The sequence below is a fragment of the Mycobacterium sp. D16R24 genome (assembly GCF_002013385.1).
Taxonomy (GTDB): Bacteria; Actinomycetota; Actinomycetes; order Mycobacteriales; family Mycobacteriaceae; genus Mycobacterium.
Window position 1 is genome coordinate 1 of sequence record NZ_MAEV01000028.1, and the last position, 55,835, is coordinate 55,835.

Consider the following 55,835-nt stretch of genomic DNA (forward strand, 5'->3'; position numbering starts at 1 on the left):
ATGGTTGAAATTGACCCCGTTCAAGTGTGCGAACCTCGCGATACGGTAGCTGCATGACCAACCCCGACGAGCCGATCGGAGAGCAGGCGATGCACCGCTATCAGGATCTGTTCGAGGAAGCCCTCGGCGATGTGATGTATCTGTACGGGGACACCAGCGCTACTGACGGGCTGGGACGCTAATGGCGCCTGTACCTACCGCCCCTCCGGGCTGGACAGCGGTCAAGGTCGGCGATGAGGTCTTCTTCTGGCCGTCCAACCAGCCAGTTCCGACATCGTTGGATGGTTCGCACGGTTTGTCCGGCGCCCCCAATTTCCGGCTCCCCAGCGCGTGGGATAAGCAGCCGCCGCCGGAGTGGCATGACCTGTACGGAGCGGCGAACCGGGGCAAGGACACCAACCCGTTCGAGGTGTTGGCCACGACTCCGCCGCCGGTTCCTCCCGCAGCACCTGCTGCCCCTGTGCCGCCCGGTGCCCCTCCGGAAGCGCCGCCGTTCGTGCGGACCGGAGTGCAGGAATCCGGTGAAGTCGCCAAGGCGATCAAGGAAGTCAACGAGAAGGCCGACAAGGCACAGACGCAACTGGCCAGTGCCGATGCCGGTTTCATGAAGGCGATCTTGGGTGCGCACACACGCACCCAAGAGGGCAAGGCTGAGCTTTCCAAAATTCAGAAGGAATGGATCGATCTGTCTTCGAAGGTTGATACAACTTCGCCGGCCGGGGCCAAACAGATGTTCCACATGATGGATAACCGGATGGCCGACATCAACCGGATCCTGAGTTCCAACGTTCTGGACAACGCATCCAGTGCGGGCATCATCGCGGCCAAGAAGGCCCTGTACGAGAAGATCGAACCTGACGGCGCCGCGGGCGCGGATCAGACCAATCAGCCCGGCGGCAATCAGAACACCGGCGGCGGCCAGGCTGGCGGGGATACCGGTGGAGGCGGCCAAGGCGGTACCCAGAACACCGGCGGTCAGACTGGCGGCGATACCGGTGGGGGACAAGGCGAGCCGGTTCCGGCTCCGCCGAACCTGGGCGCCATGGGCGGGGCCGACCCGTTGGGCGGCATGATGAATGCTGCCGGGCAACTCCCCGGTGCCCTCGGTGGTGCCCTCGGGGCTCCGTTGAGCAGCCTGGGTGGTCTCGGTAGCGCGCTGGGCTCGGCGCTGGGTCCAGCGTTCGCCCAGCAGGCCGAGGGCCCCGATCCGTACCGTGACGATTCATCCGAGCGACACGAGCACGACGAACCGGACGATCCAGAGCCGAAGAAGGACGAACCGCAACCGAAGAAGGACGAGCCCGCCGCGCCGCCACAGGCGCCCGCCGAACCTCCCGCACAACCGGTGGCAGCCGCACCGCCGCCACCATCTGATGTGGTGACCGATAGCGACGGCAAGACCACCAAGGCCGCGACCACAGGTCTTGCCGACGCACTGCGAAATGTGCGCAACGGCATGGACATTCCCACCGGCTACCACGAAGCCGGGTACACGGTGCCGCCGGTTACCGCGACGATCCCGCCGGAGCAGAACGTGGCGCCCGCGAAACTCATGGGCGGCGACTTGGCCAACACCGGTACCCGTTGGGTGACGGTGTGGGACAAGAACACCCTGGTTATGGACGGACAGCTCCGACCCATCAGCGATCTGCCCAATAATGGCGAGATCAAGGGCTATTGGCGGCCGCCGGAGACTTCCGGCACCACAATCGCCACCGCGCAGCACGCGGCCCCGCCACCGGCACCGGCACCGGGCCAGACTTCGACCACGACACCGGGCAAGTAGAAGGAGATCCACGATCATGTCACAGATCCGCATTGACAGCGATGTCCTTCGGCAACGCGCTCAGGGGTGGCGCCAGTGGGCCGAAGACCTGGAGGGCTACCCAGCGAACTACAACGAGGTACACGACAACGTCTACCGGCAGGGAGCCATCATGGCGCCGGTCGCGAATGCCGCTTCCGAGGTATTCGCTGAGCAGACAACGACTTACAACCGGTGTGGGGAGCACCGCCGCCAAATCGCGGCAGCCGCTGATGCGGCCGCTATCCGCCTTGACGCGGCCGAGGAGGCGCACCGTAAGGAACAACAGGGGGTGGCAGATGGGTAATCAGCAGGTATTCAGGGTGGTGAGCCCAGACAATCTGCTTGCGTCAACAGTGGATGCGGACGGCTACACCATGAACGTCCAAATAACCGAAAACGCAATGAAATTGGGGGCCGAGAAACTGCAGCAACGACTCACCCTCGTCAATAGGGTGGCGTATCTGAGGTCGCAAGCCACCAAACGGGACCAGATGCGTGAGGCCGGGATCAAGGACATCGACCCCGACATTCCGACCTGGGACGACGTCACCGAAGCGGTGGCACTGCTGAAAGCAGCATCGATACCACCAAATACCGAATAATCCTGGCAATTAGGGGGATTCACACACATGGCGGTCAACCGCGCCTCGGCGCCACAGTCGAGCGGCCACCTGTTCTTTCTGCGCAGACTAGGTGCTGCGCAACTGACAGGTGATGCCTCCCTTGAGGAGGATCCACACCGCGAGCAGATGATAGCTTTCGCGACCTCTGTTGTGATCGGCGTGGTGTTCATTGTCATCATGGGTATCGCCTCGGTGGTTAAACCTGTTGGTTCTGTGGGGAACTCGCTGATTCTGAGGGACCTCGATACGGGCTCGCTTTTCGTAAGAGTCGGCGACACCCTCTATCCGGTGCTGAACCTGACCAGTGCGCGGCTCATCGCCGGCAAGCCCGATAACCCTGAGCCGGTGAAATCATCGGCACTGTCCAAGTTCGGGACCGGGCCATTGGTCGGGATTCCGGGCGCTCCGGTGTGGCCGATCACCTCACCGCGCCAGGATCGCTCACGGTGGGCGGTCTGCGACAGTCTGGCAGATAACCCGTTGGCTGCCCCTAAGGTGACGGCGTTGGCAGGTGCTCTGTCTCCGGAAGACCGTTCGCACGTGCTGCCCGAAGGGCACGCTGTCTTGATGCGTTATGCGGGAAGCACATACGCAGTCTGGGGGTCGGTGCGATCGCCGATCGATACCTCTGACCGGGCCACGGCTCTGGCGGTGGGAGTGGACGTATCGACGGCCAAACCACGTGCCATGTCGCGGGCGCTGCTCAACGCCATTCCCGCCACGCCGCCGCTGCGGATCCCGGTGATCCCGAATGCTGGCGCACCCAGCCCGTGGCCCATCGCACCAGGGGTCGTGGTCGGATCGATCCTGCAAGTCGAAGATCCCTCGGGCGGAACCGAATTCTTCGCTCTGACAGATCAAGGGGTCCAGAAGGTGACACCGTTGGTGGCGTCCTTGATCCGAGGGTCGAATGCATTCGGCGCCGCTACAGCGATCAAGGTGTCCACCGACCTGCTCAAGGGCGTGCCCACTGCGCATGTCCTGGACGTCGACTACTACCCGCAGAACCGGCTGAGCTTCATAGACCCCATGACCAACGGAGTGACCTGCCTGGCGTGGGAGAAGGCCGCCGGAGAAAAGCGGTCGACCACAAACATCCTGGTCGGGCGCACGCTGCCACTGACCGATGAGCAACAGAAGTTCATCGCGCCGTTGACACGTGATGACCGACGGGGGATCACCGCTGATCAGGTGTGGGTAGCTCAGGACGCTGCCGCGCTGTTCCGGGTGACCGGCATGGATCCGGCGGCGGCCACCAAGGAAAGCATCTGGTGGCTAGCCCCCAACGGTGTGCGCTATGGGATCCCGCTCAATGACCCCGCAGTCGATGCCCTCGGTATCGATATCAGCGCCGCAAGCCAAGCGCCGTGGCCCCTCGTGCAGGTGTACGCAGAGGGTCCGCTGCTGAATCGGACCAATGCCGAAGTCAAGCAAGACACCCTCGCACCCGGCAAGGCTCCAGTTCCTCTCATCCCGCCGACCCAGGCAGGCGTTGCGCCTGTGGCCAGCCGCTAACTCACGGCGCGAAAGGACAAACCTCCATGCCGACAAAGCTTTTCGAACGGCCAGCAGATATTGGGGCGCCCAGCCTTTCAGGCGACAAGCGGACGTTGCCAGCACCGCCGACGGTGCAGCCCACGCGGTTCCGAACCTATCTGTCCGTCATCTTGCCGGTGGGCCTGGTGGTCGGCATCATCGGCACCATCGTGATGCTCTTTCTGGTTGGGGCCCGAACATTTACCGGCGTAGGACTGATCTTCCCGTTGATGATGATGATGTCGTTCGGCGGCATGATGGCAAGCCGGTTCGGTGGCGGTGCGGGGAAGAAGACCCGCACCGAACAAGAAGGGGAGCGCACCGACTACGGAAAGAGCCTTGACGAGTTCCGCAACGCAGCAGATGCTGTGGGGGAGCGCCAATTCGAGCGCGTGTTGTTCTTCAACCCGAACCCGTTGGATTTGGTGCCGATCGTCGCCGGCGGTGCCGCCCGAATGTGGTGCCACCGGCCGCTGTCCTACCAGTTCGGCAAATGCCGTGTGGGCCTGGGTTTGTCGCAGTCGGCGCTGGAACTCAAGACACCGAAGTTGCCCGACCGCACCAAACGCGATCCCATGCCTAATGCCATGCTGCGGGACTTCTTCCTCGAAAAGCCCTACGTGCGCGACATTCCCATGCCGCTGGCATTGCGCAGCGACCCTGGGTTCGCGTTTTTCGGCGACATGCCCACCATTCACGGGCTCGTGCGGGCGATGCTGTGCCACCTGGCCACATTCCACGGCCCTGACGACATCGGCATCGCCGTGGTCACCGCGACCCCCTCGAAATGGGAATGGCTCAAGTGGATGCCCCACAGTTGCGACCCTGATACCCACGACGGCGCGGGCCCTGCCCGCCTGGTGTTCACCAGCGCCAAGGATTTCGACAGAGTCTTCGATCTGAACAACAACCGCGGCGCGTTCGTCCCCGTCAAAGAGCCCGAGGGCGGCCAGCACGTTGCCATCAAACCCTCCACGATGCGCCACCTGATCGTGGTCGACGACGACACCGGAGCCATCGAAGACTGGCAGGAGTTGACCCGCGCCAGAAGCGGTGTGGAAGCGACCACATTCCTGCGGCTGGCTGCCCGCAAGTCAGATGGCTGTGGATGGACGCCGGAGACCACCTTCCAGGTCACATCCGACGGCCGTATCTGCGATATCGCGGTGGGGGAACCGTTCTACTACGCCCACGCCGACTACATGTCGATCGAAGAGGCCGACGAATTCGCCCGCGCGATGGCCACATGGGATGTCACCAAGAGCGCCTCCAGCGTCACTGAAGTCATGCAGCAGGAGGGCGGACTGCTCGAAGAACTCCGAATCGCCGACGCCCGCTACCTAGAGCCCCATCGCATCCACGCGGCGCGTAAGTCGCCAGATAGCAAGCTACGCGGGACATTTCCGCTGGGCCGATTCAAAGACGGTTCGACGTTCGTGATGAATGTCAACTCAACCTCGGCGATCCCGCGCGGTATGGGTAACCACGGATTGCTCCTGGGCGCCACAGGGTCCGGAAAATCGTGGACTCTTCTGACATTCATCATCTCCCAGGCGGCAACACACTCCGCAGAAGTGCTACAGCACGTTGTTCTTGACTGGAAGGGCCGTTCGTTCGGGCGTCGCGTGGCCGACCTGCCCGGCACTCTCATGGTGCTGTCAAACCTCGGCAAAGACTCCGAATACGTCGAGCGCCTGGAGGATGTGCTCACCGGCGAGCTCGATCGCCGGCAGGAGATCTTGGATAGGGTGGCCGAGGAGACGGGCCGACCAGAGCTGGCCGAAGTTGAGGATTACGAACGGGCCCGTATCGAGGAGGGCCATGACGACTGGGAGCCGCTGCCGTGGATTCAGATCGTTGTGGACGAGTTCACCGAGCTGTTCGAGATGTACGCCCAGATCGTGCCTGTGTTCGTCCGGATCGGGCGCCTCGGGCGTTCACTGAGGGTCAACATGCTGCTGGCCTCGCAGCGGATGGAAGAGTCCAAGCTGCGTGGGATGGAAGCACATTTCGGGTGGCGTATCGCGCTGCGAGCATTCAGTGATGCTGAATCCCGCTCATTCATTGGCGATGTGCGGGCAGCCAAGATCCCCGAAGATGGCGGCGGCGGTCGCGGGTTCCTCAAGATCGGCGAGGGCGAGCCGCAGGAAATCCAGGTTTACGATGTCGGTTCTCTGTACCGACCGGCACGGCAAGAAGTGCAAGCCGAAGTAGCTCAACAGACCGAGAATTATTTTGAACCACAACTATTTTCCCTAGATGCAGTCCCCATGCCGAAACGGAAGCTGGCCGTGATCGAGCCTGCCGACGCCGCACCCGAAGTCGACGACGAGGAAGAAGTCGGAGTGGATGTGGCGATCGGTGCCCTGGTAGATGTCATGGTGGCGGCCCTCAAACCTCATCGGCCGAAAAAACGCCACGAAATGTGGCTAGAGGATCTTCGCGCGCCGAGACTGTTGGAGGACGTACACCAGAAGCATTTCGGACGCCCTTGGCAGCAAGGCTTTTCGGAGCGCCCAGATCCTTCAATGACCGTTCCCGTGGGCATCGTGGACAAGCCTCGACAGCACGCGCAGGAGGTGCTGGCCTACGACCTCTCTGCAGTGAATATCGGTATCGTGGGCGAGCCCGGCTCGGGTCGCACCACGACGGCGATGACTTTCCTGACCAGCCTGGCCATGCGGTACACACCCCAACAGGTGCAGTTCATCGGAGTTCGTCTGGGTGGCCCTGGACTTTCAGCACTCGATAGGCTGCCGCATTCGGCCGGCATCTACGGTGCCGACGACCCAGAAGGCCTCACCCGCGCGATCTCCGAGATCGTGAACCTGGTAGACAGCCGAGAGCAGTCCTTCCCTCAATACGGGATCGAAGACGTTAAGGAATGGCGCCGCAGGCGATTCGGGCTCGCCAACGGGCCTGTTCCCCCAGACGGCTTCGGGGAAGTCTGGCTCGGGGTGGACAACTGGCAGGAATTCGCCCTCAAATTTGAACGGTCCTATGAGGCGATCAAGTCCATCATGGGCAAGTGCAGCAATTATGGGGTGCACGTGCTGTGGACGGCGTCGTCCCTTATCGGCGGCGGTATGCAAAAGAGCGTCACCGACAACACCAAGCTCACCCTGGAGCTGCGGATCGGCGATGAGTCGATGAGCGACGTCAGCCGCCAAGAGGCCAAGAAGGTCCCCGACGACATTCCTGGGCGCGGTCTGACCAAGGAGGGCAAGAAAGTCCTGCACATGATGTACGGGTTCCCTGGTCGGCGCAGAACCGCAGAAGGCGACCTGGAAGTCTCAGCCTTGGTTGATCAGATCGTTGCGATCGCAGGGACTGACAAGCATGCGCGTGTTCGCCGGCTGCCCCAAAGCGTGTCGCTCCAGCAGGTTCGAGAGATGCCTTCCACGCCAGATGATCACAAGCATTCGATCCGCTTTGGTATCACCGACACCGACCTGGGGCCTGCTCGTTTGGACTTCACCAAGGCCAGCACCTTCATGGCTGTTGGCGCCCCAGAATCAGGGCGCTCCAACCTGGTTCGCGGTATCGCGCACGGAATCATGGACAATTACACCTCCGACGAGGCGATCATCCACATGGTGGATATCAAACGCAATCAGCTGGGTGTGGTCACCGAAGAATCCGGATACCTGGGCCACTACTGCTTCACACAGGACCAAGTGCAGGTCCTCGCGTTCGAACTCGCCGAAGAACTCAAAGCACGCCAACCCGAGCAGAAATCGAACCAGAAGATGCTCATGGCGGGCGCGCAGTTCACCGGCAAGAGGATCTTTGTACTGGTCGACGACTACAACGCCTTGAGCGCCTCTGGCATGGCATTGGACCCGTTGGCTGAATTCATCGAGCTGGCAGGCTTTGTGGGCCTGCATCTGATCATCGGTGGACAGACCCGTGACTTCTATCGCTGGTCCAATACAACCGACCTGATGCGCAAGGTGATGGGCAGCCAGACGCAAGGAGTGATCCTCAACGCCTCCAAGCATGACGGCCCACTGATCGGTGACGTGATCGGTGAACCGCAACGCGAAGGTCGCGGGCTGTTCGTACAACCGGGCGGCAAGGTCTCCGCGACGATGGTGGCGTGGACCGAACCACCCACTGCCGCCGGTTAAACGAACGGGCCGCTGGCCGTCATCGGGGCGGCCAGCGGTTGCTATCCGGCAGTGATGACGTTATAGAGTCTGGCAGCCTGCGCCTGGTACTTGCCGTAGGCGTCAGGAAATGCCGAACGCTGAACAGCCTGTGCGGCCGCGGCCATGTTCATACGCTCCCATCCAGATACCTTGAGCAACTCACGATAGAACTTGTTAGCCGAGGTCGTGGGATTCATCAAATCAGCTGTAGCACCCCAGCTTTGGCGTTGTTGAAACGGGCCGACCGAATCATGGTCATGACCTACCCCGTCGTTTGGGATGGCCAAAGAGTTGGGAACAGCCGTGTTCGCAAGGGATCTGAGTCCGGACTCTGTCAGCGCGGTCATGAGCGCGATTTGAATTGCCTGACGGCTGAGCCCAAGGCGTAGGCCCTCGTTGATGATCGCCCGCGCGACGTTCATCTGTCGCTCATTCAGCTTTTCGAAAACAGCAGGGCCACCAGCATGTGTGAGCGGTGACCCTGTCTGGGCGGAGCCATTTTGTTGGCTCCCTACGGCTTTGGTGATGCCGGAGAGGTTGGGGAAGGAGAACCCGCCTCCGCCGCCACCCATAGACGCCGGAGCGCCGCCGCCAGCACCCATACCCGCACCGGCCGGAGCCATCGCCGCGGCCGCACCCGGCCCGCCACGCATCAACTGCGCCAACATCACCGCCCGCTGATCAGAAGCCTTAATCAAATTCCGGGCAGTACCCGTGCGGTTATCCAACTCACGCAACATCTGCCGATCCCCCGCAGGACTACCCGTATACGGAGCAATAGCAGCCGTATTGTCCGCTGCGGCTTGATTATTGGAATCCATCGACGCACTGCCATCAGCGACCACCTGCCCCGAAGCATCCAAATGCACCGCCGTAGAACGATCCTTGGCCGCCGCAGCAGCCACCGCACGCGCATTGGCCACCGAATGATCCCGCCACGCCTGCGCACTGACACCGGTAAAACCCAACGCCGCAGGATCATCAGCAGCCATCTTCTGCGCCAACTGCTCAACAATCACACCCTGATCAGCCAACCCACCAGCACCCCGAGGCAGCGGCCGACCATACAAATCAGTCCCATCACGCAACGCCTCGGCCGCCATATCCACATACACCTGCAAGCCCGACGACATACCCCCAAGTATCAGACCCAACCCCGCAAAACTCACCAATCAACAGGGGCCGAATTGGGGTTTGTTGCGATCCGGATACCACGGGCGTAGTTTTCTACTAAGAGGACCCCCGTGTGTCCGGGATTGGCAAAGCCTTAGGGAGGGCAATCATGCTTCTGACTAACACACCGACCATTCTTGCCGGAGCGGCAGCAGAGTCCGCTGGCGCCGAAACCATGATCGCCACCTCGGCGGCCACGGCAGCAAACACGCTCTTGGTGCCGCCGATGGGTGCGGGGGATGAGGCCTTCGCGTTGTCGACCGCGTTGGGCGCTAACGCGGGGGTGACTCACGCCATCCTCGGCGAGATCGCCGCGTCGCGTATTGCACGCGCGGTGTCGATGGCAACGGGCGGCCTGATCATCGAAGAGCAGGATCTGGTCAACTCGGTGAACGGTGCGCTTGGCTAATGCTGGGGGGTGACGCGGCTGTCCTGCCACCAGGGCAGAACCACATGCTGATGGTCGGCGCTCCTGGTACAGGGGCGGCGGGTGTAGTTGCGTGGGGCGCGTTGATGCAGGCCATTGCCGATGGCTGTGCCGCCGAGGCGGCTGCGAAGGGGGCCACCACCGCGACGACTGCCGCCGAGTGGGTCGGCGTCAGCGGCACGGCTATGGCCACCTCTGCGGTACCGGAAATCGCTGACCTGGCCATCATGGCGGCGCACTGCCTGAAAAACTCGCTGCTGGCCGACACGCTCGTGCAGGTCTACACCACAGCGTTGGGCAATATGATCCCCGAGCCAGTCTGCGATGGAAACCGCATGACATGGGGTGCTTTGGCGGGGACCAACGTATTCGGCCAGAATTTTCCGGCCATGGGCTTTCTCGATGAGCAGTTCTTCTTGAATTTCTGGCCGCTGAACTCTGGCCTGCGAGCCGGATATGGGACTGCCGTCGATGGTGCGGTGAGCGCATTGGCGGTTCCCCCGGTCGTGACGGCTATGCCTGCGAATCCGGGGATACAGGCCGCTGGTGCGGCGGCGATGCAGGGCGAGCAGGCCGCTCAAACCGGGGTGACCGCGTCTATGCGTGCCTCTGCGGAGGCGGCAAGCCCGATGAACAGCGGTGTCATGGGCCAGATGATGCAGATTCTGACTATGGCCCCGTCGATGGCGGGTCAGCTCGCCGGCATGCTGCCGCAGCTTCTGCAGACACTGGTCCAACCCTTGATGTCGCTTCCCCAACAAGCTATGAGCTTGTTCGCCCCCGCTCTATCGAGTCTGGGACAGGGCATGTCCAATCTGGGCGGGGCCAGCTCCGCCCTGGCGGCCAGTTCACCTTTGAGCAGTGTCGGGGGCGCTGGAGGAGGCCTGTCAGCGGCGATCGGCGCCACCCGGCCAGTCGGCGGGATCGGCACAGTCGGCGGCGGGCTCGGGGTTCCTGCAGGCTGGTCCCCGGCAGCGACGACAAAGACCGCGAGCCGGGGGGCTCCAGCTTCAGCGGGTACCGGGGTCGGTGGCGCACCGATGTACGGGCCCATGGGTGCAGCACGCAGAGGGGAGGAATCGGGCGAATCACACACCACAACTGCAGGTCGGCTGGGCATTCGGCTGGCCAAACAACCGCCCGTAGTTACCGCGGGCGCCGGGGAAAACTGACCCCCTTCAAACCCGGAAAACCGGGTTTAGACTCCAAACCAGGGTGACCATCAACGGTCACTGACAGCAACGAAAGGAACGGTCAGCATGACGTTGATTATGGATCCCGAGCAGGTGACCGGCGTGACTGAACAGATCGACAATCACCGCCAAGAGATCTACAACCTGATGAACAAGTACAAGGCGAGCAACAACGCCACTTCTGACTTCTGGAAGGGCAAGTCGCAGGTGCAGAACGTCACCACCGCCACCGACATCACGATGAAGCAGGCCAAGATCGACTCGGTTGCACAGGGCATCGTGCACCAGCTGCGCAACACCGTGTCCGGATGGACGGCCGAGGACGACCGCCATGCCAACTCCCAGGCCGGAGTTGCTGGCTAAGCGCCAGCATCGCCCGCGACTTGTTCTTTCAAGAAAGGAAGCAAACCAATGGCATTGATCTCAATGGACCACGAAGCAATGGATGGTCACGCCCGGGGCACTGACGCCATCGGCGCCGCGATCGAAGAGCACATGAATGCGATCGTGAAACTGGTCGGTTCGCTCGACGGGACGTTCGAGTCGCGTGATGCGGCACCAAAGTTCCGTGAAATCCAGGCCCAGACCAACCAGATGCAGATCTCGATCCGCGAGACGGTCGGAAACCATGCACAGGTCACCCGTGGCGGTAACCAGGGCATGCAGGACGCTGACGCGGTATCCGGATCCGGCTTCACCGGGATCTGAACCGCTACGTTCGTCGAAATGCGGTGGGCCAGACATTGTTCTGGTCCACCGCATTTCGCTTACAGAGGGAAATTTGAGGGGATATGAAAGCATTCACGCTTCCGCAATTGTGGGCAACGCAGGCCCTGACACGCTGCGAATCGCTGCCGTACACGCTGCGGATACCGCCCTGGCTGCCCAAATCAGGTGTCCCGACAACGGCAGACCCGGTCTGGTATGAACTGCTCGCGGGGGAGGTAATCAACGAATCTGGGCACGTCAAGGACGAATACGTCGAGCAGCTTCGGGTGCTGTCCAACCCCGATATCGAGGTGTCTGTCTCCGTCACTCGCTGGCACGATGATGACACCCTGCGCGAAATGGTGGCCTCCCTTGTGCGCCAAGGCTCTACCTGGGTCGGTGCCACCACCCATGGATGGGCAGCCAAGCCCAACGAGACCCAGCCCGCACTGGCTGGCATGAACGGCTCCCGGCCCGAACCGGCCGAGCCCAGCGCCCCCGCAGAACTCCCGCCGGAAGTGGTGCTGTCGACCTTGGGCGATATGGGTCGCGACACGGCATTAAGCACTCTGACCGACGTAATCCTGGGCCTGGCCGGCGAGCTGGAAGCAGCGGAGATAGATCCTGTACACGGCCGCCGCGATGAACTGCTGGCCGCGGTGGGCAGCTCCTTGAGCGGTGCCGGGTTGGCTGACCTATTCGGCATGGGGATGTCACCTCAGCAGGCAGAAGTCATTGCCGCGGCCGGTAACCCGATGGCCCCGATGGTTACCGTCGGCGTGGTCGAATATCCCCAGCAAACTTGTGGGCACACCGTACTGTGTCTGATTGACACCGAGTACGGCCGCGTAATGTGCACCACGGAGTTCCTCGGTGGCAATTGGTCCGACAAGGTGGAAACCTGGCTGACCATCGCGCCTCCGGATCGTGCCCGGCTCAGCGCCGAACTCGCCACGCTTCTTGAGCGCAGTTCCGCCGGGGCCCAGTGGGACCACCGCAGCGCAATGTAAATCGAACGCACCCCCTCTGTACTGGCCAAATCGGTTTGTACACACGGGGTTAGGGCTTTGTAGACAACGGCCAGAAGGGGTGTTTGTATGGAAAGTATGACGAGCCCGAGTAACGAGCCGCCGCGTCATTCCCGGGAATTCGATCCGGGGTACGGGGGCGACGAACACAACCCATCGACCGGACCGATCCCAGCGGCTGAGCCGAACAGCTCGCCGTCGGGCTCTGCAGGTGAAACTCACGTGCTGCCAGCGCTGACCGACGGCACTACCGAACTCTCTGGAAATCCCAGGGATCTGCAGCCGCTGGAGCGTGAAGCGCTCGGGGCATCCAGCGGTGAGCTCGGCGGGCCCACCGAGCAGAAGGAGCAGGGTGGGCAGCAGCTGGCGCCCGCCGCGCCGGCCGATGCGGCACAAGAACCGGTGTGGCCGACGGCTCGACTCGGCGAGAATTTCGAGTCATTCGGCGGCGAAGCGCCAGAGAGCAGTGGTCCTCCCAGCAGCACGACCCCGCCAACACCCGTTCCGCCATATCAGGACTCCGCCGTGCAGGCGGGATCTGCTGGGCCGCAGGGGGAATCATTGTGGCGGACCGCTGCTGACCATGGCCAGCTGCACCCCCGCACCCAACCTCCGTCAAATCGCCCGCAGGCTGCGCCTCAGTACCCAACACAATCGGCGGCGGCACCCGTTTCGGGTGGGCCGGCGGGATCTAGTGTGCCGCTGGGGCCTGGTGTGCCGATACCGCAGGGCGGGGGCCAGAATTCGCGGACAGGGCCCTCCTTTGGCGCGCCACCGCTGAACGCACCGGGCCACTATTCACAGCCCAGTGCCCCCGGCACCCCGTACGGCAGCTGGGGGCAGAGCGTGCAGCCTCCTCAACAACAGCCGAGGGTGGCGCCAGATCTCTACGCGCCGAGCACACATCCTGCGCCAGCTGCCGGGGTCGGACCGATCCAGCCGCCATGGCCAGTACAGACCGCACACCCACAGCCGCAGAGCCTCGCGCCCGGGGCCCGCGCGGCCGCTGCGTCGGCGCAGCGGCGCGCTTCGGTCGTGGAGAGCCTGGGCACCTTGGACAGTGCGCCGGGCCGGGTGCGCATGTCGGAGGCTCAGTGGGGCGAGGAACTAGCCCGCGTAAAGCGGCCCGCACCGGAAACAGGGTGGCGCGCAGCGGTATACAAAGGCTCGTTCCACTTGATCAATCCTGGCCGATCCAGGAAGGAAAAGGACTTAGCGGACTGGGTCTCGACCATCCAAAGCCCTCTTCGGGGCCGGTATCGGATCGCGGTCATCAGCACCCGCGGCGGCCTCGGGAAAACCACGGCGGCCGTAGGCACAGCGAGCGGCTTCGCCAAGCACAGGCTTGAGGACCGCACGATCGTCGTGGACGCCGACCCTGGGTATGGGTCACTGGCCGATCGGATAGATCCGACAGCCAGCGGGAGCCTGCTGACCGTCTTGGACTCGGGTAATCGGGGCATGCTCGGCAGCGACGATCAGATCCGGGCACATGTGGGCGCGAACAGCCTGGGCCTGATGGTTCTGGCGGGAGATTCACGGCTGACCAATCGCCCCCAGCTCACACCCGAGATCTACCACCAGGCGATGCCGCACGTCGAGAAGTTCTACCGCGTGATCTTCGTCGATTGCGGCCCGGCGATCGACCATCCGGTGATGCCCGAGATCTTGGCCAACGTCGATGCGCTGATTGTGGTCAGCTCCACCAAGGCTGACGGCGCCAAGGGTGCGGGAGTGACTCTGGACTGGTTGAGCGAGAACAACTATCACGACTTGCTCAAGCGGACAGTGGTCGTGATCAACGATCTGAAAGGTAACTCGGCCAAGAAGATCCGCAACAAGCTCCAGGAGAAATTCGGCGACGTGGTGGACGACGTCTTCGTGGTGCCTTTCGATAAGCATCTAGATGAGGCCACAGTGATCGACCTCGACGGCGGGCTCAAATCCAAAACCCGCCGCAAGTTCGTGGAGATCGCCGCCGCGATTGCCAACAACTTCGCCAGCACAACCGATCTGAGCCATGACTGAGACCGCGACGCCGCCCGAAGAGGCGGACATCCCGGATCAGCAGACCGAGACCCCGGTGGCCACGCTGGAGCAGATGCCGCCGCTGTGGCGAGGGGCGATCCTTGTCGGAGAGCGTCCCCAGCGCGATGTGGTGTTCCCGGCGGCGATTCCCATCCGGGCGGGGATGCAGGCACTTATTAAGTTGCTGAACAAGGACGCCGCGCGGCTCGGGCACGCCCCGATGGCGGTGAGCACAGCCTACGAGCTGCAGCAGGTCGACGGGACTACGTTGGATCCGTCGCGGTCCATGCTCGAGCTGGGCCTGGCAGATGGTGTGCCGCTGGTTCTCAAACCTGGTGTGGCCAAGGAGAGCTACCGGCCGATCACCGAAGACCGTTCGGCGAACCTGGCCAAACAGGTCGAGGCCGAAACTGCCGAGATCAAGCCTGAGGAGGCTCTGGTCTATGGCGGTATCGGGGCAGGTGTACTCGTGGCCGGGGCGTGTGCGCTGTTGGTTCGCGCCCACCTGATCGCCCCGCAGTGGTGGCCCGCGTGGGTTATCTGCGTTGCCCTCGCTGCGGCAATGCTGGGTACGGGGTGGGGCATCGGCCGAAACGGCAAGCAACACCAGCTTTCTGACGCATTGGTCTTGGGTGCGCTGATCCCGGCTGCCGCAGCGGCGGCGACAGCTTTGCCCGGCGAGCTGGGGGCTGCGCACGCGTGGCTGGCGTGGCTGCTGGTGGCCGCGATCCTGGTAGTGCTGCGTGTCTCGACGGACCGCTGGTGGTGGCTCTCGACATTTGTGCTCACCTTGGGGGTGTCCCTGGGAGTGGGTGCAGGTGTGCGCTGGCTGTTCGGCGTCTCCGGGCCGACCATTTGCGCATGTCTGATGTGGGTGGTGTTGCCTCTGGTGCTGTTCGCGCCGGGGTTGGCGAACCGTTTCGCGGGGCTGCGTCCTCCGGACCTGGAATTGCCTACAGGCGCAGGAGTCTGGGAACGCAACCCCGATGAGCCCGATGACACCGTTTCGCCGGTGGTTCCTGCGACACCGAATGATCAGCCGTATCCCGATGTGGTGTCACCAGAGGATCTGCGCCGCAGGAACCGGCATTCGATGGCAGCGCACCGGGCGATTATCGCGGCCCTGATGGTGCAGTTGGCGATCACCACGTGGGGCGCGATTCACGCTGGCGCGCCGCGATTGTGGATGATTGAACTCGTCGCAGCTCTGGGCTTGGTGTCGATGCTCGGGCGAGCCTGGATAACCCGCGACTCGAAGATCGTCGCAGCGCTGATCGCCGGGGTATTGGTCAGCGGGACCGTCATTGTGGCCAAACTTGCCATCTCGGATGCCCAGACTGTGTCCGGCACTATCACCGGTCTTGGACTGCTGGCCGTTGCGCTCGTGGGGCTCGCGGTACTTACCGCGTTGGTGGGCCTTCCAGGGCAGCTGTCACCACCGACGCGGCGGGCGTTGCAATACGTCTATCTGCTGGCCATGGCTCTGGGATTTCCCTTCCTGCTCTGGGGTATTGGACTGCTGACGGCGGTGAGGTCGCGATGAAGCGGATAGCAGCTGCGGCCGGAGTCGCCGCCTTGCTGGCCATGACGGTCGCGACCCCTCCTGTGTGGGCGGTAGAGCAACCCAAGGCCGATCCTGCGGCCCTGCCTCCTGACGGCCCGCCAGAGCCACCCGAGGAGATGGAACTCAAACAGAAATGCCGCGAGGCACTGACCATTGCTCAGCCTGATGTGACGCAACCTGCGCCCGCGACGGCGATGCTGAATCTTCCTGAAGCGTGGAAGTTTTCGACCGGCGCGGGCGTGCGGGTCGCGATCATCGACACCGGGGTGACGCGCAGCCCTCGTTTGAAGAACCTGGTGGGCGGCGGCGACTATGTGATGGGCAAGTATGGCGATGGGCTTGAGGACTGCCAGGTGCACGGAACCATCGTCGCCTCGCTGATAGCAGCGCAACCTGCGGGCACCCCGCCGCCTCCACGCCGCCCTGAAAACGCGCCACCGCCACCCCCTATCAACGGGGTCAATGCGATTCCGTCCCCGCCACCAACGACTTTGGCCCCGCCGAGCCCGACAACGGTGACCGTCACAGCACCGCCACCTCCTCCGCCACCACCCCCGCCGCCTGAGGGTGATGATGCAGTCGCACCCGCGGCCGGCCACGACCCGATCACAGGCAATGAGCCTGGGCCTGGCGACGACACTAAAGTCGTGCCGCCGCCGCCTCCGGGGGCACCGGACGGTCTGGTGGGTGTGGCACCAGACGCCGAACTCGTATCGGTGCGCCAGTCTTCGCAGACACACGGCCCAAAGTCCTATAACGCAAATGACAAGGACCACAAGGCAGGTGATGTCGGCACCCTGGCTCTCGCTGTTCGCCATGTCGCGGAGATGCCCGGGATGCAGCACGGCGTGATGAACATATCGGTGGTCAACTGCATCAACGCGGCCACACCTGTCGATCAGGCAGCGCTGGGGTCCGCGCTGCGCTACGCCGCCGAGGAAAAAGATATCGTCATCGTCGCGGCGGCTGGAAACACAGGCGGTGACTGCCCCGCCAACCCGCTGTATGACCCGCTGCACCCCGATGACCCACGCAACTGGGCAGGGGCGCAGACCATCGTGGCTCCGGCGTGGTGGCAGCCGTACGTACTCACGGTCGGCGCCGTGGAGCCCAACGGCGAACCGGCCGCATTCTCAATGCCCGGCCCGTGGGTGCAGATCGCCGCACCCGGTAACCAGATCATCGGTCTTGGCCCCGAGGGCACGGTCGTGAACGCGAACCCCAATGTGGAACCGAGCAAGCCACCGGTACGGATTTATGGGTCCAGCTTCGCCGCGCCGATCGTCTCGGGCACAGCAGCGCTCGTGCGGGCGGCCATGCCGAATCTGACTGCACCGCAGGTTATTCACCGCCTGGTGGCCAGTGCCCACGCACCGGCCGGTGGGGTAGACAACCGGGTCGGGTACGGCATCGTGGATCCGGTGGCCGCCCTGACCAAGTCGATTCCCGATGGCCCGGTGAAGTTCGAGGAGCACCTCGTCGAGAAGCTGGTTGCGCCTTCGCCTCCACCAGGGCGCGATATGCGCTCCGGGCATGTGGCGAGTGTGGCCGCTATCGCAGTGATCAGTGTCGCGGCCGTGATGATCGCTGTAGCCCGCCGGAGGCGCACATGAGTTCCCTTGTTGGATTTGATGTCCGGGCCATGCTCGCCAGCGAAGCGGTAGCAGCAGCGGTGGGCGCGGCGATCCTGTGGGCAGGTGCGCCATGGCAAGCGGCCGCAGCGACCGCGGCTGTGCTGCTGTTGGCAGGGACCGTGACCGTCAAACGGCACTCAGCGGCACGGTGGTTGGCCCTGGCGTGGCGGTGGCTGTGGCATCGCAAAAAGGTCATCGGCACCGTGCTGCCTGCCCCGGTAGACACCGATTTCGACGGGTCGGTAGTAGGAGTTCGCCTGCATGCCGGGACTCTGACATCGATGATCGCGGTAGCAGGCAGCGCCCACACCCCAACATTTCTGGAGCGCACCCGCACGGCATCGACGACAAACACCGTGCCGATGAGCGTGCTGGCACCCCTGGTCGAGCAGTTCGGGTTAGCCGTGAGCATCGAGGTGGTCTCGGCGGGCCAACGCCGCGCCATGACAGGAAACTATGCGGCCCTGTACGAGAAGATCATTGGAACACGCCCAGTCGCGGCACAGCGCCGCACCTGGCTCATCCTGCGCGTAAACGTCATCGAAAGCATCGCCGGACTCAGCACCCGAAAGAGCCTGCTAGGTGCGGTGGCCGCTGCCACAGAACGCTGCGCACGCCAGCTCGACGAAGCGGGGTGCCGTGCACGCCCGTGCACAGCAGACGACATGATCGAGGCTGAGCGCTTGTTACTCGGGCCAGGTGCCGCCGACGTCGAAGATCACTGGTCGCACATTCAATCGGCCGCGGGCAACGTCGCCACCTACGTCGTTCACACCAAAGACCTTCCTGAGCGGCCAATCGAGCGGCTGTGGATCATGCACGCCAGCGCCGTCGCCCACAGCGTGCACCTCAAACCCACCGAAACCGGCCCTCAAATGGCGGTGTCCGTGCGGGTAGAGAGCGTGCAGCACAAGAACTTTGATGTACCCGCGGTATTCAGCCGGATCCCCGGCGAGCAAGCCAAAGCCTTGCGGGCTGCCCGCGCCAGCGCCGAGCGTGTGCCGCATCTGCAGTACCGGCCGGCGGTTGATCTGAACCTGCACGCGGGCCCCTCCGGGGTTCTGCTCGGCCGCACGGTCGACGAGAAGACGCCGTTCCTGCTTCCACTGACCGATCCGCTCCGCTCGACCACTGTGTCGGTGGCCGCCAATCCTGTCCTGGTACGCCAGTACGTGCTGCGCGCCGAGGGAACGGGAGAGCGGATTGCCGTCTACACGCCAAATCCTATGGCGTGGGCCAATGTTGGTCGGTCCTCGCGTATCTGGATCGCGCCATCGCCCCACACACTGCCACCAGGGCCGGTGACGATGGTGGTCGCAGATGGCGTGGCTGCACCGATTATCGCAGCGTCCACTGTGATCAACGTCGAGTCGATACTGGCAGCATCAGAGGCCCAGGAACGACAGAAGACCGCCGGAACAACCGAGCAGCATTCTGACGTATCGATCACCGAACACCAGGGCGGATTAACTGTGGGCACTCAGACGGAGGCCTGGGAAATCGAACCCGTGTACTACGCCGACGAAGCGAACTTCATCAACGAACCGACCTACGTCTAGTGGGCCGAGCGTTGAAATGGATGACACGCGAACTCAATCAGCATCCCTAAGTCCCGTTTGTAGGTTCTCATCCAACTTGTGAACTGCGACATGGGTTTTCTCACCATCCTGTGACTGCTCAATTCTCACTATCGTGTCCAAATCCTCGGCGATTTGCGTCTGAACCCGGCGCATGACCTGCACCTTTCTTGCCGGGCGACGTGCCTGTGACAAGAAGGTGAGAAATGGACAAGTTCGATGAGAACCGACACCGTTACCACACAACAGAACTCGTTACTGTCCGCCACCACTGTCCGGAATCAGCCTTCCGATAAAGGAACCTCTACCCGGAGCAGCGCGTCCGGCTCAACACCGAAGTGCTGCGCCAGGCTAAAAAGCGTGTCCAAAGTTATGTTCTTTCGGCCAGCCTCTATCTCGCTCAGGTAGGAGCGCATTATGTCCACCGCGGCGGCGGTATGCGCCTGTGTCTCGCCGGCGCCGAGGCGCAGCTCACGCAAGCGAGCACCCAGCCGTCGTAGGTCGGAAGGATCAATGGGCACGATGTCTACTATAGACGACACCACACATGTCGGTTATAGTAGACACATGGCTGATCAAGCAGTATTTGCGAGCACGCCCTCTCGCGGTATTCAGTTCGCGATTGATGGCAAGGTTCCGGACGCTCGTTACGAGGCGGTGAGCCTCGGGGCACGGTGGAACGGCTGGGAAACGCCAGTCGTGACACGGACGACTTTCGAGATGCTTCTTTGGACAGAAGATCCCGACAGAGAGTGGTACAGGCTGACATTCGATGAAACGGGCGTCGCCACCCTGCAATACCTGCAGGATCCAGACTATGAAGATCTCGCCATCGCGCCAACCACGGACGGCTACTACGACTTGGGTGAATTGGGCTGGGTGTTCTATTGCCCGGAATCCGAAGTAATTCCAACTTAGACAACCGGACTGTCAGAGCCACGAGGGAGAATCAATGACCATGAAACCCAATGCTGGATCAACGAACGGAAGTCTATTCGGCGGCCTCATCTTTGCCGCCGGTCTTGTCGCATCGTTCGTGATGTACTTTCGCATGGTAACCCCGCTGACAAATGCAGTGGCGCTACTCGTGTTCTCGTCGTTCGCAATGGGTTTCATCTGCGCCGCGTTGTTCGCACGCCGCGAGTCGCGTTGGCGATACTGGGTCGGTGCGACATGGGCGTTCGCCTCGTGGATGTTCTTGGTGCCGATCTTCCAGTGGTGGGGATTCGCGCTAGCAGCCGCGACAGGAATTGTGATCTGGCGTGCGCCACGCTGGGCTAAGTCCGTTAGGCGGCGGCGAGCACTGGATGCGGCCGACAAGCTCCTTCGCGTCCACCGCCCAAGCGATGACCAGACCTGGTCGTTGGACGACTGGGACTGGGCCTTGAGGGAGATCGGCACGACGGAGGCGCTTGAACAGGCAACCATCCACGAGAAGCTGCGCAACGGCCGCCCATGGCGGCGGCTGCGAATAGTCCGGTGAAGATTAAGTGGTAAGCGACAGAGGGAGGTTGGAAGACGATGCAGGAGTACATGAGTTTGGCGATTCCGCTGATGGCAGTGGCCGGACTTGGTGTGGCGTTCGCGCTGGGCCTAACGATGTACCGGAATAGCCGTCATAAGGAAAAAGAGAAAAAAGAGAACCGTCTGGATTAGGTACGCCAATGGGGGGCAAAACTGACTGAAAACAACCGGTTGTAGCGGGGCGCTAGAAACGATAGAGTTAGCGATATGAACGACTGGGAGCGTCTCGCCTACGAAGTACGTACGCGAAGGATGGCGCTAAAGATGACGCAGCATGATGTTGCGGCAGCCGGCGGTCCATCGGCTGCGAAGATTCGAGAGATCGAGAATCTGCGTTCCACAGTTCTCTCAACGAGTAAACGTCGAGATCTGGAACGTGCATTGCAGTGGGTGATAGGAAGTGTCGATGTTGCACTCGAAGGCGGCACTCCGAAGGTTCTAGGCGTGGAAGCAGGCGAGGGCCAGCGATCGGGTGTCGCCACGCCCCTCAGGGTTGCAGCCGAGGTCCAGACTGTAATTAAAGGTCTACACGAAGGGCTGCCGACTGTCTCATCAGCGCGGCTGCATCTACTGGATGCACTAGTTTCAGTCGAGCGTGCCATCCGCGAACTTGACTGTGCCGCAGACCATTCAGACAAAGCCAGTAGTCCAGATTAGGCAAGAACTGACAAACTAGCGAAAGGTGCGCTCCCAGTGCCGGAACCGTATGACCCGCTGTTCGCCGACCGAGTCGGTAGATACCTAGACGATCGTCGACTCGCATGTGGCTACAGCAGTCTCAAGACACTCGGCGAAGCAGCTGATGTCGACCCGAAGACGGTGGGTTGGCTGATCAATGGGAGACCCGAAAACGTCAGTGGGTCGCGGTTTTCCGCGCGCGTACTCCACTCGGTCGAGAAAGTCTTGAAGCTCCCTCAAGGCAGTATCGAGGACGGCCTACAGACTGGGGATCTCGACGCCTTTGACCGAAAGCCCAGCCGCGCAAAGCCGATCCCTCTGCCGATAGCGGAACCTGACCGGCTAGCGGCGATATCGAGGGATCTGCACAACATCCTCTGGCGGCTTCCAGTCGGAGAGAAGAGCCGTGTGCATTTGGCCGCTGCGATCAGCGGAATAGAGCAGGCAATTCACGATTACCCAGCGGGCAGTGATAGCGATCAAGCCGACTCGGATGCAAGTCCGGTATAGGTACGTCGAGTCGACAGGACAAGAGAGGTTGGAAGAGTGGACGATTCAATAACGGGGGTGTCAGCGGTGTCGACTCGGTCGTGGACGAAATATAGTGCGTTGAAACGGCTTGAGCGTGATGCTGCGATGACTGGGGCATTTCTTGTGGCGCACGGTCTGAGGGCAAAGCCAGGTCGTAAGGGAGCGGAATTGCAGGCAGCCGAGGACTATTGGCAGTGGGTGCAGGTCGATGGCCGGGCCGAGCTTGAAGCTATTCACGGTGCAGCCGTGGACAATTTTGTGCGTATGTGGCGTTTACGCGCGGTCGCGTCCGATGTGAGGGCTCTGAGCGCGTGGACGGAGCTGCGCCTGTTGATGGCCTTTGGCTGCCTTGTGGTGGCGCTCTTGAGCGCCGTTGCGCACAGCTTCCCGACTGTGGGATTGGTGTCGGCGATTTTCGTTGGGTTGGTCGTGTCGTTGCACTGGCGTCGACGATCGATCCTCATTGTTGGTCCTGACGCTCCTCCCCAGCTTCCGCCCCTACTTGCAGGTGACACCCCGTTGCGAGGTCGCGGGCAAGACCTTGTGTTTCGTCTGGCCACTGGCCGAGATATCTAGTCCGTATTTGGTACGACCATGGGAGACAAGATGACTGACCTATCAGATCGTGAACTGATTGAGACTGAGGCTGCGGCCGATCTATGGCAGCGTCAGGCGTTCGCCGATACGGTTTTCCTTGCATCGCAGCATGGGATGCCGCTATCGCCGGATAGTGATCTCGGGTTGCATCACCTGATGCAGATGCGTATTCGTGCGCAGAACATGGCGGGAAGCAAGCTAGGGCGCTGGCTCGGGTGGGCACAGTGCGCCGTCGTAGCCGCGGGAGTCGGGCTGACCCTTGACGATATGAAGGCGATCAATCAGCGGTGCATCACCGACCGAGCGGGTGGAGGCGCGAACAAATGAACGTTGTGACCAACGGTGCCGCCGATGTCTCGACTGTTGAGAGCGACGCCCGCAAGAAGGTTCTGATCGCAGAGATCGCGGAGGCGTTACGTGATATGGACCGTCATCAACACGGTCACATTGAGGCGCAGAAGCGCGTCGTCCGGCTACGGGCCGAGTACGACGACATTGCAGCCGCAGAACGACAGATGGCGCGAGAAGCGCTCCGGTAGAGGTAGATCAGAAGGGATGCAACGTGATTGCCAGTATTGCGAACACCGAAGCACGGAATCGAGTCGGCAAGGCGCTACAGGTGTACTTCCGAAATTCGATAAGGACTTCACCGGACGGCTGTGAGTGGATCGAAACCGGGACACAATCGGTTCATCTGGGTGAGCTGGCGCTACGTCTGGTCGAAGCGTCCGGGCCGCCCCCGGAGTCGGACACGCTCATGGCGCAACTAGAGGAAATCGGAAAAGTTCGTTAGAGGTACCCAATAGCCGACCAGGATAAGGAGATTCAGAAGATGGAAGCAACAACCGAGCTTGTGAACGAAGGCCTTGAGATTGCCACTCGACCGGACGGGCCGTTTGAGTGGGGTGAATACGTCGAACGCTTCGATGGCAGGGATGGCGACGATCCTGACGATGACTCCCTATGGACGCCATTGATCTATGGCGGCAAGAGCGAGGACGAAGCCAGGGCAGCGGTAGAGCGTCCTGAGACCTTCCCATTTCGGCATCACCGCGTGATTCGACGGGCGGTTTCTGCGTGGGAAGTCCAGTAGGAGGTACGACCAAGGGAGACAGGGAGATACAGATGTCGACGTTCAGGCTTGCCTCGAAGGTTAAGACGGTTTACGGCATCGAGTTGCCGTGGGAGGAGCGCGAGAGTTATGACGTTCCCGCGTACCCTGACACCTGTCCGAGGCACCGGCCGGTGCCTGAAGAACTGGAATACGTCAACCCACAATGCACATGTCATCCGCGCACCAAGGGCGACCTGATTGACCAAGGGGCCGTGTTCGGCCCCTTGGCGACCCTGGAGTCGGTGTGCGAGCGAACCTCCGACGACTACTGGTCGGCAGTAATGCCACCCAACGTTGGGCGCCGGGAAGGTCTTGCTCTGGAGCAGGCCGGGCTAGCGAAACGGGAGACGCGGGGCGGGTACCACGGGACCGACGCGGGGCGGCAAGCGCTTAACGATCTGTGGCACCAGTACCCAGACGAGTCCGAATAACGTAAAGACCAACGGAGATAGAGGGATTCAGATGGGTTTTGAAGAGGACTCAGACTCGATGAAGGTGGTAGTCGGTCGGCGCGCACATGAACTCATTGTCAATGAGATTCCATCGCTGACTGTGGTCAAGCGAACCATCACGGGCCGTTACCACTACGGCCAAGTGCCGAAAGTAATCGTGGACCTGATTATTGAACACATTCGTGAGGCCGTCGAATCCCAAACCCACGCTCCACGCTCACTCAGAGACGACCTACTCGTCTTGTCTATGAACCGGCATCCTGAGCGGTTCCGGCCGCTGTGATTCCGAAGAATGCGCCATAGATTTCCAGTGTTTCTAGCCATGCTTAGTCAATCTACAGTGCATATAGTGGCAGACTAGGATATATTTATGACTGTGGTTGGCAAATACACCGGATTTACCGACGAACAGCGCGACAAGATAGCCGCGCAAGTGACTGCCGCGCGTGTAGAGCGCGGATGGGGGAAGGAAGAAGCTGCGCGCCGCGCCGACATCAGTTCAATCACCTGGAAACGAGTGGAAGATGGCTTCGCCGTTCACGAGACGAAGTTGCGCGCGATCGAAACTGCCCTGGAATGGCCAGAAGGCACGATGAGCGCGACCGCCCAAGGGAACGCTACTCCCACACCGAATTCAGGAGGTGGAGTTCACATTGTTGGCCAGGTCGCGAGAAATGGCGTAGAAGAGGAGTTTGCGGCGATGGAACGCGTTGCGGCGGCTCTTGACGCGCTCGCTCATGCGCCGGAAGCTCAAGCGAGAGTCGCGCGCTGGGCGCTCGACCGATACGGAACTGATGCGCCGCCGGTCGCACTCCAGAAGGCTGTCCCGATGAAGGTACGGGAGACGAGGGCGCATGACTGACAGTGAAACGCTTGGGCGAGAAGGACGTTCGCTCCGGTCTGCATCGACTCTGGGGGCGGAGTGCGCGAATCTACCGGCGGCACTGGCGCAGTTTGTGGAGTTGCCTGCGCCCACGGGGCCGTTGGCTGTGAAGCTGATAGACGAAACGCTCAACATAGTCGGCGCGTTGGTGCCGCTTGGGGTGATCAGGACCGCGAATGATCTTGTCGATATGACCGTGGATTTTGGGCACGAGACCATTCCACCGATACCGGCACAGATACGCACCGCTCAAGCACAGATCAGCGAGCACATCGCGCGCCTGCCGCCGAACGAATTGCATTGTGTTTCCGCCGAACTCGGCGTGCAGCCATACGCGATTGAATGTGGCGTGCGCGTCACTGTGCGGCGCGAGCATGACCTGATGAGCCAACAGGCTGATGCACTACTTGCCTCGATCGATTTCGACCAGATGGGCCTTCCGTTCATCGATGACGACGTTCAGGCGGATGATGACGCGGCATACGAGTCCATCGTGGAAGCAACTTTGAACCAGCTGCATACCGATATTCCAAATGACTGGGACCGCACGACTGTCGAGTCGCTGCGCTGCGCGGTTGCGTTGCACCTGGCGAAGATCGGAGACGGATTCCTGCGGACCAGCGAGGACGCCGTGGTGCCATTGGCCGCCCCCATCCTGGCATTTAGCGGAGCGGCCGTCAGCGAGTTCGATGAGATGACGGTGTGGCGGGGCGATGTCGAGATGACCGACAGCGAAGACGGCTCCGATGTCGTCTGTGGCTACGTGGAGTTTCTGATCCTCAAGGTAGGTACTGAATCGGTACCAGAAATGCTCGATTCGTGGTCGCAATCCGCCGTCACGTTCGCAGGACTGTTCGACGGCAACGAGGTCGCAGCGGAAGTAAGCGCACAGTTCGACGGCGAGCTATTCAACCGGGTTGTCATCATCACGCACGTGTTTGTTGCCGAGCCCGTACGAGGCCACAACCTTGGGGCGTGGGCAGTTTCGGAAGTAGCAGAGCGCATGGCGAGCCCGAGCGACACATTGGTCCTGCTGTACCCGTTTTGGATCGTTGACCGAAGCGGCGACTTTGAAGAGTTGGCGGCAGTAGAGGCATTAACCAAATACTGGAGACGCTGCGGACTGGTGCCCATTGACGTGCACCCACAATTCTTAGGACAGTCGACCTCCTACAACGACCTACCACAAGCGCGATCGGCACTAGCTGAGATACGCGACCTGCGGCTCGCCATACCTGCCGATCAGGTGAACGAACGGCCATCGAGCCCACAACGAACTCTGATCCCAGATGACGAAAATTAGTCCGCTGAAGGTACGAGCAAGGAGAACAGAAGATGAGCACCATTGAAATCCAAGAGCATTCGGTGCGCGGTTCAGTAACTGACAGGCTGAATGCAGTCGTAGACGGGCACCTAATCGCGTGGGCAGATCGTGACCAGCCGCTAGCTGGTTGGACCGTCTATCGAGTAGTCGGTGGCGTAACGCACAGTGTGCCGATTGACCGCCGAGCGGATGTGGAGACGTTTCTACACATGATCGTCGACTTTCAAGGTCGATACGCAACCACACTCCCGCCGACAAGTGTCCGGTAGACCTACCCAGGAAGGAAGGGAAGAATATGCCCCACATTAAGGCCACGGCTGCCGATGGAAACTTACAGATTCGGCGAGTCAGATGGCTCCCGTTCGCCCCGTTCCATGTCTATGGACGAACTCGCGTACATCCTGAATTTGAACGTTTGGCTGGAGGGTTCTTCAGGATGCGCTCGGCGAAGCGTTGGGTGACTGAGAACGAACACATCTACGACCAGAAAGCATTCAGCGAGTCATGGTGAAACTGTCCACTTGATGTATGGCTAAGCGCCGCTTCGTAAATCCAAGTAGTATCAGACGAGAGGAATTGGGGATGAGCGTCAGACTTGGCCCACTGGAATGGGTGGACGGTTCCTGGGATGGCCCAGGTGTCGTTATACGGCATGAAGAGGTGGGAACTCTCGCCCGGAGCGAGATCGATGAGCTTCCCAATGGTGGCGAAACCGCGCTCTGGGTGGATCGCTCGGCGGCAGGGCAACGGTTACACGTCGATGCCGAGAACGGTTCTTGGACATACAGTCTTGCGCTCGAAACTATGGATGATTCGGCCGGGCAGCCGTACGAGTATTACCGACTCGAACTCATACAAGCGCAACCCGCATAGTCCGCTAATCGTACCGAAATCGGTTGGCGAAGAGCTAGTTAGAGAGAGGATCATCACGATATGCCGAACGACATTAGAACTCCGCCGGAATCGTTCCTGGAGATCGATTCCTACGACACCCTGGTCGATCTGCCTGACGGCACCGTGATCCTTTGGGACGAGGAAACGTTGATTACGGACTGTACTCGTCAAGCGGCGGTGCTGTACACCACCTTCGAGGGTGAGCGCAGTCTGAAACACACGGTGGAAGGCAGCGAGTACTACGAACTGGACCGTATCGGGCTGCCAGCCATGGCCATCGTCTGGGCACGGCCATCCGAGGTTATCGACGGAGAGGTAGTTCCAGCGCAACCGGCAGTGGAGCAGTGACGATGGGTCCGAGAATTGGATCCGCTTCCGCACGAAAGGATCTGAGGTGAACAGTTCACACGAAGAGGCTCCCGTGGCACCTGACTGTGCGGGAGTTCGACTTAGCGCCCGGGCCGTGCGATACCGCAAAAGCTTCACGCAGATCCGCATAACGTAAACCGTAGGAGAGGCAAGGGGATTGGCAAATGGCAACTGTGAAGATTTATGTTTCCGGCTGGATCGAGTACGAAGTCGCGAACCCAGAGGCGCTGATCGACGCCAGTAGATTTACTCCCTCCGAACTTGACCCTTCGGGCACTGCCGGACTAAGCGACGCGCCTGATGCTGTGTGGTCCGACGTATCGCACGCCCTGCTCGTAGAAGTATCCAAGCGAGCCGCCCAGTACCCCGCTCCGCCCCCTCCGGGTATCGCCAGGATTGAAAACAACCTCACATACGGTCTCGCACCGCCGACGGCTGTGCAGTAGAGGTACCCCGTACTACTCGTCGGCATCGAGAGCGGGGACCTTCTGAGCACACGGCTCCGTATGGATAGCTGAAAATCTGCCCGAAATGCGCACAGTTCAACTTCGGGGTATCCGGCCATAGGCTCGAATCATGTTTGATCCGTATGCCCAGCCGTATGAGCGCCCGCCCCGTGTCGGGCCTTACTGCGGTTTTCTGGAGAAGGTAGACCCGGCGACGCGGCGCAAGATTTACGTTCCTGCTGAAACGGACAGCCATATTTGGGTATTGGCCAGGACGGGTGCCGGGAAGACGACCCTGGTGCTGGCTCCGATGGCGATTGCGCACCAGGGGCCGGCGGTGATCGTGTCGTCGAAGGACGATCTCATGCAGTGGGTGCTCCCGTTCCGGCAGGGGCCCTCGAAGCTGATTGATCTGCGGACTGTGCGTAATCCGATGTATCCGAAGGATATTGAGCCGGTCCGGTTTGATCCGACCACATCGATTCAGACAGTCGATGATGCGTATACGACGGCTTCGACACTGCTGCAGATGGCATCCACGGCTTATGGGGCGGGGGCGCAGCAGGTCACCGATGGGGGCACCTGGGAGTCTCTCGGCGAGGGACCGCTGGCGGCCTTCCTATACGCGGCATCGCCAGCGCAGACGAATCTGGGGATGCGGTGGGTACTGCAGGCGATCCAGAAACCCATCGAGTTCAAGGACGATCCCGAAGACACGCCGTCATGGTCGATGGCTGCCCGGTTGGTCAACGTTCCCGAGCTGCAAGCTGAAATTGATCACGCCACCGAGATGGACCCCAAGCAGCGTGATTCCATCCTGTTCTCGCTGTCGAAAGCGACCCGCGCATGGCTGCGGATGGCGTTGCGTGAGCAGCCCGAAGGCGCGTTCACACCGGAATTTCTCGACGACCCGACCGCCACGGTGTACGTGATGGCACCGGGTAACGGCACGACCGCCCCGGCCGCGGTGACGTTGATCGAGCAGCTGGTGGAGCGTTGGCGGGAGAAGACCTCGCAGTGGGAGGACCTGAGTCGGCTGCTCGGCGTGATCGACGAGGCTCCCAATACCGCACCGATGCCCAAGCAGGCCAATTACGTCGGTGAAGCTCGAGGTCTAGGCGCCAATCTCGCCATCGCGCAGCAGGCGAGCAAGCAGACCGATATCACGCATGGCCCGATCTACACCGCGGTACTGCGCGACATATTTCCGGCGGTGTGTGTGATGCACGGGGCGGCCGAGGAGGAGCTGCTCCGGGCCGCCGCTCAGGAACGTGGGTTGCAGCAGCGGCGCGGGGAAGCCCAGAGTGTTGATGGCGGCCGTAACCAGTCCGGGCGCCTGGAGCAGGAAGTCGAGTGGCAGGAGCTGATGTCGCGCAGCCCGGATAAGGCCCGGCTACTGCTGCGGGGCACGGTTGGCAAAGAGGTTTACCTTCCGCATGTGACGGAGTTCGTGACGAAGTTCTGGCCCAAGATGGCAGCGAATCGGAACGTACCGGTCAAGCCTGTGGCAGTAGGCTGAGCGCATGTTGCAGGTCGACACCGATGCGCTGGTGGCCGTTGCGCGGGCGCTGGAGACCGCAGCGGTGGGGCTGCTGGCCGGCGGGGCCGCGGTGCATCCGCCGCTGGCTGGCGACGAGGCATCGGTGACCGCAGCGACCCGCTTTACGCATCGTGCGATGGCGTTGTCGAGCGATGTCCGCAATGGTGCACGCGGCTTGCTGTCGTCGGCGGCGACGTTGCGAGCTGTGGCGGGGAACTACGAGGACGTCGACGACTCCATTGCGCGGGCACATGAGGTGCTGCAGATGCCGCGAGCCGGTGTTGGGCAGGTTCCGCACGTGGAACCGGTGCCGGCGCGTGAGAACCGGGCACAGGTGCCGATGCCGCCCCCGGTCCCGCGCCCTGGTGAGGTGGTGGCGGCGACGTTCTACGCGGGGGATGGCTCGCGTGGGGCGGGCTTCATTTCGCAGATGCAGGCTGGCGCCGAGCGGGCCGAAACAGCTTCGGCTGCTACGCGTTCGGCGGCGCAGGCGTTGGAATCGGCCTGGCAGTCGCCGGTATCGGCGGCACCGGCGATCGAGCATCTGTCCAACCAGGCACGCTTTTTTGGTGTGGTGGCCTCCGAGCATCGCCAGACCGCGGGCGCAGCTTCTGAGCACGCTCAGAACTTCGACGGGCATAAAGGCCAGGCGGATTCCCCGCAGGATTTCGAGCGGCTGCGGGCGCAGATCGCGCAGGTCGAGGCGGCGAACAACACTCCACCGAATGTGGGGCGCTATAGCGGCCTGTTGAGTTCCTTGAATGAGCAGCTCACGCAGATGGAGCAGCGCAATCAGAAGAACGGGGCCGATTATCACGGCGCGGCCGATGATCAGTCACAAGCTGATCCGCCCTCCGATGAGGCCAAGGATATGGGTCAGGCTGCCGGGTTGGCGGCCGCCCTTCCCGGGATGATGGCTTCGTTGGCCGCCGGGGTACTTGGTGCAGTCGGCGGGTTGGCGGCCAAGGTGCCTGAGGCGGCCGGGCAGGCTGCCACACAGGCGGTGTCGGGCATCGGGTCGGCTATGGGCGCCAATAAAGGTAAGGGCGGCTTGAAGGTTCCGTCGTTGGATCCCAGCGGTCTGGGTGGCCTCGGTGGGCCAGAGGGTGCTGCAGGGGGAACCTCCCCGGCGGGCGGATTGGCCCCGGCGACGGGGGTACAGACTCCGCCAGCGGGAGGTTTGGACACTTCGCGCGCCACAGGTGCCGCGCACCCTGGCGCGGCCGCGGCCCCGGCGCCCGCTGGGGGCGGTATGGGGATGGCGCCTATGGGTGGCATGCCTGGCGGCGGCGGGAGCAGCGGCGCAGGGGAGAACGCTAAGGGCGGCAAAGAGCACAAGGTCCTGATCCGTGCGCCGCGTAACTCCGAGCCCGTCAAAGGTGTGCTGCAGCCGACGGCGCAGGATCGGCAGCAGTCAGCGGCGAAAGAGCCTGACGGGGAGAACAGCGAGGCCGAAGGCACTCGCCGCATCGTGCTCGGCAGCCGCAAGGCCAAACCCGCTGACCAGTAACAACACTGTTATCTGAACCGGTTGTACACAGGTCGACAATGCTTTGTAGACAACCAGCGGGGGCCATGTTTGGATCATTTTGTGGACATCCCGGATCTACCTTCCTCAGATGCGCTACGTCGGCTGCCGCCCGAACAGCGAGTCAAGGCCACTCAGGCAAAGCTCGAGCTGGTGCAGGAAGTGTTCAAAACCAAACGTCTGGAACTGGATTCGTTGACCTCTGATGCGGGCACCAGCGATGACCTGGTCCACCTGGAAATCCAGGGTGACGGCCAGTGGAAACAGCTCTCCTTGCATCCCGCGGTGACCACGCGGCTGACCAATGTCGAGTTGCAGGAGATCCTCAACGAGATCTTTGAGGTTGTGAATGAGGACGCGCGCAGCCAATGGGCGCAGTGCCTGTCCTTCGCCAGACCCGCCTAAGTTTAATCCTCAGGTGGCCGAACAGGTTTCGGCGCCTATATGCGTGGTGTGTGATCACGCGCTTCCATGATCTCGAATGTTTCGATCTCGGCTTCGGGCCGCTGCAACGGCAACCAGTCCTGGCTTTCCGGGATGGCCAGCCACCCCTCAAGGATTCCGTAACCTGCGGTGATGAATAGGCCAGCGGGGATCTGACCGAGTACCCATGGCACCACCAGTACACCGAGCAGACTCATGGGCGGGTCGTAGAACATCGGCAGCGCGATACCGGTGAGTGCGGCCAGGCCGAACAGCAAGGCCAGCGGATAGGCGAACAGGCGCTTGGGGATAAGCCTGACAAGGTAATTGGACAGCACCCGCGCACCGGCCCACCCGGCAGGTGCCACGACCGCGAGCACGAGAACCAGCGCGCCTTCGCCGTAGTCGGCGGGGGTGTGCCATTGGCGCTGCCAGATGTTGGGTGTGACTTCGTCCTCATGCTGGTCCGGGGAGGGCGCGAAATCGTCGCGGCGGCGCCGCCGCAGGGATCGGCCGAGGAGCTCGGCGCGGCGATGCTGCATGAGGAAGGGGCCTTGGTGGTGCATGATCCATTCGCGGCGCAGGTCATCGACGCGTTCGGTGCAGGTCTGCATCAGGGAATCCAATCGTGAGAGTGCTGCAGCTTGTGGTTCAGTCGGGTCATGAGGCGCTGGGAATGTGTCAGGTGATCCTGGGCGGCGACCAGGCTCTCTCGCATCGATCCGGTGCTCTCGGTGGCGGGGAAATGGTCCACTGCGACACGGGCTTTCGCTATGGCCGCGCTGATGTGGTCGGTGTCCTGGCGTACTTGCGCGTTGAGTTCGGCGGCCTCTCGGAGCAAGGTGTGCAGCGGGCCCGGGAAGTCCAGCGGGGCGGGCACGGTTCCGTCGCGGGCTGCGCGGATCGTTGACCCCGGCGTCCAGCGCAGCGCGTTGTCGATGCGCAGGGCCATGCGCTCGGTTAGTGCGCGCTGGCCAGCGAAGACCTTGGCCATGTGTGAGCGCGACGGACCTCCTAAGGCGGCCAGATCACCACGGCGGCAGCCGATGGCCGTCAGTCGACGGCCGATGTACTGATCCAGACGGGCGTCGACAGCGAGCACAGATCGAGCGTATCGCTGGTTTGGCACAGTTCAACTTCGCGCAAACCGGGCTTACGATCCGAACTATGTGGAAGATTTTGTTGTCGATCTTCATCTTTGGGGTGATCGTCGGGCCGTTCATCGCGGTTGCGTTGGGTGCGGTGGCGCTGGTGGTGGCCGCTGTCCTGGCGGTGCTGTCGGGGCTGTGCGCGCTGTTGTGGGCCGGCAGCAAGGGGATGTGGCGGTGGGCGCAGGCACAGCCGGCATATGCCCCTACACCGCACGCTCGGGCGGCGCTGCCCGAGGGCCTGCCGCTGGTGGCGCCGCGCTATCCCTGCCAGCGGTTTGCAGCCGCAATCGACGAACCTGAACCTGCGACAGACCGCGACGGAGGCGGGGTGTCGCCATTTGACGAGTACCGGCGCCGACACCAGGGACGCGGATTGGGCCGCGCGCTGGTGTTGGACACCCGCGCCTATGGCCGCCAGGAGCTGTGATGAGCGAGAAAGACGCAAATTTCCTGCGACGCATATTCCCCGAGGCCGCTGCTGAGCAGGAGGCGCCAGGCGGCGGTGTGGCGACCGACGACATTGTGGTGATCGTCGATGAGGAACCACTCGATACCAGGGACGACGATGACCCACCTGTCGATGAGGATGGGGAACAGGATTTCGGGGACCGTTTCTCCAACATCCCGGTCGATCGACCCGAGATCGACAAGCCTGCTGGCGCGCAGAACGATTCAGATGACGACAGCACCGTCAATGGCCGCACCAAGCAGACCTTGGCGGTGCTGGGCGGTGTCGGTGCATTCGTGGCCGTGGTGATCGTCGTGATGGTCAGTGTGTTGAGCAAGGACAGCACACCGGTTGCCGCCGCTCCTGAGCCGCAACGCAAGGTCAACGTCGCCGGATCCGCATCACCGACAGCGTCGGCGACCGAGTCCGCCAGTACGGATCGGTCGATGCCGTTTGAGGCTTCCGCTGATTGCGGGGAAGGCTCGACGTCGGCACGCAACGTCGAAGACCCCACGGGTGATACCGCGTTGGTGTGCTACGGGCCAGGACTGGGTTTGGGGCAGCCGATCGATTTGAAGTTCTCTGATGACATCACCGCGGTGGCGATCAAGCTGGCGACGGGATGGCTCGCCAAACGCCCTGGGGGCAAGGAGGAGTGGAGTCAGCACCGCATCATCACGAAGATCCGGTGGTGGTTCATGAATGATGTCAAGGGCCGCTATGTCGACATGGATACCAAGAACGTCAAGGGTATCGCCACGGTGCCGGTGGAGAACATCCGCACTCGCTGGATCCGGGGAATCGTGGTGCAGACCTCGCGCCCGCCCACTGAGCAGGTGCCGGAGAGCTCGGCACCTACAGGTGGCGGCATGTTTGGGGGCCTGTTCGGCTCGGACGGATCGAGTTCGGCGGGCGGCTCGGGTACCGCGGATACACCTAACGCTTCCTCGGAGCCTGGTACGCGCGATGCGATCGATCAGTCGTTCGCGACGAGCCGGATCGAGGTGATCGGCCATGTGCCGACCTGAGAATGCGGTTTGTGGATATTTGCCCAACGGCATGAGGGAATAGTGTTATGACGCGGACATGGAAGAACCGTCTCAAGCTGCTGGGTAAAGCTGTCGGCATTATGCTGGTTATCTATATGGGCTTTTGCACAATTGTTGCCGGTACGTCCATTACATGGAGTTGGATAAAACCCCCTAAGGGCCCGGATGTGCGGGGAATCTCACAGACGACTTCCAATGAGAGCGCGTTGGCGACCGCGCACGCTGTCGAGTGCTTCGCGCTGTACAAGATCGGCACCACCGCAGAGCGCGACTTGCTCAAGGATTGCTTTCCCCTACCTGCCGACTACGGCCTGCCGGAGACCCCGAAGATTTTCATCACGCCGCCGCTGCCGTTGACGACGATGGAAGACAAGCGGCAGTCCACTGCCGCTGCCCAGCTCTACACCGTGCTGTTGACAACGCTGGAGCGCCCGTACGCGGGAGCTGCCGCCAAGCAGGCCTACTACGCCGTGCCGGTCAGCGTCATCGACCACGGCCCGGCCAGCGTCGGACTTCCCGAACGAGTCGGAGGACCTCCGGCGGGCGTCAAATTAGCGACCCGCTACAGCTACGGCGTAACGACCCCGAACTTGAAGACGGGCAAGGGCGGAGCCCCGCTGGCCACGGATCTGGCGGGTTTCTTCACGGTATTCCTCACCACCAGCGATGCCGGGCAGCTGGCCCATTACGTCACCGGGACAGCACAGATCGGACCACTAGGGGCGTATCAGACAGCGTTTTTGACCAAGCTCGACGCCGCACAACCTGTCCCTGACAACCCGGTAGAAGGCACATCGCTACAGGTGCTGGCCCAAGTCAAGGTGCTAACAGAACTGGCCCTGGAGTGGCCCATGACCTACCCCCTGACAGTCACCTTCACCAAGGGAGCTTGGGCGGTCTCGCGCATGGATTACATGCCGCTGGTCGACCTCAGCGAAGACGCCATCACCTCCGCTACCTCACAGACCGCTACCCGATAGGAGACCCCGATGACTACCCAGATTCTCGCCTACGCCGACCCTTTCGCCTTCCTGCAGAGCACGTCGGTGCAAGTCGTCATCACCTGCGTCTCGGTGATCTTTGCCGCCGGCGCTGTGGTTGTCGTGAAGACGATGATCAGCAAGCACGGCGGTATCGGTGCCGCCGTGGCAGCGGCACTGGGCGTGATCGTGGTCGCGTGCATTGTGGGCGCGGGCTGGGGCGGCTACAGCATCTTGGCCGGGTATCTCAACAGCCACGGCGTCAAGACAGTCAATGTTGTCCCGGGCGGCACCCCATACGGAAGCTAAGGACGGATTCCCATGGCACAGGAGGACTCAGCACAGCTGTTCAGCTCGTTTCGTGATGTCCCGATATCGATCTCCGAGTCAGACTCGTTCAAGATCCCTTGGGGCCCTTGGGGCCCAGTGGATCTGGTCATCGGGGTTGTGGGTTTCGCCTGGACCGTGTTCTACGTGGTCATTAACCTGGACAACGATCCCCTGACCAAGGGCATCTTCAGCGTCATGATCTTTGGCGGCGCAGTAGCTGCGGCCCGACAGATCAAGAAGGGCCGCCCGCCACTGCTCACGCGGTTCGTGTGGATGATCCGCCGCTGGCTCCCCCAAATCGTCGATACCGGCGACGGCACCTACAAAAACAAGTAAGAAAGTAGCTCTGTAGAAGTTCGCGTATACCGGGGTTAGCGTTTATTTGTGCATATAAAACCCCCGGAATTCGCGGATAAGAATCTCGCGGTCTGCGATGACGGCGTATACGCAAATTATTTGCTATCGGGCATGCCGTACATGTTCAAACGCAAGGAGCGGCGACGTCGCTTCGCGGAGTTGCACCGCCAGCTCGCGCAGGCTCTACCGTCCGGAACAATGTTGTATCTGGTGGCCGCGCCCACCGATATCGACTTCATCATGCGCCGTGCCCTGTGGGGGCACCTGAGCCCCGCCGAGCTGCGCCGCGCACTGACCGGAGAACTACAAGACCCCTGGGTCCAGCACGTCCAGGCCTACGAACCGACCTTCAAGGCGTACGCGCCATATCAGCGCCTGTTCTGGCTCTCACTGCCGGTCGATGCCGGGTTGGAAGGATACGCCAAAGGCTCTGCGCAGCAGCGATTCCGAAACTGGCTCGCGGGCGCCGACAGTGAAGCAGCCACGACCTTGGAGGGTTGGCGGGAGACCGCGGACACTATGGCCCGGGGGCTGCCCCGCGACTTCAAACCCACACCAGTCACCGAGGCACAGCAGGAATGGTTCTGGGACCAATTCTGCTCGTTGGGCGCCTTCAACGATCCGTTCCCAGCGGCGAGCGTGCCGGCACGCGGTGTCTTTCGCCGCGCCAAGTTCCACACGCGCGGCGGCCGCCGCGGCGAGTCGATCCTGAAAATAACCCGACCGGACAACCCAGAGATCAAGCCCAGCTATCAGAGCGTGCTGACGCTGTTCAACGCCAAGAAGCTTCGGTTCCCGGGCTCGGAAATCTTCAAGTTGATCGACCACGTCGATCCCGCGCTTGGCCGCGTCAACTGCGCGATGCGGCTGGATCTGCGACATGTGCAGGACGAGAAGGACGAAAGCACCAGCACCGCCAAGAACATTCGCGATCAGGTGCGCCAACGAGGAGTTGCCGCCCTCAACGACGACGAACTCAAGAACCAGATGCGCGAATTGCGCGAGTACAACAACCTTCTCAGTGCCGAGCCCGGCCAAAAGGGCATGAACGTTGATTTCGTGTTCACCGCGGGCGCCGACTCGTTGAGCAAGGTACGTAACTTGGAACAGTCGCTGCGCAACATCATGGACCGTTCCAAGGTCACACTGCGATCATTCCCCGGGTCACAGGCCGGGCTGATCAAAATTTTCGCACCCGGCAACGAAAAGCAGGCAGGGCTCGACGGTATGGGCCATCCGACCACGCCGACTAAGTGGTCACGCTTCGTGCCGCTGATCTCCACCGGCTTGGGCAACTCCACGGGCATACCGCTGCTGGTCAATTACTCGACGTTGCGCCGCGAGATCGCGCTCCTGGACCTGCAGGGGGCAGCAGGTCGCGGGCATGTGGGCGTCATCTTGATCGGTGGATCACCGGGCGGCGGTAAGTCCCACTGCTCGAAGCTGATTGTGATCGGACTGATGAAGCGCCGCTCACGCATTCACGTTGTGGACCCCACCGACACGCGGGAATGGGAAAAGGGCATCGGAAAGGAACCCGGGGTCAAGGTGATTGACGTCGCCGGCGGCAAGGTCTCCATGGACCTGTTGCGGCTCTTGAACCCGGACGTCGGCGGAGAGGTGTTCGTCGACCATCTCATGCCGCTGCTGGGGTATCCGGCAGAAAGCAAGGAAGGTGATCGCCTGGAGCTGCTGCTGGAGCCCGCATCGCGCGACACCAAGGGCATCGGCAGCTGGAACCGGTTGGTGGAAGTGTTGCGGCAAGAGGCCAGCACCGACGCTGACCGGGAGATGCTCAACAAGTTTGAGGTGCTCTCGAACCGCTCGTACATGCGGGCGCTCACCGATGAATCCCTGGAAGCCCCTGATATCGGCCAGCTTTCAGGCCTGGTATGGAACATGGCCGGTATCCCGCTTCCGACCAGCACCGAGAACGACACCGAGCATTTGGCGAGCCGGATCTCACGCCGCGAGCGGGCGGGCCAGGCGATCTATGGCATTTGCGCCGAACTGTCGCAGCAGTTGTTCTTCAACGATTCACAAAGCAGCGATTTCATCGTCCTGGAAGAGGCCGAGGGCTATTTGAACTCCCCGGCCGGCGGTAAGCGCGCTCACAAGATCACTCGCGAGGCCCGGCGGCTCCAAACGGGCCTCGTCGTGATCAGCCAGAACCTGATCAACGACTGCCGCAAGATGGGCACCGAGTTCGTAACCCAGACGATCTTGACCCGCTTCGACGAGGATGAGGTCGCCAAGGCCCATCTGGAACGGTTCATGGGCATCACCGAGGCCGAGTATCCCGACGTGGTGCGCCGCTACATCGACGACACCTCACCGCCAGAGTTGAATGACAACCTCGAAATGTCCATGGACATCGGTGATTTCGATATCGCCATGTCAGATTTCGGTAAGACAATACCGGGCCGCGAAGGTGAGTGCTTCTTCCGCGACGAGTTCCGCCGAGTCGGGCGCGGCAAGCTGCTGGCGGCACCGACCACAGAGCTAGCCGAGCGGCTCAACACCAACCCGAACGAACAGAAGGACAACGACCGCGACGATGCGCCGCGCAATCGGCAGCGGGGTGCGGCATGATCGCGGCCTGGTGGTACACCCGCTCACCCCGGCTGCAATGGACGATCCGGATCTGGGCGACCTGCTACTTCCTATGCGCCTGGATGATGATGTCGCAGGCCGCTATAGCGCGCGCTGACGACACCACCGAGGCTGTATCACGCTCAGGGAACATGATGGGCTGGACCGGGCTGCACAGCTTGCGCGGTATCCCGTCCTCCTCGATGCATCTGATCACCTTGTCGGACCGGCGCGGAAACGGATTCTTCGACGTCATTCTGGCGATCGTGCAGGTCTTCAAAGACATTGTCACCTTTACCTTTCCAGCTGGGCTGCTCACCGGCGCGGTGGCAGGGTTCCTGCTGTTCATGTCACTGATCCTGTGGCTGTTCAAGTTCGCCCAGTCGATGGTGTGGCTGCAATGGATCGCCGCGCTATTCGCGCCCCTGTTCACGGCGCTGGTGCAGGTGGTTGTGCATCTGGGTATCTTGCCTGCCTGCTTGATGATCGGGCTCACCACCGGCGGGGTGGTGTTCATGCTGGGTGAACGTGGACGCGGCATGGCGATGATGGCGGCCGCGTTCGGGGTGGGCTTGGTGAGTCTGGCCTTCTTCTCCGACCCGGTGGGGGATCTGTACTCCGACAACGGGTTACTGGCATCTATCCGACATCTGGGCTTCCAGGTCGGTGAGGCCGGCGCCCGCAACGGGGCCTTGCCTGGCGCAAACGGTGCAGCCCAGCTCGACAACGCAATGGCCCGCATGGTGACCTCCCTGCAGGAGGGCCCGCTCATGCAGGTCAACTTCGGCCATGTCCTGGGATCGCAATGCGACGGCGCCTACAAGGAGGCGCTGGGGACCGCCGATAGCTCTGCAGCGCTCGATAAGATCCGCACATGCGATAGCGCGGCAGCCGATTACGCCGAACACCTCGCGTGGGAGGCCTTGGCGTCCGTCGGGATCTTCGCATTTCTGGCAGCGGTGATGAGCTTGTTCATCATCTACGTGGTGGTCGCTGAGGTCGAAGTAGGGTTCAAAGCCGGCGCCTACGCGATCAGCGTTGTACCCATGAGCGGACCTGGCGCAATTCCGGGCCCCCCGCAGCGCGTGTGGATTCAGCTGCTCAAGAACCTCGGACTGGCCGCGCTGGAATGGTTCGCCTACACCGTGTTCGTCTCGTTCGTTGCGGTCCTGATTATCTCAGCCACCGGAGATGAATTCGCGGCCCGCACAGGCATCAACCACCCCGTGGTCAAGTTCCTGGTCTCCACAATCCTGTCGGCGGCGGCCATCTTCGCGTTCTGGAAGATGACCCGATCGTTTCGCACCATCTCACATCGCAAGGTGTCCAAGGCCATGTCTGGCCCGGCCACGGCAGCGCAAGCGGCCATGCTCGGTGCCTTCGCCAAGGGCCAGTCGGGCACCGAGTGGGCTCACAACTGGCTCAATTCGCGCGGCGACGGCGACTCAGACAGCGACGATGACGACGACGACATCGACGGCCAGGGCAAGAACAGTCCGCGCGATCCGGACGTGCCGACGCTTCCAGACAACATTCCCGAAACGGTCGTGCCCACGACAGCCGACTCTGCTGACAGCCCCGGTGAGGGCTCGTCCTCTCGCACGCAGGCAGCAGCTGATGCGGCGGTGGCCACTGCCGCCCCCGAGGCCGCCGCGGCGCAGCGCGTCGCCGAGCGTGTGCGCGGCCGCCACCACTCAGACAACGAGAACCCCGGCACCGGTGGTGCAGACGGCGCGGGGGCGGCCATGGCAGCCCAACAGCACCTGACCGACGACGACGGCGGCACCGACGGTGACGCGGACCCGCATCACGGTGGCGGGGACAGCACCCCGGCTGTACCCGGTCTGCCCGCCGACGTTCCGGCAGCCAGTGCCAGCACGGAACCAGACGAGCCTGGGCCCAGCGTCCAAACAACCCCGGAAGGACGATAAATGAAACCCTGGTATTGGACCCTCGGCGCGGCCGTCGGGGTACTCGTGTGGGAGATCGGGATGTATTTCTACGGCATCGTGAGCCTGGCATCCTCAGTGGCAACTACCTTCAACCCGGGAGGCTGAACAAATGGCGACAGCACGCAACAAGTTCGACGAAGGCTTGCGGCACCTCGGCATGTACCCGGGGCTGCAGCCCAGCAGAACCGACCCCGCCGCGGCCGCCGAATGCTTTCGTGAGGCCACCCGGCTCGACCCGACCATGTGCGATGCATGGTTGGGCCTGGCGTACGCCAAAGGCTCCACCGTGGAAGCCCTCGGCGCGGCCCACGCCCAGTCCCGCAACATGTATCGGGAAGTACGCAGACTCGAAGTCCCTGACAGCCACCTGGCGCCGATCGTGCGCACACCCTTCGGCACCACGTTCACGATCACCAACAAGACAGGGCTGGCCGCCGGATACGCCGGTCTGCTGGTCAGCGACCGCCGCTTCGACGACGCCGAGCAGCTGCTGACCGAACTCAACCAGCCCGACGACATCTACGTCACGCTGATCGCGACCACCTTGTATGCCATCACCGAACGCTGGACCGACGTACTGGCTGCTGTCGAAAACGGCCGGCGCGCCGCCGATGTATCCATGGCTGCCACCGTGGATGCACTCACCGCACAGGCCGCCGCAAAGCTCGGGCAGTTCGGCCGCGCGGTCGAACACGCCGAATTCGCCTACGCGCACGGCGACCCGGCGACCAAAGGGTCGGCCGCGCTGACCGCCGGGCTGGCGCTCCGCAGCCTGAGCCAAGCCGACAAAGCCACTGAATGGCTGACCAAGGCCGCCGCCACCGGAACCAGCCCGGAAGCCAAAACAGCACTCGACAACCCCGGCTACGTCCTGACCACCGTCACCGAAGACGTGATCAACGCGCGCACCGACCGCTGGGATCCGAACAGTGCGCCCTCGCTGGAAGACCTCGAGCGGGAGATGCGCCGAGTAGGCGACCCCGAGATCCTGGCCGAGGGCGAAGCCGAACTGGCCGCCCACGTCGGTCTTGTCGTTGTCAAGAACCGGATAGAGCAGCTCAAAACCGCACAAAAGTTCGACTTAGAAATGCGTGCGGCCGGTGAGCCCGTCGGTGAAATTGAAAGTCTCTGCATGACTTTCACGGGTGAACCGGGAACCGCCAAGACCTCGGTGGCCAAGGCAACGGGCAAGATCTTCTACGGGCTGGGGCTGCTGCGATTCCCTACCGTGTACCGAGTCACGCGCATGAACCTCGTGGGGGAAGCGATCGGTCAGACCGCGCTGCGCACCAGCGAGTGGCTGGAACGAGCACGCGGCGCAACGCTCGTGGTCGACGAAGCCCATGAACTATGGAAACCCGATACCCGCAACGACTTCGGGGTAGAAGCCCTCGACACCATCATGAACTTCGCCGAGGAACATCGACGCGACATCATGATCATCCTGGCCGGTTACAAGCTGCGTATCGACGCCATGCTCGACGCCAACCCCGGTCTGCGCAGCCGGTTCCCAGTGCAGCTGGAATTCCCGTCGTACTCGGCCGAGGAGATGCTGCAGATCAGCGAGGTGCTCGCCCGCGTGAGCTCCAAAGCCATTCTCGATTCGAGCGCACGAGGCTATCTGGCCGCGATCTTCGCCGAATTGACCAGTCAATACGAGGATTACAACCCGTACGGCGGGGAACCCCGCCTTCTCGTCGACCGCGCGGCCAACGGGCGCTTCGTGCGCATGCTGCTCACGGAGGCCTCTATTTGGATGAAGAACCGGGCCATGGGCGACTCACTGATCGACCGGAGCACACCAGCGGGTCGGCTCCTAGCGCGAACCCTGGACGAAGCAGATCTGCGCTGGGCTGCACCACTGATCTTGAAGGCACAAAAATGTGACCCCAAGATCGCCGACGTCGCTGCGATAACACTGTGAAACGGCGCTGGAAGGCCGCGACCGCGCTGGCCGTTGCGATCACGCTGGCACCCCTTGCGGCACGGCAACTATCACCGCAAGCCGTCTCCCACGCAGATACCCCGGAGCCAACCGCGTTGGTGCTCAATGTAGTTGATGGCGATACGATTGACATTTTAGACGATGTACGAAAACGATTGCGGCTGAGACTAATTGGACTTGATACGCCGGAGACGAAGAAGCCTGGATACACAATTGGCTGTTTCGGTGCCGAGGCTAGTGAGTTTGCTCGCAACACATTACAGGGCAAACGCGTGGCATTGGTGACCGATCCGAGCCAAGATGCGCACGACCGTTACGGCAGGACACTGGCGTTCGTGATCCTTCCTGACGGCACGAATTACTCTGTGGCAGCGGTGAAAGGGGGCTATGCTCACGCCTATGTGTTCGGCCACAAGCCGAGCATGTATGCCAACGAGATCGCCTCAGCCGAACAGGACGCTAGAAGCTCGGGCAGAGGATTGTGGGGTCCGCCATGTTACGGCGACACGGAATCTGTTCCTAGACACTAGATTACCGAGGGATCACGGATGATCAGCACGTTTCAGGCGCTTCTGGTGGCTCTCGTGGCTGTCCTTCCCGGCGCCCTTTACACGATCGCGCGGGAACACAGAACCGCCGCCTGGTCCCTCGATGACGCGGCCCGCGAAATTATCCGATTCCTGGCGGTCTCAGCGGCTTTTCACGCCGTGCTCGCCCCGATCACGTTCTATGCATACCGCAAGCTGATCAAGACCGGAGCCCTGGCGGCCGGCGAAGTGTCTTTGTGGTGGTGGCCCGTCCTTCTGCTGTATATGGTGCTGCCGTTCGCATTAGCAGAGATCACCGCACGCTCGCGGCAGTGGGGCCCGTCGTCGGGCACGTTCAAACAGTGGCTGCGGCGAGGCATCTCCCTGTACACCGCGACGTCGCCAGAACCGCGAGCATGGGACCGGGTGTTCTCCAAACCTGAGGGGATCGGGCTGATGCGGCTGCGGTTGACTGACGGCAGTTGGAAAGCGGGCCCGTTCGACGGGGCGTCCTATGCCAGCAATATGCAAGGCGACCAGGACCTCTACCTGGCTGATCAGGTTGAGCTGACTGAGGACGGCCATTTCGTGGTCACCGCCGATCAGACACCGAACCTGCTGGGTGTTGGACTACTAATCCGCTGGTCAGAGGTCAGGTACGCTGAGATCAGCCGCACAGATGAAGGTGGTGAAGGCGATGTCGGATAAGCAGGCCGGGCCGAGTAAGAAGGCTGGGGGCGATTTCGAACGTAAGGCTGGCTACCCCGCCGCACCGCGGGCAACTTCGGGACTTCCGAAAGTGCCGCCGAGCTGGCAAGCACCGAAAAACCCGCCCAGCTCGACGGCAAAGCCCAGCTCAAGCAAGTAGTGGCATCGCAACCATTCTGGGTACTTGGTGAATTTGAGCTGAACCGCGCTTAGGCTTCCTGTAGTGACCCAGGAGGGATAGCCGCATGGCCGAAAAACCGTTGCCGCCAGAAAGCTCCGTCGAGCAGCAGCACGACCACCAGTCCGAGCAGCAGGCACAGCCGCAACACGAGCAATCGCATGACAACAGCGGCGGGGACAGCCCCGCCAGCAGCGGTGGTTCTCCTGCGGGGGTAGACCCCGCCCAAGGTCTATCTGGGCTCGACGGATCCGATCCGATGAGCAACATGGACCCGTCGACCTTCCTGCAGCCCCTCCAAGAGATGGGCTCGAAAGTCGGTGAGCTGCCACAACAGCTCAGCCAAGGCCTTACGTCCGGGCTGCAACCGGCCCTGCAGGTGATGCAGGGCATGGCCTCGCAACTCGGGCAGCCCGGTAACGGACTTCCGGGCGCAGGATCACCTGGTGGCGGCAACAAGGTCGAACTCGACCCCGAGAAAGCCCACGCCACCACGAGTAAGGCTGAGCACGAGGCATCTAACGGCCTTGCCAAGAAGTCAGCCCCGAAGGGCTTGGCGGGCAAGACTCCGTTCGACGCCGCGATAGTGGCTGGTGTTGCAAAACACGAGCTGATCGACACCGCGGTGAGCGGCGAGCTCGGGGTGCGATCAGTCGCCAACAGCGCAAGCAGACAGATCGGTACGGCCACGATCGAGGCTGCGGACGACAAGGCGGCCGGCGAACAAGCATCCGTGCAAGGACGTCTCATCTGAGACGCAAGCTCGAAGATTTTGGACACAACAGCAGGTAACGGTGTGGACAGTGCAGCTCAGGGCCGTTAACGTGGACTTATGACCGAGGTGGTGCAAGGCATGACATACGCGGGATACGCGGCTGCGCCACCACAGGGCCAACAGCAGCAACCAGTTCCATACCCGGCAACCGGACCCGGATACCCCGCACCACCGCCCACTCCGGCACCTCGCCCGAAGAACATCCCCGGAATCCTGGGCGCCATCGGCGGAACCATCGGGCTGATCTGCGGAGTAGTGGCACTCATCGTCACACTGACCCGCCCAGAACCGGTGGCGCCCACGCCAGCCCCTGTGGCGTCACAGCCATTCATGTTCTCGCCGGAGACTGACAAGCAGTGGTGCATCTCGATGCGATCGCTCCGGGCCGAGAGTATGGACATGACTCCCGCATCCGTAATCGACAACGGACCCAGCGGAATTGAATATCAAAAGTTTGCGTCGTGGGTGAAAGATTGGTCAGAGCGTATGTCCGCCGCATTGAACAAGGCCGCGGACAACGGGAGTAAGGATGGGTGGCTCGATCGCACCGCTCGCCGAGAAGTAGATCTTCTCGTCGCGGTAGGTGCCATCAAGCCAGATCAGTGGTGGACTGCAGACACTAGCTGGGTCTTCAACGATGCAGCCCACACAGGCACCACGATCAACGCTTATTGCCGTTCGATCGGCGAGCCAGTCCGACCATAGGGCACATACACCTGGTCTGATCGAAAGAGTTTTCGACCCGTTCAGATCTGACGAGTCGGCTTTAGGCTGAGACTATGGCACTGTCGAAGCCCAACAACCAGTATTCAAAATTGATCTCGTGGCCGGTGTGGCCTGACATCAGTCCTGGAACGCTGGGAGATCTCGCGGCCGACCATCGCGCAGACCAACAGACGGCCACACAGACAGCGAGCGGGCTGCGACGTGCGTATCACGAGGTGATGGCCGAGGAGAAGGGTCACTTCGCTGATGCCAGCGTGCGTGCTTACACGCACGAAGAATCGGGCTGGCGAGACCTCGCTGCGTTCCGGGGCGGCAAGGTCGCCGACGTCGAGGCCTGGGCAAGTATCGGCCAGAACCTCATGCTGACACTCATGGGGATCGACGACGAGGCCCACGACGCCATCAAAGCTAAAGAAGCCATGAGGTCTACCGATCCTGCCGGATACGGAGCGTTCGTGGCCGCGACGGTGAACGCTGCCGTGGCCGCGGCGCAAGCCGCGTCTGCCGCGGCCGTTGCGGCGGTTGCAGCGATCGTCGCCAAGATCCCAGAGAACATCTTCACAAAGTTCGGCCAGCCCAACGGGCAAGGCTCCCAACATAAACCCGGAGAAGTAACGGCTGTCAAGAACGAAACAAAGCTGCCGGATGGCAAGGGCGAGCACAAAGAGACGACGAAGCAAGCCAGCGGCAAAGAGGACACCGGAAACGGTTCAGAAATGTCCTCGGACCACGACTCCAAGGCTGAACACAAAGAGACGGCCAAGGAGCTAGATAGCAAAGGCCAGGGAACCACTCCCAGCGAGGCTTCCGGCGATCACCGAGCAGACGCGGGGAGCGGGTCGGCAAGCGGGCAGCAGCCCGGCATTGGGTCCGCTGCGGGGCAGGGTTTGGGTCAGGGGGCGTCTCCGTTGGGTGCGGCGGGTGGGGGTTCGCAGGCGGGGTCGGGGTCTGGGAGTGGTTCTGGTGCTTCTGGTTTGAGTGGGTTGGGCCGTCATGGTGGGGCTTCTGGGCTCGGTAATGTGGGGTCAGCGCCTAAGGCCCCGGGAGCTGTCCCGGCGCCGGGTTCTGGCGGGCCTGTGAGTGATTTCGCGAAGGGCTTTACCTCGGGTGCTTCCGGGGCTGGTGCGCCTGTTGCTCCAGCGAAGCCGCTGCTGCCTGCTGAGGGGGCGCGGCCGCCGATGACGAGTCAGATGGGGGCGCTGTCGTCGGCGCCTCAGAATCTCGCCTCTCAGGGCACGGTGTCGTCAGCGGCGAACACGGGTGGTTCAGGGTCAGCCGTGCAACCGGTGCCACCGGTGGGGGCAATGGGTGGCGGCGCAGCGGGTGGTGGCTCGGGCCCTCTTCCTCCGTTTGGTTCAGATCTGAAAGGTGCTGGCGGCCCAGCACAGACGTCGACACCAGGAACCACAGGCAGTGGTGCGGGGACCACACCTGCTGGCGGAACCGGCTCACAGGGTGGCGGTACCGGTGCACCTGCCGCGGTGCTCTCGGGTGCGACTGCAGCGGGTGCAGCGAGCACCCGCCTGGCGGAGAAGTACGGGAGAGTTGATCTGACGCCAGCACAGCGGCTTGTGTGGGAGTTGCAGCATGCGTGCCGTACGGGTGCGTGGCATATCGAGTGGGCCGTAGGGCTTTTCGAAAGCAACGTAGGTGGCGTTGAGCTGCTGTTCGTCTCAAATGAGGCCCTGGGCTTCGTGCCCTCGACCGTCGTGTTGCCGAACTCTGTGCTGCCTGCAATGACAGACCCGGTGCTATCAGCGGATTTCTTACAGCGGTGGTTCGGGTGGGGGGACGTAACACGATTGATGCTTGAGTACGGCAAAGCCCGAATGGCTGGCGGTAAGGGCGCCTTGCTGGGGTTGGCGACGGGCGGCTCTTCTACAGCGGCCGAGCGTGTCGACGTCCCGGTGCTGTCTGCCGATATCGGCGCCAACCCCATTCCGAACAATGAGCCGGTACCGGGGATGGCCAATGGTCGCTATCACCGACTGAGTTCCTTGGACCATGAGTTGCATAAAGAGCTCACGGACGTGCAGGATCCGAGACGGGCGATCACGCAATTGACCGACAGATGCCGACGACTGGTTACCGATGAGATGTACCTCCCGACATGCGGACATGACGCGATCGGGAAACTAGGTATGGGACAAGAACTTTCAGACCGACTGATCGGCGAAGTACAACAGGCCCACCACGATCAGGTGCTACTTGCCTCGACTCAGCGGCCAGGCAGCGGGGAGTACGGGCCACCGGAGCCTCACGTTGCGATGCAGAGCATGTATCGGGCCTCATGGATTGCGGCGCAGATCTTGGAAGCTCTTGTCCACATGTCCAATCCAGTGCCGGATCTTTCAGACGCCGCCTACGCGGTGCTGGCGGCTGAACGGGGCGCGCGATGAGCGAGGAAGACAAAGCTGACCTCCGACAATTTCAGGAACACATCTCGATGTATGACCCTTGGCCGCCGCCGCTTGATGTCCTGGGCGAGCTATACGAGTCGATCGCCGATGTAAATGCCGCGCTCATGAGAGATATGCGACTTTCCCGGATCGAACGTGCCGTGAATGCCGCGGAAGCATGGATTAGTGAGATGCGTGAATTCGTAACAGCGACGCTCATACAGCAATACGAGGAATCCCGGGCCTCCGAAGACCTTACGCGCACCGAGAAGTTCCAAGCTCTACCGCAAGAAGCCCGCGAAATTCACCTGCGATCGATGCGATCGGTCAATCAGAGGACAGCGGAGACCATCGATATGTTTTTTCGGATCTGGAGAGAGTACCCAGACATTCCTGTCAGCAAAGGCTGTGAAATGTTTCTTGAGTGCCCATCGTGGGATCTGGTTCACTCAACAAACCGCTATCTTGATCGGCGAGAAAACACCAGGTAAACCGCATATACGAGTGCGCCTAGTGTGGAGCCAGGCTGTCCCAGCGGGGTGTCGTGAAGACTTGGAAGTCTTGTGGGACTTGGGCTTGCAGGTGTGCCAAGAGTCGTAGGTGCCATCCGGCGTCGGGGCCGTTGACGGCGGCGACGGTGACGTCGATGGTGTTGCGGTCGGGTATGTCGTGGATGGCGTCTAGGAGTAGGTCGGGCACCCAGCCCAGTGGTGCGTCATCGGTGGTTGTGGTCAAGATGGCGCGGGGGTTGTAGGTGTTGTCGGGTTCGTCGTGCAGGGCGAGGCGATCACCTGCCCGTAGGCCGGCGAGGTGCTCCTCGAGGCTCGGGTATGTGAGGTGCACGGCATGTCCAGCGACGGTGAGGGGTTCTTCGGGGATGTGCCGGATTCCGTGTACGAGGAAGTTGCAGTCCATGCGGCCGTGTGCGATCTCAGGGACCGGGAAAAGCTGAATGGTGTCGCCGTGGCGGCGGCCGCCGGATCGGGCGATTTGTTCCCAGGGGGTGGCGTCGTCGGTGAGGCCGAGACGGTGGACCCAACGCGTGAAGTCTGGGCGGCGAGGGGTCATGGCGCGTTGGGCGAACAGCGGGAATAGCCGCTCTGAGGTGTAGCGCTGGTAAAGGTCGGGGAATCCGAGGAAGGGCCGGAAGCCCTCAACTTTCAGCGCGCCCGCGATGTAGTTGAAGGTGTAGTGCTCGCCGTCGTACTGAAGCATTGCCACGGGCGAGATGCTTCGTTCGATGGGGTGCTGCCATGTGACCACGAGGCGGCGCTGCAGCGTCGGTGACGGGGCCGCGGTGGCGGTGTCACAGGTCGCGGCACGCATGCAGAAGCCTTTCTTGGTTGATACGTAGCAGTTCACTTGCGAAGGTACGCCAGTGCTGTGACATATCGGGGATATCCTGCAGTAATACGGCTACCGACGTGGTATGGCTCACGTTAGCGAGGTTGTCGAGCCAATATCGGCGGACAGCGGCCGAGCAGCGCTGCAGCGCATCGACAGCGAGCTCGACGAGCGTGCACGGCCCGATCTGTGGGTCGTGCTCGAAACGCCAGGCAGTGCCCTTGGCTGCCCAGCCTGCGACGGCGCCGGGGTTGGCGAGCCGGTCGGCGCAGACTTGGTCGGGCAGGTTGTAGGCGAGGCTTCCGGCCTGGTCGTAGCTCGGGGACAGATACAGGCGGTTATCCCCTGGTGGGGGCAGCAGCACGGACCAGTTTTCGTCGTGGCGATCACGGTTGGCGATCCAGGCGTCGAGCACAAGAAATCCGGTGAAGACGTCGAACGCGCGGAATCCGGCGGGCATCGGATGCTCTGGTGGTAGGTCGACGTCGCGGAGGGCTTCGGCGATGCGCGCCAGCGAATGTCCTGGGCGGCCTTTGGGTTTGTCTGCACCTGACTGGTAGTTCGGGTCGCGGTCGGCCAGTAGCAGGGCCCCGGCTTGCAGATCCCAGCCTCGGGGTTTGAGGTCGCGGGATATGCAGCCGCGGTCGCCGTCGAGAATCGCCAATTGCACCGTGGCGCAGGGGACGCGTAAGAGGCCGGCGAGCTCACAGGCCAGGTATTCGGCGAAGTCTTCGCGCTGGCGGAACCCGTTCTTGATCGTGGGTGGTTTGTACATCCACGCTATTCCGGTGTCGGGATCTGCCAGCCAGAGCGTCTCGTCTTCGCCGTTGGTCTCCACGACGACCACTTCCCACTCGGAGACGTCGATGGCCGGCGCTGGCATGCCGCAGAGAGTAGACGAACGATCGAGTTCAAGATCGAACCATCCGCATTCGTGCTGGAAGGTCGGTGGGCCCTAACCATCTTTTGGTACTGGGTTGCCGTACGATAGTGGTACAAGAAGCCCGTACTAGGGGGTATTTATGGCTATCAGCGCTTCTGAGGCGCGGCAGCGACTGTTTCCGCTGTTAGAGCAGGTCAACAACGACCACGAGCCGGTGCGCATTGCGTCCAAGGCGGGTGATGCGGTGCTGATGTCGGCCGCTGACTACGACTCGTGGCAGGAAACCGTCTACTTGCTGCGGTCTCCGGAGAACGCCCGCAGACTCATGGAGTCGGTCGCACGAGATAAGGCCGGGAACAGCGGGCTGACGAAGTCGCTCGACGAGCTGCAGGAGATGGCCGGCGGCCTGGAGTGAGGAGCGTTCATTTCGACCCTGCCGCCTGGGAGGACTTCCTGTTCTGGTTGGGCGCCGGTCGCAAGATGGCACGTCGTATCACTCGCTTGATCGGGGAGATACAACGCGACCCGTTCACGGGGATCGGGAAGCCGGAGCCGCTCAAGGGGGAGTTGTCCGGTTACTGGTCTCGCCGCATCGATGACGAGCATCGACTCGTGTACCGGGCGGACGACACCGAAGTCAAGATCCTCAAAGCTCGATATCACTACTGATTTAAAGGCAGTTTCGGCGAGTGCAGGCTACAGGCGTTCGGTTGGTGGGTGCGCGCTCCAAGCCCATACTGGGTCCGCTACTGGTAACGGCTCCTTAGCCCCCGCGACCAGGGCGGCGTACTGGTCAGCTTCCGCTTCCTCATCGGCCGTGTACACCCGGATCGCCTTTGGTCGGCCGGGGACACGTACGAGCCAGACCAGGTCGGCGACTTTCACACCGCGACGCTTGGGGATGTCCCGTGTGTGGTGGGAGTCAGGCTCAGTCATGCCCGTAAGTCTGCCAGCGAGCAGCGACAGTCGGCGAAATGCTCGATCTGTCGAGGTCAGGCGTTTTGTAGAACTTTCGCAGGGTCGGCCTTAGGGTGAGTGTTACCCGGCCTACCCCCCGTGCCGGGCGTGATGGTTCGGGGCTTGGCATCTCTTGTCCGCCAGGGCGTTTCAGATGCCAAGCCCCGGCCTCTGCCGGTTGGAGGACGGCGTACACCGTGATGACAGAACAGCTCGTCGACCTCTCCGAGAACGTGACGGTCTATGGGCAGCGAGTCCGGCAAGCACGGGTGTTGCGCCAATTAGCGGGTACTACTGTGCTCAAGCACATGGGCTGGCGCGGCGCCAAGCTGACCCGTTTAGAAAAGGGCCCCACAACTATCTTGAGCATCGATGAGGCGTGCGAGCTTGCGGATGTGCTGCGCTTTCCGGTGGAGTTCTTGAGCACGCCGCCAACGCAGCGGCGGCTACCGGAGCTGACGTTTCGCCCCACGAAGCGCGCTCCAAGCGCTGGCATCGAGTTCGCCGCCCAATTCTGCTCGGCGGTAGGGGAATTGGCTGGGCTCGCGCATCATCATGTGTCACTTCCCGCGGTGGCGCTGCCGACAATCGGCGGGCATGTGCCGGTGTCGATGCTCGCTGCGGCGGTGCGGCGATGCTTGGGTGCGGCGGTGGATACGCCGATCGGTGATGTGATCAGCGCTGCCGAGCGAGCCGGCGCGGTAGTGGTGATGCACGGACATGTCGATGGCTGCGGCGAACTCGGCCTTGGCGTGACGGTGGACAAGGTGTTGCCGCAGAACCATCTGGGCTGGTCGGCCTGGGTGGGGGATCGCGGCCAGCGGCCGGTGATCGTGCTGCGCGAGGGTGCATCGTGGGAGCGGATCCGCTGGGCCATGGCCCACGAGTTGGGCCACTTAGTTCTCGGATGGAACCCGACCGCCAGCTGCGAATGTGAGGATCTGGCCGAGCATTTCGCCGGGGAACTGTTAGCCCCGGCCTCAGCGCTGGCGCTGGAACTGCCGAACGAACCGAAAATCAGTGATCTTGTCGCGGTGAAACGTAAGTGGGGCATCGGCATTGGTGCGCTCATCGCTCATCTGTGGCGTTCTGGTTTGGTTACCGCCTCTCGTTACGACACGTTGAAACGCCAGCTCTACACCAAGATGAACCGCGACACCGGGCACACCTGGGGTAAAACCGAGCCCGGCTGGGACGACCGCTGTCCTGAACAACCTGCGCTACTGGGCAAGCTGCTACAGCGTGGTACCGGCCGCGCCGTCGACGGCTGCGATCAGCTCTGGCCTGGCGATGTTCTCGACGCCGTCACCGTTGGCCAGCGACGTTTGGCACTGGGGCCTTACAGCGCCCAGGGCGCCGACCAACTCTCGATCCGAACTTCGGCAGATACGTGCGCACGCTGGTCTTTGGAGACTGTCAGCGCTTAAGCGACCCGGCCCCAGTTCGGGGCTTGTAGAACTTCGCCACTACCGGGCTTATCGTAAATTCACGGGGCCAAGTAAGGCTCGTGAACGATATGCCGATGCGTTGTTTGGCGTTGCACTTCAATGTGTTTCACCCTCCGACTTCGGCAGCATGGAGCCTTGGAGGTCACTGTCTTGGTGGACATTATTCCGCCGGATCTCGTTCGTGATGAGAGGTTGGTCCGCGACGAGTCGTTGAGCCGGCGGGCCCAAGCTCGCGCCGAAATGCTCCTTGAGCATCTGCCAGCGCGCCTGACCCACACCCGGGGCGTGGCGGCGTTGGTCGGCGAGATCGCCGATGTCCTGGCTCCCTCTGCTAAGCATGTGCTCGTCGCCGCAGCCTGGCTGCATGACATCGGCTATGCAGACGCGATCGGGAAGCGCACAGGGTTTCACCCGATCGATGGGGCAGCGTGGGCGCGGGCGGGGTTGTACTCCGATGTCATCGTGGGGTTGATCGCGCATCACAGCGGCGCATGGTCAGAGGCAATTGAGCGCGGCCTGGAAGCTGAGCTCCAGGCCTTTCCGGTACCGCCGCAGAGCTTCCTGGACATCCTCACCTACGCGGACCTGCACACCGGGCCGCACGGTCAGTATCTGTCGGTGCACGACCGTTTGCGCGACATCTTGCAGCGATACGCACCTGATCACCAGGTGCATCGAGCGATCACCCGATCCACCCGTGAGCTGCTGCGGGCGGTGGGCCGCGTTGAACGAGACCTGCGCCAGCGCGGCCACGCGGCTTCCAACAGGGGGAAAGAAGCACGATGATGACCGATCTTGCCGACAAAGGCACGGACACAGATGATCTGGACTCCGATCCGGATGCGCTGCACCTGCTGCTGGAGATGAGCGAGCATCTCGCCGCTTTCCGCACCCGAAATGGGCAGGGCCAGCTGGTGAGCATGCGGACTTGGACCGTCATCCATTTCAGTACCGGTGTCGAGATCGGTGTCTTCGAACATTGGGAACCAGACCTGCGCCCGTTTAACCTCCTGGCTTTGGAGGGGTACTGCCAGTGGCTCGAAGAGGCGATCGATTTCGACAGCGCTGATCCCGATGTGATCGCCGGGCACATATCGGACTGTGGCTCTGACGTTCTCGCCGTCGCGGGGTACTACACCGACAAGATCAACGACTGGGTTACCCCCGCGGCGTGCGCGTGTGGTGCGGCGAACGCGCACCCGTTTGTGCGCAAGTGCTGGCGTTGCCACGTCGGCTTGCCTCCGCAGAACGGCCAAGAGCCTGCATCCAGATCGACACACTCAGATATCCAGGAGCACGCATGATTCCCGGCATCACAGGGGCGCCGAACTGGTCGCCAAGCCCGGCTGAACTCTATAGCTGGTTCGGTACCTGGGTGGTGATCGGCGTTCTTGCTTTCGCGGTCGTGGCGACAGCCCGCATGCTCTTCGGAGTCGGGGTGGGGCTGATCGACAACCCGCCGCCGGAGCCTGTGCGGCGGCGCCGTACCCAACGCTTCGCGGGCGGGACAGCGCTGAATGCTCTTGTGCTGCTGGCAACGTATCCGTTGATACCGGAGGCGCCCACAGAATGGCTCAACGCCCCGATGCAATCACCGCGGGATCTGTACCTAGCCATCACCTGGCCTGCGCTGAGCTTCACCTGGATCGTGCTGACGGTCGGCACAGCCTGCGCCGTCCTGGTACTGGTGCGGATCGCCACCGGACCATTCGGTGAAGCGCCCCTGCCCGCTGTCGGCAGCAGTGCCACCGACGCAGATAGCGCGGAGAAGGAGTGCAGCCATGGGTGATCGGACAGCAGACCGGCACGGTGTTGGCCAAGCAGTGGGGGTGCACCGGCAAGGGCGGTGACCCGACGGAGTGGCCCGAAGAATTTCCTCGACAGTTTCCTACCCGCGTTCTTGCACAGAGTATTTCGAGTTGAAGGAGTCATTGATGAGTAAGCGTGTCAAGCTGATGGGTGAGCTGCCGACGGTCGTGCAGCTTGCCCACCTGCGCCAGATGCAGGCCGCGTTGCGGACGGTACCCCGTGAGCGGCATGAAGACATCGCCAAAGTCCTAGTTCGCATGCTTGAAGCGGACTACGCGCGGGTGGTCGCCGAGCGTGGGCCGTTGCCCGCCGCCCCGAAAGACCCAATCTTGGAGCAGCTGCCGCGTGGCGGGTCAGGTTTTGAGTTTTTCAGTCTCTACATCGACGGTCACGTGGCCGAGCTGCAACGGCAGTGCCGTGCACCACGGTTCGTCCAGAATTTGGTTGGGCGGATCATCGATATGACTGACCGCCGATTCAAGCCGGTGGCGGGGATGGGATCACTGTGAGCAGCCCCGATACCTATGAGCTGGTGCAGATTGTCCTGCACTACGTATTCGCCATGGTCTTCGCGATCCTGACGGGGTACACGCTGCGCGTGTTGAGTGCCGAGGTTCGTTTCTACTCCGAGAACTCCTTTTGGCGATGGCCTGCCGACCGCGTTCTGTTAGGGGCAATGAACCTCAACATGGTGTTCGTGGCGGTATCGCTGCTCGTGGTGAAAGTGCCGACGGCCGAGTGGCGGCGTCTGCCGCTGCAGACCACATGGGACTGGGTGATCGCCTGGGGACATGTTGGATACACGCTGACTTCCATCGGGTCACTCGTGCTGGCCCTCGTCCTGATGGTCGGGACCGTTGTTAGCCGTAATGTGGACGTGATCGTGGCGATCATTCTTGCGCTATTGCGTGGCCTTCGTCGTCCCAATGCCCGCGGTGGCTACCTTGACGCCAACCATCCACGAGAAGTGATGCAGGGCAACACGTAATGGCGGGGGATACCGGCGCTGATGTTTCGGTCCTCACAGCGGAGCAGGCCCGCCAGATGTGGAGTCTGCACGGTCTGCCTGGGCATATCGGCGGGGCCATACCTGAGTACAGCTCCGCCACAGGCGATTTGCAGGGGTGGGTGCCAATCTGCTCGTGCAGCTGGAACCTGGGTGCCTATCTGATCGTCGACAACCACGATCCGACTAGTCAACGCAAGATCTTCACCCGAATGATTGGCGAATGGCTGAGTCATTTCACAATCCATCTCACCGCGGACGCGGTCTACGATGCACTGTTCCCGGGCCACCTCGACGACACAACAACGTGGGCTGCTATCCGCGACGGCATGGAAATGGTCATCACGCGGCCTAGTTTCACTGCGAGCCTGGACTGGTCTGGTTAGGACTGTCCACGTGTGCCCACCACCGAGAACATCGCTAGCGCAGATCCTGATGGATACCTGCATCCAGGCCGCGTACAAGCATCCCGAACTGTGGCTCCCGGATCGCTACTACAGCCTGGCAGACCACTTGGAC

Annotated in this window: 64 protein-coding genes (1 of these 64 running past the window's edge); 57 read left to right on the forward strand and 7 right to left on the reverse strand. The window is 62.2% G+C overall.

Annotated features, from left to right (window positions below; translation table 11 throughout):
* Window positions 1-53 precede the first annotated feature (53 nt).
* Genes B4383_RS27265 through eccCa form a run of 6 tightly spaced genes read left to right on the forward strand, consistent with a single transcriptional unit; the run spans window position 54 to window position 8,096 of the window.
* Entirely contained in the window at window positions 54-182 is a 129-nt protein-coding gene (locus B4383_RS27265) for a hypothetical protein (protein ID WP_286150777.1), read from the forward strand.
* Window positions 182-1,786, forward strand: coding sequence for a DUF4226 domain-containing protein (locus B4383_RS21900; protein WP_078294647.1), 1,605 nt, complete (start codon window positions 182-184; stop codon window positions 1,784-1,786). Before B4383_RS27265 ends, B4383_RS21900 begins: the two co-directional genes overlap by 1 nt.
* Before the next feature lie 16 nt (window positions 1,787-1,802).
* Window positions 1,803-2,111: a type VII secretion target gene (locus B4383_RS21905; protein WP_176138441.1), complete on the forward strand. Its 309-nt coding sequence runs from the start codon at window positions 1,803-1,805 to the stop codon at window positions 2,109-2,111.
* Window positions 2,104-2,409, forward strand: coding sequence for a DUF2694 family protein (locus B4383_RS21910; RefSeq protein ID WP_078294649.1), 306 nt, complete (start codon window positions 2,104-2,106; stop codon window positions 2,407-2,409). Before B4383_RS21905 ends, B4383_RS21910 begins: the two co-directional genes overlap by 8 nt.
* 27 nt (window positions 2,410-2,436) lie before the next feature.
* Window positions 2,437-3,945, forward strand: a complete 1,509-nt coding sequence (gene eccB / locus B4383_RS21915) for a type VII secretion protein EccB (protein ID WP_078294650.1) — start codon at window positions 2,437-2,439, stop codon at window positions 3,943-3,945.
* 26 nt (window positions 3,946-3,971) lie between these two features.
* The gene (gene eccCa / locus B4383_RS21920; protein WP_078294651.1) at window positions 3,972-8,096 is read left to right on the forward strand and encodes a type VII secretion protein EccCa; all 4,125 of its coding nucleotides are present in this window, start codon (window positions 3,972-3,974) and stop codon (window positions 8,094-8,096) included.
* Between the two features lie 41 nt (window positions 8,097-8,137).
* On the opposite strand, the gene B4383_RS26455 is transcribed toward eccCa, so the two are convergent.
* Window positions 8,138-9,250: a hypothetical protein gene (locus tag B4383_RS26455; RefSeq protein ID WP_139360970.1), complete on the reverse strand. Its 1,113-nt coding sequence runs from the start codon at window positions 9,248-9,250 to the stop codon at window positions 8,138-8,140.
* Between the two features lie 149 nt (window positions 9,251-9,399).
* Between B4383_RS26455 and B4383_RS21930 the strand changes: the two genes are divergently transcribed.
* The 9 genes from B4383_RS21930 to eccE all read left to right on the forward strand — a co-directional run bounded on the left by B4383_RS21930 (window position 9,400) and on the right by eccE (window position 19,431).
* Window positions 9,400-9,699, forward strand: a complete 300-nt coding sequence (locus B4383_RS21930; RefSeq protein WP_078293335.1) for a hypothetical protein — start codon at window positions 9,400-9,402, stop codon at window positions 9,697-9,699.
* Window positions 9,699-10,889 carry a PPE domain-containing protein gene (locus B4383_RS21935; RefSeq protein WP_078293337.1) on the forward strand — a complete coding sequence of 397 codons (1,191 nt, stop codon included), beginning with the start codon at window positions 9,699-9,701 and terminating at the stop codon, window positions 10,887-10,889. Before B4383_RS21930 ends, B4383_RS21935 begins: the two co-directional genes overlap by 1 nt.
* An 87-nt stretch (window positions 10,890-10,976) precedes the next feature.
* Window positions 10,977-11,273 (forward strand): hypothetical protein, encoded by a 297-nt coding sequence (locus B4383_RS21940; protein ID WP_139360971.1) that lies wholly within the window; start codon window positions 10,977-10,979, stop codon window positions 11,271-11,273.
* Window positions 11,274-11,321: 48 nt separating this feature from the next.
* A complete protein-coding gene (locus B4383_RS21945; RefSeq protein WP_139360972.1) occupies window positions 11,322-11,618 on the forward strand; it encodes a WXG100 family type VII secretion target in 297 nt (98 codons plus the stop codon).
* A gap of 83 nt (window positions 11,619-11,701) precedes the next feature.
* Window positions 11,702-12,628, forward strand: coding sequence for an ESX secretion-associated protein EspG (locus B4383_RS21950; RefSeq protein ID WP_078293344.1), 927 nt, complete (start codon window positions 11,702-11,704; stop codon window positions 12,626-12,628).
* A 96-nt stretch (window positions 12,629-12,724) separates the two neighbouring features.
* A complete protein-coding gene (locus B4383_RS21955) occupies window positions 12,725-14,674 on the forward strand; it encodes an AAA family ATPase (protein WP_176138418.1) in 1,950 nt (649 codons plus the stop codon).
* Window positions 14,667-16,217, forward strand: coding sequence for a type VII secretion integral membrane protein EccD (gene eccD / locus B4383_RS21960; RefSeq protein ID WP_078293348.1), 1,551 nt, complete (start codon window positions 14,667-14,669; stop codon window positions 16,215-16,217). The genes B4383_RS21955 and eccD overlap by 8 nt, the downstream gene beginning before the upstream one ends.
* Entirely contained in the window at window positions 16,214-17,851 is a 1,638-nt protein-coding gene (locus B4383_RS21965; protein ID WP_078293352.1) for a S8 family serine peptidase, read from the forward strand. Before eccD ends, B4383_RS21965 begins: the two co-directional genes overlap by 4 nt.
* A complete protein-coding gene (eccE, locus tag B4383_RS21970) occupies window positions 17,848-19,431 on the forward strand; it encodes a type VII secretion protein EccE (RefSeq protein ID WP_078293355.1) in 1,584 nt (527 codons plus the stop codon). Before B4383_RS21965 ends, eccE begins: the two co-directional genes overlap by 4 nt.
* Window positions 19,432-19,730: 299 nt before the next feature.
* Here eccE and B4383_RS21975 read toward each other — a convergent pair whose 3' ends face one another.
* Entirely contained in the window at window positions 19,731-19,970 is a 240-nt protein-coding gene (locus B4383_RS21975) for a helix-turn-helix transcriptional regulator (protein WP_078293578.1), read from the reverse strand.
* 46 nt (window positions 19,971-20,016) lie between these two features.
* On the opposite strand from B4383_RS21975, the gene B4383_RS21980 reads away from it, so the two are divergent.
* From B4383_RS21980 to B4383_RS22060, 17 genes are all read left to right on the forward strand, one after another.
* Window positions 20,017-20,367, forward strand: coding sequence for a hypothetical protein (locus B4383_RS21980; RefSeq protein ID WP_078293357.1), 351 nt, complete (start codon window positions 20,017-20,019; stop codon window positions 20,365-20,367).
* Between the two features lie 34 nt (window positions 20,368-20,401).
* A complete protein-coding gene (locus tag B4383_RS21985) occupies window positions 20,402-20,932 on the forward strand; it encodes a hypothetical protein (protein WP_078293359.1) in 531 nt (176 codons plus the stop codon).
* A gap of 38 nt (window positions 20,933-20,970) precedes the next feature.
* Window positions 20,971-21,105, forward strand: a complete 135-nt coding sequence (locus B4383_RS27270; RefSeq protein WP_286150716.1) for a hypothetical protein — start codon at window positions 20,971-20,973, stop codon at window positions 21,103-21,105.
* 75 nt (window positions 21,106-21,180) lie between these two features.
* Entirely contained in the window at window positions 21,181-21,630 is a 450-nt protein-coding gene (locus B4383_RS26460; RefSeq protein ID WP_139360973.1) for a helix-turn-helix domain-containing protein, read from the forward strand.
* A 657-nt stretch (window positions 21,631-22,287) separates the two neighbouring features.
* A complete protein-coding gene (locus tag B4383_RS21995) occupies window positions 22,288-22,758 on the forward strand; it encodes a hypothetical protein (protein ID WP_286150717.1) in 471 nt (156 codons plus the stop codon).
* Between the two features lie 30 nt (window positions 22,759-22,788).
* Window positions 22,789-23,106 carry a hypothetical protein gene (locus tag B4383_RS22000; RefSeq protein WP_078293583.1) on the forward strand — a complete coding sequence of 106 codons (318 nt, stop codon included), beginning with the start codon at window positions 22,789-22,791 and terminating at the stop codon, window positions 23,104-23,106.
* Entirely contained in the window at window positions 23,103-23,318 is a 216-nt protein-coding gene (locus B4383_RS22005; RefSeq protein ID WP_078293364.1) for a hypothetical protein, read from the forward strand. The genes B4383_RS22000 and B4383_RS22005 overlap by 4 nt, the downstream gene beginning before the upstream one ends.
* A gap of 293 nt (window positions 23,319-23,611) precedes the next feature.
* Window positions 23,612-23,872, forward strand: a complete 261-nt coding sequence (locus tag B4383_RS22010; RefSeq protein ID WP_078293366.1) for a hypothetical protein — start codon at window positions 23,612-23,614, stop codon at window positions 23,870-23,872.
* Window positions 23,873-23,904: 32 nt separating this feature from the next.
* Complete coding sequence (locus B4383_RS22015; RefSeq protein WP_078293368.1) at window positions 23,905-24,324, forward strand: hypothetical protein; 420 nt, start codon at window positions 23,905-23,907, stop codon at window positions 24,322-24,324.
* A 31-nt stretch (window positions 24,325-24,355) separates the two neighbouring features.
* Window positions 24,356-24,628: a hypothetical protein gene (locus B4383_RS22020; protein ID WP_078293371.1), complete on the forward strand. Its 273-nt coding sequence runs from the start codon at window positions 24,356-24,358 to the stop codon at window positions 24,626-24,628.
* A gap of 87 nt (window positions 24,629-24,715) precedes the next feature.
* On the forward strand, window positions 24,716-25,207 hold the full coding sequence (locus B4383_RS22025) for a helix-turn-helix domain-containing protein (protein ID WP_078293373.1): 492 nt from the start codon (window positions 24,716-24,718) through the stop codon (window positions 25,205-25,207).
* Complete coding sequence (locus tag B4383_RS22030) at window positions 25,200-26,531, forward strand: hypothetical protein (protein ID WP_139360974.1); 1,332 nt, start codon at window positions 25,200-25,202, stop codon at window positions 26,529-26,531. The genes B4383_RS22025 and B4383_RS22030 overlap by 8 nt, the downstream gene beginning before the upstream one ends.
* Window positions 26,532-27,134: 603 nt before the next feature.
* Window positions 27,135-27,425: a hypothetical protein gene (locus tag B4383_RS22035; RefSeq protein WP_078293379.1), complete on the forward strand. Its 291-nt coding sequence runs from the start codon at window positions 27,135-27,137 to the stop codon at window positions 27,423-27,425.
* Window positions 27,426-27,485: 60 nt separating this feature from the next.
* On the forward strand, window positions 27,486-27,794 hold the full coding sequence (locus B4383_RS22040) for a hypothetical protein (RefSeq protein ID WP_078293381.1): 309 nt from the start codon (window positions 27,486-27,488) through the stop codon (window positions 27,792-27,794).
* Between the two features lie 597 nt (window positions 27,795-28,391).
* Window positions 28,392-29,780: a type IV secretory system conjugative DNA transfer family protein gene (locus tag B4383_RS22050; protein WP_139360975.1), complete on the forward strand. Its 1,389-nt coding sequence runs from the start codon at window positions 28,392-28,394 to the stop codon at window positions 29,778-29,780.
* A 4-nt stretch (window positions 29,781-29,784) separates the two neighbouring features.
* Entirely contained in the window at window positions 29,785-31,311 is a 1,527-nt protein-coding gene (locus tag B4383_RS22055; RefSeq protein ID WP_078293388.1) for a hypothetical protein, read from the forward strand.
* Between the two features lie 81 nt (window positions 31,312-31,392).
* Window positions 31,393-31,734 carry a hypothetical protein gene (locus B4383_RS22060; RefSeq protein ID WP_078293392.1) on the forward strand — a complete coding sequence of 114 codons (342 nt, stop codon included), beginning with the start codon at window positions 31,393-31,395 and terminating at the stop codon, window positions 31,732-31,734.
* 35 nt (window positions 31,735-31,769) lie between these two features.
* Here B4383_RS22060 and B4383_RS22065 read toward each other — a convergent pair whose 3' ends face one another.
* Both B4383_RS22065 and B4383_RS22070 read right to left on the reverse strand, forming a co-directional pair.
* The gene (locus B4383_RS22065; RefSeq protein ID WP_078293394.1) at window positions 31,770-32,366 is read right to left on the reverse strand and encodes a hypothetical protein; all 597 of its coding nucleotides are present in this window, start codon (window positions 32,364-32,366) and stop codon (window positions 31,770-31,772) included.
* A complete protein-coding gene (locus B4383_RS22070; RefSeq protein WP_078293396.1) occupies window positions 32,366-32,854 on the reverse strand; it encodes a hypothetical protein in 489 nt (162 codons plus the stop codon). Before B4383_RS22070 ends, B4383_RS22065 begins: the two co-directional genes overlap by 1 nt.
* A 65-nt stretch (window positions 32,855-32,919) precedes the next feature.
* Here B4383_RS22070 and B4383_RS22075 point away from each other — a divergent pair, with 65 nt between their 5' ends.
* From B4383_RS22075 to B4383_RS22150, 15 genes are all read left to right on the forward strand, one after another.
* Window positions 32,920-33,330 carry a hypothetical protein gene (locus tag B4383_RS22075; RefSeq protein WP_078293398.1) on the forward strand — a complete coding sequence of 137 codons (411 nt, stop codon included), beginning with the start codon at window positions 32,920-32,922 and terminating at the stop codon, window positions 33,328-33,330.
* Entirely contained in the window at window positions 33,330-34,379 is a 1,050-nt protein-coding gene (locus tag B4383_RS22080; RefSeq protein ID WP_078293404.1) for a hypothetical protein, read from the forward strand. Before B4383_RS22075 ends, B4383_RS22080 begins: the two co-directional genes overlap by 1 nt.
* A 188-nt stretch (window positions 34,380-34,567) precedes the next feature.
* On the forward strand, window positions 34,568-35,380 hold the full coding sequence (locus tag B4383_RS22085) for a conjugal transfer protein (protein WP_217700190.1): 813 nt from the start codon (window positions 34,568-34,570) through the stop codon (window positions 35,378-35,380).
* A 9-nt stretch (window positions 35,381-35,389) separates the two neighbouring features.
* Window positions 35,390-35,689 carry a hypothetical protein gene (locus B4383_RS22090; protein WP_078293410.1) on the forward strand — a complete coding sequence of 100 codons (300 nt, stop codon included), beginning with the start codon at window positions 35,390-35,392 and terminating at the stop codon, window positions 35,687-35,689.
* A 12-nt stretch (window positions 35,690-35,701) separates the two neighbouring features.
* Complete coding sequence (locus tag B4383_RS22095; protein WP_078293412.1) at window positions 35,702-36,046, forward strand: hypothetical protein; 345 nt, start codon at window positions 35,702-35,704, stop codon at window positions 36,044-36,046.
* Window positions 36,047-36,094: 48 nt separating this feature from the next.
* Complete coding sequence (locus B4383_RS22100; RefSeq protein ID WP_139360976.1) at window positions 36,095-38,659, forward strand: ATP-binding protein; 2,565 nt, start codon at window positions 36,095-36,097, stop codon at window positions 38,657-38,659.
* Window positions 38,656-40,590 (forward strand): hypothetical protein, encoded by a 1,935-nt coding sequence (locus B4383_RS22105; RefSeq protein WP_078293431.1) that lies wholly within the window; start codon window positions 38,656-38,658, stop codon window positions 40,588-40,590. The genes B4383_RS22100 and B4383_RS22105 overlap by 4 nt, the downstream gene beginning before the upstream one ends.
* A complete protein-coding gene (locus tag B4383_RS27275) occupies window positions 40,591-40,716 on the forward strand; it encodes a hypothetical protein (RefSeq protein WP_286150718.1) in 126 nt (41 codons plus the stop codon).
* 4 nt (window positions 40,717-40,720) lie between these two features.
* Window positions 40,721-42,535: an AAA family ATPase gene (locus B4383_RS22110; RefSeq protein WP_078293433.1), complete on the forward strand. Its 1,815-nt coding sequence runs from the start codon at window positions 40,721-40,723 to the stop codon at window positions 42,533-42,535.
* Window positions 42,532-43,086 carry a thermonuclease family protein gene (locus tag B4383_RS22115; RefSeq protein WP_078293435.1) on the forward strand — a complete coding sequence of 185 codons (555 nt, stop codon included), beginning with the start codon at window positions 42,532-42,534 and terminating at the stop codon, window positions 43,084-43,086. Before B4383_RS22110 ends, B4383_RS22115 begins: the two co-directional genes overlap by 4 nt.
* Window positions 43,087-43,104: 18 nt before the next feature.
* A complete protein-coding gene (locus tag B4383_RS22120) occupies window positions 43,105-43,791 on the forward strand; it encodes a DUF6338 family protein (protein ID WP_078293437.1) in 687 nt (228 codons plus the stop codon).
* 245 nt (window positions 43,792-44,036) lie between these two features.
* On the forward strand, window positions 44,037-44,723 hold the full coding sequence (locus tag B4383_RS22125; RefSeq protein WP_078293439.1) for a hypothetical protein: 687 nt from the start codon (window positions 44,037-44,039) through the stop codon (window positions 44,721-44,723).
* Window positions 44,724-44,801: 78 nt separating this feature from the next.
* The gene (locus B4383_RS22130) at window positions 44,802-45,449 is read left to right on the forward strand and encodes a hypothetical protein (RefSeq protein WP_078293441.1); all 648 of its coding nucleotides are present in this window, start codon (window positions 44,802-44,804) and stop codon (window positions 45,447-45,449) included.
* 74 nt (window positions 45,450-45,523) lie between these two features.
* Entirely contained in the window at window positions 45,524-47,869 is a 2,346-nt protein-coding gene (locus B4383_RS26465) for a hypothetical protein (protein WP_139360977.1), read from the forward strand.
* Window positions 47,866-48,360, forward strand: a complete 495-nt coding sequence (locus B4383_RS22150; RefSeq protein WP_078293459.1) for a hypothetical protein — start codon at window positions 47,866-47,868, stop codon at window positions 48,358-48,360. Before B4383_RS26465 ends, B4383_RS22150 begins: the two co-directional genes overlap by 4 nt.
* Before the next feature lie 19 nt (window positions 48,361-48,379).
* Here B4383_RS22150 and B4383_RS22155 read toward each other — a convergent pair whose 3' ends face one another.
* On the reverse strand, window positions 48,380-49,195 hold the full coding sequence (locus tag B4383_RS22155; protein ID WP_078293461.1) for a hypothetical protein: 816 nt from the start codon (window positions 49,193-49,195) through the stop codon (window positions 48,380-48,382).
* The gene (locus B4383_RS22160; RefSeq protein WP_078293462.1) at window positions 49,176-50,096 is read right to left on the reverse strand and encodes a HipA domain-containing protein; all 921 of its coding nucleotides are present in this window, start codon (window positions 50,094-50,096) and stop codon (window positions 49,176-49,178) included. The genes B4383_RS22155 and B4383_RS22160 overlap by 20 nt, the downstream gene beginning before the upstream one ends.
* Before the next feature lie 139 nt (window positions 50,097-50,235).
* On the opposite strand from B4383_RS22160, the gene B4383_RS22165 reads away from it, so the two are divergent.
* Window positions 50,236-50,511 (forward strand): type II toxin-antitoxin system Phd/YefM family antitoxin, encoded by a 276-nt coding sequence (locus B4383_RS22165; protein ID WP_078293464.1) that lies wholly within the window; start codon window positions 50,236-50,238, stop codon window positions 50,509-50,511.
* Window positions 50,508-50,765 carry a Txe/YoeB family addiction module toxin gene (locus B4383_RS22170; RefSeq protein WP_078293465.1) on the forward strand — a complete coding sequence of 86 codons (258 nt, stop codon included), beginning with the start codon at window positions 50,508-50,510 and terminating at the stop codon, window positions 50,763-50,765. Before B4383_RS22165 ends, B4383_RS22170 begins: the two co-directional genes overlap by 4 nt.
* Window positions 50,766-50,792: 27 nt before the next feature.
* On the opposite strand, the gene B4383_RS22175 is transcribed toward B4383_RS22170, so the two are convergent.
* The gene (locus B4383_RS22175; RefSeq protein ID WP_078293468.1) at window positions 50,793-51,032 is read right to left on the reverse strand and encodes a hypothetical protein; all 240 of its coding nucleotides are present in this window, start codon (window positions 51,030-51,032) and stop codon (window positions 50,793-50,795) included.
* A gap of 221 nt (window positions 51,033-51,253) precedes the next feature.
* Between B4383_RS22175 and B4383_RS22180 the strand changes: the two genes are divergently transcribed.
* The 8 genes from B4383_RS22180 to B4383_RS26805 all read left to right on the forward strand — a co-directional run.
* Window positions 51,254-52,480, forward strand: coding sequence for an ImmA/IrrE family metallo-endopeptidase (locus B4383_RS22180; RefSeq protein WP_078293471.1), 1,227 nt, complete (start codon window positions 51,254-51,256; stop codon window positions 52,478-52,480).
* A gap of 156 nt (window positions 52,481-52,636) precedes the next feature.
* Window positions 52,637-53,287: an HD domain-containing protein gene (locus tag B4383_RS22185; protein ID WP_176138419.1), complete on the forward strand. Its 651-nt coding sequence runs from the start codon at window positions 52,637-52,639 to the stop codon at window positions 53,285-53,287.
* The gene (locus B4383_RS22190) at window positions 53,287-53,805 is read left to right on the forward strand and encodes a hypothetical protein (protein ID WP_078293475.1); all 519 of its coding nucleotides are present in this window, start codon (window positions 53,287-53,289) and stop codon (window positions 53,803-53,805) included. Before B4383_RS22185 ends, B4383_RS22190 begins: the two co-directional genes overlap by 1 nt.
* Entirely contained in the window at window positions 53,802-54,290 is a 489-nt protein-coding gene (locus B4383_RS22195) for a hypothetical protein (protein WP_078293477.1), read from the forward strand. Before B4383_RS22190 ends, B4383_RS22195 begins: the two co-directional genes overlap by 4 nt.
* A gap of 145 nt (window positions 54,291-54,435) precedes the next feature.
* Window positions 54,436-54,819, forward strand: a complete 384-nt coding sequence (locus B4383_RS22200; protein ID WP_078321094.1) for a hypothetical protein — start codon at window positions 54,436-54,438, stop codon at window positions 54,817-54,819.
* Entirely contained in the window at window positions 54,816-55,298 is a 483-nt protein-coding gene (locus B4383_RS22205; protein WP_078293481.1) for a hypothetical protein, read from the forward strand. Before B4383_RS22200 ends, B4383_RS22205 begins: the two co-directional genes overlap by 4 nt.
* Window positions 55,298-55,702, forward strand: a complete 405-nt coding sequence (locus B4383_RS22210; protein WP_078293483.1) for a hypothetical protein — start codon at window positions 55,298-55,300, stop codon at window positions 55,700-55,702. Before B4383_RS22205 ends, B4383_RS22210 begins: the two co-directional genes overlap by 1 nt.
* Before the next feature lie 49 nt (window positions 55,703-55,751).
* Window positions 55,752-55,835 carry the 5' portion of a hypothetical protein gene (locus tag B4383_RS26805; RefSeq protein ID WP_176138420.1) on the forward strand. The gene runs 66 nt beyond the window's last position, so the window shows 84 of its 150 coding nt (coding positions 1-84); it begins with the start codon at window positions 55,752-55,754; its stop codon lies off the right edge, out of view.

Bases quoted from the DNA above. Each gene is read 5' to 3' on its own strand.
- B4383_RS27265 (WP_286150777.1), top strand. From the start codon at position 54: ATGACCAACCCCGACGAGCCGATCGGAGAGCAGGCGATGCACCGCTAT.
- B4383_RS21900 (WP_078294647.1), top strand. From the start codon at position 182: ATGGCGCCTGTACCTACCGCCCCTCCGGGCTGGACAGCGGTCAAGGTC.
- B4383_RS21905 (WP_176138441.1), top strand. From the start codon at position 1,803: ATGTCACAGATCCGCATTGACAGCGATGTCCTTCGGCAACGCGCTCAG.
- B4383_RS21910 (WP_078294649.1), top strand. From the start codon at position 2,104: ATGGGTAATCAGCAGGTATTCAGGGTGGTGAGCCCAGACAATCTGCTT.
- eccB (WP_078294650.1), top strand. From the start codon at position 2,437: ATGGCGGTCAACCGCGCCTCGGCGCCACAGTCGAGCGGCCACCTGTTC.
- eccCa (WP_078294651.1), top strand. From the start codon at position 3,972: ATGCCGACAAAGCTTTTCGAACGGCCAGCAGATATTGGGGCGCCCAGC.
- B4383_RS26455 (WP_139360970.1), bottom strand. From the start codon at position 9,250: ATGTCGTCGGGCTTGCAGGTGTATGTGGATATGGCGGCCGAGGCGTTG.
- B4383_RS21930 (WP_078293335.1), top strand. From the start codon at position 9,400: ATGCTTCTGACTAACACACCGACCATTCTTGCCGGAGCGGCAGCAGAG.
- B4383_RS21935 (WP_078293337.1), top strand. From the start codon at position 9,699: ATGCTGGGGGGTGACGCGGCTGTCCTGCCACCAGGGCAGAACCACATG.
- B4383_RS21940 (WP_139360971.1), top strand. From the start codon at position 10,977: ATGACGTTGATTATGGATCCCGAGCAGGTGACCGGCGTGACTGAACAG.
- B4383_RS21945 (WP_139360972.1), top strand. From the start codon at position 11,322: ATGGCATTGATCTCAATGGACCACGAAGCAATGGATGGTCACGCCCGG.
- B4383_RS21950 (WP_078293344.1), top strand. From the start codon at position 11,702: ATGAAAGCATTCACGCTTCCGCAATTGTGGGCAACGCAGGCCCTGACA.
- B4383_RS21955 (WP_176138418.1), top strand. From the start codon at position 12,725: ATGACGAGCCCGAGTAACGAGCCGCCGCGTCATTCCCGGGAATTCGAT.
- eccD (WP_078293348.1), top strand. From the start codon at position 14,667: ATGACTGAGACCGCGACGCCGCCCGAAGAGGCGGACATCCCGGATCAG.
- B4383_RS21965 (WP_078293352.1), top strand. From the start codon at position 16,214: ATGAAGCGGATAGCAGCTGCGGCCGGAGTCGCCGCCTTGCTGGCCATG.
- eccE (WP_078293355.1), top strand. From the start codon at position 17,848: ATGAGTTCCCTTGTTGGATTTGATGTCCGGGCCATGCTCGCCAGCGAA.
- B4383_RS21980 (WP_078293357.1), top strand. From the start codon at position 20,017: ATGGCTGATCAAGCAGTATTTGCGAGCACGCCCTCTCGCGGTATTCAG.
- B4383_RS21985 (WP_078293359.1), top strand. From the start codon at position 20,402: ATGACCATGAAACCCAATGCTGGATCAACGAACGGAAGTCTATTCGGC.
- B4383_RS27270 (WP_286150716.1), top strand. From the start codon at position 20,971: ATGCAGGAGTACATGAGTTTGGCGATTCCGCTGATGGCAGTGGCCGGA.
- B4383_RS26460 (WP_139360973.1), top strand. From the start codon at position 21,181: ATGAACGACTGGGAGCGTCTCGCCTACGAAGTACGTACGCGAAGGATG.
- B4383_RS21995 (WP_286150717.1), top strand. From the start codon at position 22,288: ATGACTGGGGCATTTCTTGTGGCGCACGGTCTGAGGGCAAAGCCAGGT.
- B4383_RS22000 (WP_078293583.1), top strand. From the start codon at position 22,789: ATGACTGACCTATCAGATCGTGAACTGATTGAGACTGAGGCTGCGGCC.
- B4383_RS22005 (WP_078293364.1), top strand. From the start codon at position 23,103: ATGAACGTTGTGACCAACGGTGCCGCCGATGTCTCGACTGTTGAGAGC.
- B4383_RS22010 (WP_078293366.1), top strand. From the start codon at position 23,612: ATGGAAGCAACAACCGAGCTTGTGAACGAAGGCCTTGAGATTGCCACT.
- B4383_RS22015 (WP_078293368.1), top strand. From the start codon at position 23,905: ATGTCGACGTTCAGGCTTGCCTCGAAGGTTAAGACGGTTTACGGCATC.
- B4383_RS22020 (WP_078293371.1), top strand. From the start codon at position 24,356: ATGGGTTTTGAAGAGGACTCAGACTCGATGAAGGTGGTAGTCGGTCGG.
- B4383_RS22025 (WP_078293373.1), top strand. From the start codon at position 24,716: ATGACTGTGGTTGGCAAATACACCGGATTTACCGACGAACAGCGCGAC.
- B4383_RS22030 (WP_139360974.1), top strand. From the start codon at position 25,200: ATGACTGACAGTGAAACGCTTGGGCGAGAAGGACGTTCGCTCCGGTCT.
- B4383_RS22035 (WP_078293379.1), top strand. From the start codon at position 27,135: ATGAGCGTCAGACTTGGCCCACTGGAATGGGTGGACGGTTCCTGGGAT.
- B4383_RS22040 (WP_078293381.1), top strand. From the start codon at position 27,486: ATGCCGAACGACATTAGAACTCCGCCGGAATCGTTCCTGGAGATCGAT.
- B4383_RS22050 (WP_139360975.1), top strand. From the start codon at position 28,392: ATGTTTGATCCGTATGCCCAGCCGTATGAGCGCCCGCCCCGTGTCGGG.
- B4383_RS22055 (WP_078293388.1), top strand. From the start codon at position 29,785: ATGTTGCAGGTCGACACCGATGCGCTGGTGGCCGTTGCGCGGGCGCTG.
- B4383_RS22065 (WP_078293394.1), bottom strand. From the start codon at position 32,366: ATGCAGACCTGCACCGAACGCGTCGATGACCTGCGCCGCGAATGGATC.
- B4383_RS22075 (WP_078293398.1), top strand. From the start codon at position 32,920: ATGTGGAAGATTTTGTTGTCGATCTTCATCTTTGGGGTGATCGTCGGG.
- B4383_RS22080 (WP_078293404.1), top strand. From the start codon at position 33,330: ATGAGCGAGAAAGACGCAAATTTCCTGCGACGCATATTCCCCGAGGCC.
- B4383_RS22090 (WP_078293410.1), top strand. From the start codon at position 35,390: ATGACTACCCAGATTCTCGCCTACGCCGACCCTTTCGCCTTCCTGCAG.
- B4383_RS22095 (WP_078293412.1), top strand. From the start codon at position 35,702: ATGGCACAGGAGGACTCAGCACAGCTGTTCAGCTCGTTTCGTGATGTC.
- B4383_RS22105 (WP_078293431.1), top strand. From the start codon at position 38,656: ATGATCGCGGCCTGGTGGTACACCCGCTCACCCCGGCTGCAATGGACG.
- B4383_RS27275 (WP_286150718.1), top strand. From the start codon at position 40,591: ATGAAACCCTGGTATTGGACCCTCGGCGCGGCCGTCGGGGTACTCGTG.
- B4383_RS22110 (WP_078293433.1), top strand. From the start codon at position 40,721: ATGGCGACAGCACGCAACAAGTTCGACGAAGGCTTGCGGCACCTCGGC.
- B4383_RS22120 (WP_078293437.1), top strand. From the start codon at position 43,105: ATGATCAGCACGTTTCAGGCGCTTCTGGTGGCTCTCGTGGCTGTCCTT.
- B4383_RS22125 (WP_078293439.1), top strand. From the start codon at position 44,037: ATGGCCGAAAAACCGTTGCCGCCAGAAAGCTCCGTCGAGCAGCAGCAC.
- B4383_RS22130 (WP_078293441.1), top strand. From the start codon at position 44,802: ATGACCGAGGTGGTGCAAGGCATGACATACGCGGGATACGCGGCTGCG.
- B4383_RS26465 (WP_139360977.1), top strand. From the start codon at position 45,524: ATGGCACTGTCGAAGCCCAACAACCAGTATTCAAAATTGATCTCGTGG.
- B4383_RS22150 (WP_078293459.1), top strand. From the start codon at position 47,866: ATGAGCGAGGAAGACAAAGCTGACCTCCGACAATTTCAGGAACACATC.
- B4383_RS22155 (WP_078293461.1), bottom strand. From the start codon at position 49,195: ATGCGTGCCGCGACCTGTGACACCGCCACCGCGGCCCCGTCACCGACG.
- B4383_RS22160 (WP_078293462.1), bottom strand. From the start codon at position 50,096: ATGCCAGCGCCGGCCATCGACGTCTCCGAGTGGGAAGTGGTCGTCGTG.
- B4383_RS22165 (WP_078293464.1), top strand. From the start codon at position 50,236: ATGGCTATCAGCGCTTCTGAGGCGCGGCAGCGACTGTTTCCGCTGTTA.
- B4383_RS22175 (WP_078293468.1), bottom strand. From the start codon at position 51,032: ATGACTGAGCCTGACTCCCACCACACACGGGACATCCCCAAGCGTCGC.
- B4383_RS22180 (WP_078293471.1), top strand. From the start codon at position 51,254: ATGACAGAACAGCTCGTCGACCTCTCCGAGAACGTGACGGTCTATGGG.
- B4383_RS22190 (WP_078293475.1), top strand. From the start codon at position 53,287: ATGACCGATCTTGCCGACAAAGGCACGGACACAGATGATCTGGACTCC.
- B4383_RS22195 (WP_078293477.1), top strand. From the start codon at position 53,802: ATGATTCCCGGCATCACAGGGGCGCCGAACTGGTCGCCAAGCCCGGCT.
- B4383_RS22200 (WP_078321094.1), top strand. From the start codon at position 54,436: ATGAGTAAGCGTGTCAAGCTGATGGGTGAGCTGCCGACGGTCGTGCAG.
- B4383_RS22210 (WP_078293483.1), top strand. From the start codon at position 55,298: ATGGCGGGGGATACCGGCGCTGATGTTTCGGTCCTCACAGCGGAGCAG.